This window comes from Corynebacterium singulare (genome assembly GCF_000833575.1).
Lineage (GTDB): Bacteria > Actinomycetota > Actinomycetes > Mycobacteriales > Mycobacteriaceae > Corynebacterium > Corynebacterium singulare.
In genome coordinates this window covers 2295114-2351870 of sequence record NZ_CP010827.1, presented here as the reverse complement: position 1 = coordinate 2351870, position 56757 = coordinate 2295114, and the positions used below count along the sequence as shown (strand labels likewise).

49 protein-coding genes, 7 tRNA genes and 3 rRNA genes (2 of these 59 running past the window's edge) are annotated in these 56757 nt (G+C 59.6%); 39 read left to right on the top strand and 20 right to left on the bottom strand.

What is annotated here, in order from left to right; genetic code table 11:
- Together CSING_RS10910 and CSING_RS10905 are read right to left on the bottom strand one after the other, a co-directional pair.
- On the bottom strand, positions 1–699 hold the beginning of the coding sequence (locus tag CSING_RS10910) for an acyl-CoA dehydrogenase family protein (RefSeq protein ID WP_042532221.1). It extends 1380 nt beyond the left edge of the window; only the first 699 of its 2079 coding nucleotides appear in the window; the start codon lies at positions 697–699; its stop codon lies beyond the left edge, outside the window.
- Positions 700–728: 29 nt separating this feature from the next.
- Positions 729–2027, bottom strand: a complete 1299-nt coding sequence (locus CSING_RS10905) for an acetyl-CoA C-acetyltransferase (RefSeq protein WP_042532218.1) — start codon at positions 2025–2027, stop codon at positions 729–731.
- A gap of 186 nt (positions 2028–2213) precedes the next feature.
- On the opposite strand from CSING_RS10905, the gene CSING_RS10900 reads away from it, so the two are divergent.
- Both CSING_RS10900 and CSING_RS10895 read left to right on the top strand, forming a co-directional pair.
- Positions 2214–3539 (top strand): 3-oxoacyl-ACP reductase, encoded by a 1326-nt coding sequence (locus tag CSING_RS10900; protein ID WP_042532216.1) that lies wholly within the window; start codon positions 2214–2216, stop codon positions 3537–3539.
- Positions 3540–4484 (top strand): MaoC/PaaZ C-terminal domain-containing protein, encoded by a 945-nt coding sequence (locus CSING_RS10895; RefSeq protein ID WP_042532214.1) that lies wholly within the window; start codon positions 3540–3542, stop codon positions 4482–4484. It begins immediately after the preceding gene.
- 29 nt (positions 4485–4513) lie between these two features.
- Here CSING_RS10895 and CSING_RS10890 read toward each other — a convergent pair whose 3' ends face one another.
- Positions 4514–5536, bottom strand: a complete 1023-nt coding sequence (locus CSING_RS10890) for an acyl-CoA thioesterase (RefSeq protein WP_042532211.1) — start codon at positions 5534–5536, stop codon at positions 4514–4516.
- Positions 5537–5569: 33 nt separating this feature from the next.
- Here CSING_RS10890 and CSING_RS10885 point away from each other — a divergent pair, with 33 nt between their 5' ends.
- Genes CSING_RS10885 through purM form a run of 3 tightly spaced genes read left to right on the top strand, consistent with a single transcriptional unit; the run spans position 5570 to position 8570 of the window.
- Positions 5570–5974 carry a sterol carrier family protein gene (locus tag CSING_RS10885; protein ID WP_042532208.1) on the top strand — a complete coding sequence of 135 codons (405 nt, stop codon included), beginning with the start codon at positions 5570–5572 and terminating at the stop codon, positions 5972–5974.
- 10 nt (positions 5975–5984) lie between these two features.
- Complete coding sequence (gene purF, locus CSING_RS10880; protein WP_042532206.1) at positions 5985–7502, top strand: amidophosphoribosyltransferase; 1518 nt, start codon at positions 5985–5987, stop codon at positions 7500–7502.
- Positions 7503–7517: 15 nt separating this feature from the next.
- Positions 7518–8570: a phosphoribosylformylglycinamidine cyclo-ligase gene (purM, locus tag CSING_RS10875; protein ID WP_042532205.1), complete on the top strand. Its 1053-nt coding sequence runs from the start codon at positions 7518–7520 to the stop codon at positions 8568–8570.
- A 102-nt stretch (positions 8571–8672) separates the two neighbouring features.
- Here the strand turns inward: purM and CSING_RS10870 are convergent, their stop codons facing one another.
- Together CSING_RS10870 and ygfZ are read right to left on the bottom strand one after the other, a co-directional pair.
- A complete protein-coding gene (locus tag CSING_RS10870) occupies positions 8673–8885 on the bottom strand; it encodes a DUF3073 domain-containing protein (protein ID WP_042533434.1) in 213 nt (70 codons plus the stop codon).
- A 187-nt stretch (positions 8886–9072) separates the two neighbouring features.
- Entirely contained in the window at positions 9073–10134 is a 1062-nt protein-coding gene (ygfZ, locus tag CSING_RS10865) for a CAF17-like 4Fe-4S cluster assembly/insertion protein YgfZ (RefSeq protein WP_042532203.1), read from the bottom strand.
- A gap of 30 nt (positions 10135–10164) precedes the next feature.
- Here ygfZ and CSING_RS10860 point away from each other — a divergent pair, with 30 nt between their 5' ends.
- A complete protein-coding gene (locus tag CSING_RS10860; RefSeq protein WP_042532201.1) occupies positions 10165–11043 on the top strand; it encodes an aminodeoxychorismate lyase in 879 nt (292 codons plus the stop codon).
- 46 nt (positions 11044–11089) lie between these two features.
- On the opposite strand, the gene CSING_RS10855 is transcribed toward CSING_RS10860, so the two are convergent.
- Positions 11090–11773, bottom strand: coding sequence for an FABP family protein (locus CSING_RS10855; protein WP_042532199.1), 684 nt, complete (start codon positions 11771–11773; stop codon positions 11090–11092).
- Between the two features lie 63 nt (positions 11774–11836).
- Here CSING_RS10855 and CSING_RS10850 point away from each other — a divergent pair, with 63 nt between their 5' ends.
- Entirely contained in the window at positions 11837–12877 is a 1041-nt protein-coding gene (locus CSING_RS10850) for a diacylglycerol/lipid kinase family protein (RefSeq protein WP_042532197.1), read from the top strand.
- 59 nt (positions 12878–12936) lie between these two features.
- Here CSING_RS10850 and CSING_RS10845 read toward each other — a convergent pair whose 3' ends face one another.
- The gene (locus CSING_RS10845) at positions 12937–13773 is read right to left on the bottom strand and encodes an LmeA family phospholipid-binding protein (protein WP_042532195.1); all 837 of its coding nucleotides are present in this window, start codon (positions 13771–13773) and stop codon (positions 12937–12939) included.
- Positions 13774–13806: 33 nt separating this feature from the next.
- Between CSING_RS10845 and mshD the strand changes: the two genes are divergently transcribed.
- The 5 genes from mshD (at position 13807) to pstB (ending at position 18959) form a co-directional block, all read left to right on the top strand.
- Positions 13807–14727 carry a mycothiol synthase gene (gene mshD / locus CSING_RS10840; protein WP_042532193.1) on the top strand — a complete coding sequence of 307 codons (921 nt, stop codon included), beginning with the start codon at positions 13807–13809 and terminating at the stop codon, positions 14725–14727.
- 171 nt (positions 14728–14898) lie between these two features.
- The gene (gene pstS / locus CSING_RS10835) at positions 14899–16023 is read left to right on the top strand and encodes a phosphate ABC transporter substrate-binding protein PstS (RefSeq protein WP_042532191.1); all 1125 of its coding nucleotides are present in this window, start codon (positions 14899–14901) and stop codon (positions 16021–16023) included.
- A gap of 142 nt (positions 16024–16165) precedes the next feature.
- Positions 16166–17215 (top strand): phosphate ABC transporter permease subunit PstC, encoded by a 1050-nt coding sequence (gene pstC, locus CSING_RS10830; RefSeq protein WP_042532189.1) that lies wholly within the window; start codon positions 16166–16168, stop codon positions 17213–17215.
- Between the two features lie 13 nt (positions 17216–17228).
- Positions 17229–18146, top strand: a complete 918-nt coding sequence (gene pstA / locus CSING_RS10825; RefSeq protein WP_042532186.1) for a phosphate ABC transporter permease PstA — start codon at positions 17229–17231, stop codon at positions 18144–18146.
- 39 nt (positions 18147–18185) lie between these two features.
- Positions 18186–18959, top strand: coding sequence for a phosphate ABC transporter ATP-binding protein PstB (gene pstB, locus CSING_RS10820; RefSeq protein WP_042532184.1), 774 nt, complete (start codon positions 18186–18188; stop codon positions 18957–18959).
- A gap of 150 nt (positions 18960–19109) precedes the next feature.
- Here pstB and phoU read toward each other — a convergent pair whose 3' ends face one another.
- Both phoU and dusB read right to left on the bottom strand, forming a co-directional pair.
- Positions 19110–19838 (bottom strand): phosphate signaling complex protein PhoU, encoded by a 729-nt coding sequence (phoU, locus tag CSING_RS10815; protein ID WP_042532182.1) that lies wholly within the window; start codon positions 19836–19838, stop codon positions 19110–19112.
- An 84-nt stretch (positions 19839–19922) separates the two neighbouring features.
- A complete protein-coding gene (gene dusB, locus CSING_RS10810; protein ID WP_042532179.1) occupies positions 19923–21068 on the bottom strand; it encodes a tRNA dihydrouridine synthase DusB in 1146 nt (381 codons plus the stop codon).
- Positions 21069–21278: 210 nt separating this feature from the next.
- On the opposite strand from dusB, the gene CSING_RS10805 reads away from it, so the two are divergent.
- Both CSING_RS10805 and CSING_RS10800 read left to right on the top strand, forming a co-directional pair.
- Positions 21279–22781, top strand: coding sequence for an acetyl-CoA hydrolase/transferase family protein (locus CSING_RS10805; protein ID WP_042532177.1), 1503 nt, complete (start codon positions 21279–21281; stop codon positions 22779–22781).
- Between the two features lie 85 nt (positions 22782–22866).
- Positions 22867–22939: transfer RNA gene (locus CSING_RS10800), tRNA-Lys, on the top strand.
- A gap of 41 nt (positions 22940–22980) precedes the next feature.
- Here the strand turns inward: CSING_RS10800 and CSING_RS10795 are convergent.
- A complete protein-coding gene (locus CSING_RS10795) occupies positions 22981–23313 on the bottom strand; it encodes a metal-sensitive transcriptional regulator (protein WP_042532175.1) in 333 nt (110 codons plus the stop codon).
- A gap of 84 nt (positions 23314–23397) precedes the next feature.
- Here CSING_RS10795 and CSING_RS10790 point away from each other — a divergent pair.
- The 5 genes from CSING_RS10790 to CSING_RS10770 all read left to right on the top strand — a co-directional run bounded on the left by CSING_RS10790 (position 23398) and on the right by CSING_RS10770 (position 24423).
- A tRNA-Glu gene (locus CSING_RS10790) sits at positions 23398–23473 on the top strand.
- Positions 23474–23505: 32 nt separating this feature from the next.
- Positions 23506–23582, top strand: a tRNA-Asp gene (locus tag CSING_RS10785).
- Positions 23583–23880: 298 nt separating this feature from the next.
- Positions 23881–23954 (top strand) — tRNA-Asp (locus CSING_RS10780).
- Positions 23955–23974: 20 nt separating this feature from the next.
- Positions 23975–24047 (top strand) — tRNA-Phe (locus CSING_RS10775).
- 73 nt (positions 24048–24120) lie between these two features.
- A complete protein-coding gene (locus CSING_RS10770; protein WP_042532173.1) occupies positions 24121–24423 on the top strand; it encodes a GNAT family N-acetyltransferase in 303 nt (100 codons plus the stop codon).
- Here CSING_RS10770 and epsC read toward each other — a convergent pair.
- Together epsC and cysK are read right to left on the bottom strand one after the other, a co-directional pair.
- Positions 24420–24983 carry a serine O-acetyltransferase EpsC gene (gene epsC / locus CSING_RS10765; RefSeq protein ID WP_042532171.1) on the bottom strand — a complete coding sequence of 188 codons (564 nt, stop codon included), beginning with the start codon at positions 24981–24983 and terminating at the stop codon, positions 24420–24422. The two genes, CSING_RS10770 and epsC, sit on opposite strands and share 4 nt — an antisense overlap.
- A 110-nt stretch (positions 24984–25093) precedes the next feature.
- Entirely contained in the window at positions 25094–26029 is a 936-nt protein-coding gene (gene cysK / locus CSING_RS10760) for a cysteine synthase A (RefSeq protein ID WP_042532169.1), read from the bottom strand.
- Between the two features lie 255 nt (positions 26030–26284).
- Between cysK and ramA the strand changes: the two genes are divergently transcribed.
- The 5 genes from ramA (at position 26285) to rrf (ending at position 34318) form a co-directional block, all read left to right on the top strand.
- A complete protein-coding gene (ramA, locus tag CSING_RS10755) occupies positions 26285–27124 on the top strand; it encodes an acetate metabolism transcriptional regulator RamA (RefSeq protein ID WP_039676486.1) in 840 nt (279 codons plus the stop codon).
- Positions 27125–27145: 21 nt separating this feature from the next.
- Positions 27146–28414 carry a UDP-N-acetylglucosamine 1-carboxyvinyltransferase gene (gene murA, locus CSING_RS10750; RefSeq protein WP_042533432.1) on the top strand — a complete coding sequence of 423 codons (1269 nt, stop codon included), beginning with the start codon at positions 27146–27148 and terminating at the stop codon, positions 28412–28414.
- Between the two features lie 603 nt (positions 28415–29017).
- Positions 29018–30535 (top strand): 16S ribosomal RNA (locus CSING_RS10745).
- 467 nt (positions 30536–31002) lie between these two features.
- Positions 31003–34077 (top strand): 23S ribosomal RNA (locus CSING_RS10740).
- A 123-nt stretch (positions 34078–34200) separates the two neighbouring features.
- Positions 34201–34318, top strand: a 5S ribosomal RNA gene (gene rrf, locus CSING_RS10735).
- The 16S, 23S and 5S rRNA genes sit together here, the layout of an rRNA operon.
- A 384-nt stretch (positions 34319–34702) precedes the next feature.
- Here rrf and CSING_RS10730 read toward each other — a convergent pair.
- Positions 34703–34951, bottom strand: a complete 249-nt coding sequence (locus tag CSING_RS10730) for a hypothetical protein (protein ID WP_042532167.1) — start codon at positions 34949–34951, stop codon at positions 34703–34705.
- A 1529-nt stretch (positions 34952–36480) separates the two neighbouring features.
- Positions 36481–37845 (bottom strand): magnesium transporter, encoded by a 1365-nt coding sequence (gene mgtE, locus CSING_RS10725; protein ID WP_042532166.1) that lies wholly within the window; start codon positions 37843–37845, stop codon positions 36481–36483.
- Positions 37846–37920: 75 nt separating this feature from the next.
- On the opposite strand from mgtE, the gene CSING_RS10720 reads away from it, so the two are divergent.
- Entirely contained in the window at positions 37921–38814 is an 894-nt protein-coding gene (locus CSING_RS10720; protein ID WP_042532163.1) for a DUF2262 domain-containing protein, read from the top strand.
- Here the strand turns inward: CSING_RS10720 and crtI are convergent.
- Positions 38811–40319: a phytoene desaturase family protein gene (crtI, locus tag CSING_RS10715; RefSeq protein ID WP_042532161.1), complete on the bottom strand. Its 1509-nt coding sequence runs from the start codon at positions 40317–40319 to the stop codon at positions 38811–38813. The genes CSING_RS10720 and crtI overlap by 4 nt on opposite strands.
- Complete coding sequence (locus CSING_RS10710; protein ID WP_042532159.1) at positions 40316–41164, bottom strand: phytoene/squalene synthase family protein; 849 nt, start codon at positions 41162–41164, stop codon at positions 40316–40318. The genes crtI and CSING_RS10710 overlap by 4 nt, the downstream gene beginning before the upstream one ends.
- Positions 41165–41257: 93 nt before the next feature.
- Between CSING_RS10710 and CSING_RS10705 the strand changes: the two genes are divergently transcribed.
- On the top strand, positions 41258–41998 hold the full coding sequence (locus CSING_RS10705) for an ABC transporter ATP-binding protein (protein WP_042532157.1): 741 nt from the start codon (positions 41258–41260) through the stop codon (positions 41996–41998).
- 3 nt (positions 41999–42001) lie between these two features.
- Positions 42002–44548, top strand: a complete 2547-nt coding sequence (locus CSING_RS10700) for an ABC transporter permease (RefSeq protein WP_042532155.1) — start codon at positions 42002–42004, stop codon at positions 44546–44548.
- Positions 44549–44564: 16 nt separating this feature from the next.
- On the opposite strand, the gene CSING_RS10695 is transcribed toward CSING_RS10700, so the two are convergent.
- Both CSING_RS10695 and CSING_RS10690 read right to left on the bottom strand, forming a co-directional pair.
- On the bottom strand, positions 44565–44927 hold the full coding sequence (locus CSING_RS10695; RefSeq protein WP_201773954.1) for a FluC/FEX family fluoride channel: 363 nt from the start codon (positions 44925–44927) through the stop codon (positions 44565–44567).
- Positions 44924–45235, bottom strand: a complete 312-nt coding sequence (locus tag CSING_RS10690) for a fluoride efflux transporter family protein (RefSeq protein ID WP_042532153.1) — start codon at positions 45233–45235, stop codon at positions 44924–44926. Before CSING_RS10690 ends, CSING_RS10695 begins: the two co-directional genes overlap by 4 nt.
- Positions 45236–45314: 79 nt before the next feature.
- On the opposite strand from CSING_RS10690, the gene pgm reads away from it, so the two are divergent.
- The 7 genes from pgm to CSING_RS10655 all read left to right on the top strand — a co-directional run bounded on the left by pgm (position 45315) and on the right by CSING_RS10655 (position 49769).
- Positions 45315–46931 (top strand): phosphoglucomutase (alpha-D-glucose-1,6-bisphosphate-dependent), encoded by a 1617-nt coding sequence (gene pgm / locus CSING_RS10685; RefSeq protein WP_042532151.1) that lies wholly within the window; start codon positions 45315–45317, stop codon positions 46929–46931.
- A gap of 23 nt (positions 46932–46954) precedes the next feature.
- Entirely contained in the window at positions 46955–47416 is a 462-nt protein-coding gene (locus tag CSING_RS10680; RefSeq protein ID WP_042532149.1) for a MauE/DoxX family redox-associated membrane protein, read from the top strand.
- Between the two features lie 44 nt (positions 47417–47460).
- A complete protein-coding gene (locus CSING_RS10675; RefSeq protein WP_042532147.1) occupies positions 47461–47928 on the top strand; it encodes a MauE/DoxX family redox-associated membrane protein in 468 nt (155 codons plus the stop codon).
- Positions 47929–47982: 54 nt separating this feature from the next.
- A complete protein-coding gene (locus CSING_RS10670; protein WP_042532145.1) occupies positions 47983–48735 on the top strand; it encodes a DsbA family protein in 753 nt (250 codons plus the stop codon).
- Positions 48736–48828: 93 nt separating this feature from the next.
- Positions 48829–48901 (top strand) — tRNA-Ala (locus tag CSING_RS10665).
- Positions 48902–48924: 23 nt separating this feature from the next.
- A tRNA-Ala gene (locus CSING_RS10660) sits at positions 48925–48997 on the top strand.
- Between the two features lie 49 nt (positions 48998–49046).
- Positions 49047–49769: a fructosamine kinase family protein gene (locus CSING_RS10655; protein ID WP_236683974.1), complete on the top strand. Its 723-nt coding sequence runs from the start codon at positions 49047–49049 to the stop codon at positions 49767–49769.
- 58 nt (positions 49770–49827) lie between these two features.
- On the opposite strand, the gene CSING_RS10650 is transcribed toward CSING_RS10655, so the two are convergent.
- Together CSING_RS10650 and nadE are read right to left on the bottom strand one after the other, a co-directional pair.
- A complete protein-coding gene (locus tag CSING_RS10650; RefSeq protein ID WP_042532141.1) occupies positions 49828–50946 on the bottom strand; it encodes an HNH endonuclease signature motif containing protein in 1119 nt (372 codons plus the stop codon).
- Positions 50947–50994: 48 nt separating this feature from the next.
- On the bottom strand, positions 50995–51813 hold the full coding sequence (gene nadE / locus CSING_RS10645; protein ID WP_042532139.1) for an ammonia-dependent NAD(+) synthetase: 819 nt from the start codon (positions 51811–51813) through the stop codon (positions 50995–50997).
- Positions 51814–51840: 27 nt separating this feature from the next.
- Here nadE and CSING_RS10640 point away from each other — a divergent pair, with 27 nt between their 5' ends.
- From CSING_RS10640 to nrdE, 5 genes are all read left to right on the top strand, one after another.
- Positions 51841–53166 (top strand): sugar porter family MFS transporter, encoded by a 1326-nt coding sequence (locus CSING_RS10640; protein WP_144403139.1) that lies wholly within the window; start codon positions 51841–51843, stop codon positions 53164–53166.
- Between the two features lie 124 nt (positions 53167–53290).
- Positions 53291–53413, top strand: coding sequence for a type B 50S ribosomal protein L36 (gene ykgO / locus CSING_RS10635; RefSeq protein WP_003847162.1), 123 nt, complete (start codon positions 53291–53293; stop codon positions 53411–53413).
- Between the two features lie 590 nt (positions 53414–54003).
- Positions 54004–54243, top strand: coding sequence for a glutaredoxin-like protein NrdH (gene nrdH / locus CSING_RS10630; RefSeq protein WP_042532136.1), 240 nt, complete (start codon positions 54004–54006; stop codon positions 54241–54243).
- 9 nt (positions 54244–54252) lie between these two features.
- Positions 54253–54678 (top strand): class Ib ribonucleoside-diphosphate reductase assembly flavoprotein NrdI, encoded by a 426-nt coding sequence (nrdI, locus tag CSING_RS10625; RefSeq protein ID WP_042532134.1) that lies wholly within the window; start codon positions 54253–54255, stop codon positions 54676–54678.
- Between the two features lie 76 nt (positions 54679–54754).
- Positions 54755–56757: the 5' portion of a class 1b ribonucleoside-diphosphate reductase subunit alpha gene (gene nrdE, locus CSING_RS10620; protein ID WP_042533426.1), read on the top strand. Its footprint extends 160 nt past the window's final position; only the first 2003 of its 2163 coding nucleotides appear in the window; its start codon is at positions 54755–54757; its stop codon lies off the right edge, out of view.

Below are 56757 nucleotides of genomic sequence, written 5' to 3'. Positions count from 1 at the left end.
GCGGCCGTCGCTCTCCGGGGTGATGAGCTGGGTGAAGACGACAGCAGCGCGGCCATCCTTGGCGGCATTACCGATGTAGTTCTTCACGGCGGTGTCGGACGGGGTATGCACGACGAATTCCTGGGTCTCAGGGTCGTAGGTAGCGGTGGTTTCCAACGACTGCACGTCGGAGCCGTGGCCGCGCTCGGTCATGGCGAAGCAACCAGGTAGCTCCAAGTTGGCGGCCTTCTGAACCCACTCGATATGGCGCTCGGTGCCGAGCTGGTCTAGGGCGCCGCCCCACAGACCCCACTGCACGCCAGACTTGATGGCGAGGGAGCCATCGACCCACGCCAGACCCTCGAGGGTAAAGGTGGAGAGGTTCGGCTTACCGGAACCACCGTTGTCGCGGCGCAGGCCGTGCTTGAAGCCGCCGAAGTCGCGCACCTTGGCCAGGTTGTTGAAGGTGTGCTCACGCTGCTCCGCCATGGGCAGGTGAGACTTCGGGAAAAGCTCCGGGTCGTTGAGGAAGGTACGCAGTTCATCGCGGAAGGCGGCGTGGGGGCCGTCGAGAAGCGCGCCCAGCTCCGTGGCCACAGCCGGCTTCGGCGTGGACGGCAGGCGGCGCGGGCTGCGGGCCTCTGCCTTCGGGGCGTCGTTGGAGGCGTTCTTGTTGAGATCGGCGTTGGACTTCTTGTCGGAGGACCTGGTCAATGGCATGGGGGTATTTCCTTTCTGAATAAATTTCTTTAACGCTCGACGATGGCTGCAACACCCTGGCCGCCGGCAGCACAGATGGAGATCAGGGCGCGGCCGCCGCCGTTCTCTTCGAGAATCTTCGCAGTCGTAGCAAGAATGCGGGTTCCGGTTGCCGCGAACGGGTGGCCGGCAGCGAGCGAGGACCCCTTGACGTTGAGCTTGGAACGGTCGATCGAGCCGAGTGCGGACTGCAGACCGAGGCGCTCGCGGCAGTAGGTCTCGTCTTCCCATGCGGAGAGGGTGGCCAGGACCTGGGAGGCGAAGGCTTCGTGGATTTCGTAGAAGTCGAAGTCCTGCAGGGAGAGGTTGTTGCGCTCCAAGAGGCGCGGAACAGCGTAGGTGGGGGCCATGAGCAGGCCATCCGGGCCGTGGACGAAGTCGACGGCGGCGGTTTCAGAGTCAACGAGGAAGGCGCGCGGCTCAATGTTGTGCTCAGCGGCCCATTCCTCAGAGCTGAGGAGGGCGACGGAGGCACCATCGGTCAACGGCGTGGAGTTACCTGCCGTCATGGTGGCCTGGGCTCCGTGCTGCTCGGCGTCGCGCTTGCCGAAGACTGGCTTGAGCTTGGCCAGAGACTCAAGGGAAGAATCCGGGCGCAGGTTGGTATCGCGGTTCACGCCGAGGAAGCCAGTGGTTAGGTCGGTAAAGAAGCCCTCTTCCCAGGCCTTGTGGAGGTTCTGGTGGGAGGCCAGTGCAAGTTCATCCTGAGCCTCACGGCTGACCTTCATTTCGCGGGCGGTGATGGCGGCATGGTCACCCATGGACAAGCCGGTGCGCGGCTCACCATTCTGAGGCTGCTCCGGGGCCAGCTGGGAGGGGCGGATGGAGCCGATGAGCTGGGCGCGCTGGGCGGCGGACTTGGCGCGGGTGAGGTTGAGCAGAGTGCGGCGCAGGTTGTCATTGACGGCGAGCGGGGCATCCGACGTGGTGTCCGTGCCGCCGGCGATACCAGCGGAAATGCGGCCCTGGGCAATAGCGTCGCCGACGTGGATGGCAGCGGCGAGGGAGGTGCAGCAGGCCTGCTGCACGTCGATAGCCGGGGTGGTGGAGTCCAGCGCGGAGCCGAGGACGACCTCACGGGTGAGGTTGAAGTCGCGGGAGTGCTTGAGCACAGCACCGGCGGCCACGAGTCCCAGGCGCTCGTCGTGGAGGCCGTAACGAGCCACGAGGCCATCGAGAGCGCTGGTGAGCATGTCCTGGTTGGAAGCGTGGGCGTACTGCTTATTCGAGCGGGCAAACGGGATGCGGTTGCCGCCCAGAATGGCTACGCGGTGCTGAGGGGTGGTCATCTAAAGCTCCTTCACGGGGTGGTTTGGTGCGAGTCATCCCGTGAGAGGGGGGTGAAGACCCCTTCAGGAATTTCGCATCACACTTAAAGTGATAGTGTTAGTTCTATCACTCAATTAACTAACCTTGCAACCAGGGCAACAAAGCTCGCAAGGTTGTGAAGATTTAAGAAAGGATCGCGCCCCTACATGTCGCACGTCACCATCGCTGAGAAACTCATTAACTCCCCGCTCGCCGCCAAGGCGGGTGTGCCGCAGGGCTACCCCCTCCGCCGCCACAAGGCTGGCGAACCTGCCCTCGAAGGCCCCATCGTTCTCGGCGGCCAAGGCCGCATCGCCGAGTTCCTCCGCTCCCAGCTTGCCGTGGACTACCAGGTCATTGACTCCTCCGCGGAAGCCAAGCGCGCTGCCCTTGTCTTTGATGCCACCGGCCTCGAGACCCCGGAGCAGCTGCGTGAGCTCTATGATTTCTTCAACCCGCAGATGCGCAACCTCCTGCCGTGCGCGCGCATCGTCGTCGTCGGCACCACTCCGGAGGCTGCCGATACTATCGACGCCCGCATCGCCGCCCGTGCCCTGGAAGGGTTTACCCGCTCCCTTGCGAAGGAAATGCGCAAGGGCGGAACCGTGAACCTTGTCTGGGCGGACCCAGCCGCCACCGCTGAGGTGGAGTCCACCCTTCGTTTCTTCCTCTCCGGTAAGTCCGCCTTCGTAGACGGTCAGGTTGTTCGCGTCACCGCGCAGGGCGAGGGTCAGGGTCCCCACAACTGGGAGAAGCCGCTGGAGGGCCGACTTGCCGTGGTCACCGGTGCTGCGCGCGGTATCGGTGCCACGATCGCTGAGGTGCTCTCCCGCGATGGGGCCGACGTCATCTGCATTGACATACCGCAAGCCAGCGAGCACCTGGCCAAGACTGCTAACCAGGTTAAGGGCACCGCTCTGCCGCTCGACGTCACGGACCCGCAGGCAGCAGAGAAGATTGCGCAGCACGCCCAGGAGCGCCATGGCCGCGCCATCGACGTCATCGTGCACAACGCCGGCATTACCCGCGACAAGTTGATGGCCAACATGAACGAGGGGCAGTGGGATTCCGTTCTTGCTGTCAACCTTCTCGCCCCGGTCCGCATTACCGAGAACCTCCTCGAGTCTGGTTCGCTCGCGCCGGGTGCATCCGTCATTGGTGTGTCCTCCATGGCCGGCATTTCCGGCAACCGTGGTCAGACGAACTATGCCACCACCAAGGCGGGCATCATCGGGCTTGTCGACGCCCTCCGTCCCGTCCTTGCCGAGAACGGTTCCACCATCAATGCCGTAGCCCCAGGCTTTATCGAGACCGCCATGACCGCTGCGATGCCGACCGGCCCGCGTGAAATCGGCCGCCGCCTCAACTCCCTGCAGCAGGGTGGTCAGCCGGTTGATGTGGCTGAGACCGTCGCCTTCTTTGCCGCTCCTGCCTCCACAGCGGTGACCGGCAATACCGTCCGCGTGTGCGGCCAGAACCTCATGGGAGCCTAAATGAACTACACCATCCTGAAAGAAATTCCAGATCTGTCCGCGCTGTACCGCTCCCTTATGGTGGGCGCGGTGCCGGTGCCGGGGGTGGGCGTCGGAAAGCGCACAGTGGCCGACCCTCAGACCGCCTACCGTGTCGAAGGCGTGCACGTTGATGCTGAGCATCTGGCGCGCTACTGCCAGGCCACCAGCCTGCGCCTGAGCAACGAGCTGCCGGCCACCTACCCATATGCCCTGGCATTCCCGCTGGCCATTAAGGTGATGGCGGCCAAGGACTTCCCGTTCCCCGCGCTCGGCGTGGTGCACCTGTCCAACCGTATCGAGCAGACTCGCCCGCTGCGCGTGGATGAGGCCCTTGATATCGCGGTCCATGCGGAGAATCTTCGCCCGCACCGCAAGGGCCTTGTTATCGACATGGTGACGACGTACAGCGTGAATGGAGAGGAGATCTGGCGTCAGACCTCAGCTTTCCTCGGGCAGGGTGCGAAATTCACCAAGGAGACCCCACAGGAAGTCACGACGCGTCCCGAGGCGGAGCGTTTCCTCGACTTCCCTGGCGATGAAGCCGGCACTTCGACGGCCACGCTGCGCTTCACCCCTGAAAGCACACGCGTCTATGCCGAGGCTTCGGGAGACAAGAACCCCATCCACGTCTCCAAGGTCGGTGCGAAGCTGTTCGGCTTCCCCGCCACCATTGCGCACGGCATGTACACCCATGCGCGCATGCTGTCGGTACTGGAGGGCGTACTGAGCGGCGCTACGCGAATCACCGCCGATTTCTACAAGCCGGTCATCTTGCCGGCCATCACCGGCGTGTACGTGGACCAATCCGGTGCCGACAGCGGCGATAACGCCGGGGTGCGCGGTGGTACGCGCACCGTGACGCTGCGTAAGGCCAAGGACCCCAGCACCCTCCATGTTGCGGCCCGCGTGGAGCCGCTAGCCTAATTGGCGTGGCTATCTGGATTAATCTCTGATTAATCCAGATGCTGGTGCTTCGGCGCCACCACTAGCGGCTTGGGGGAGTACTTGCCGCGCAGACCACGCAGAATGCCGGCGTGCTCCCACAAGCGCTTGTCCTCCTCTGTGCGCGGAGTGAACTGACGGGCGGCCAGCGGCTGCCAGTCAGCGTCCATGGCCATGTAGGACACCGTGGCATGAATGGCGGTCTGCAGCTTCTCACGGCCACCGCGAGGGTTGCCGGAGCGCACGTGGACAGACATCTGCATGGAGCGGGCATCGGTGCGCATCATGCGGGCATCAACCTCAATGAGGTCGCCGATGTGAATCGGGCGGTAAAAACGAATGCCGCCGGCATACACCGCAACGGTGTGTTCGCCAGACCACTCCATCGTGCAGGCAGAGCCTGCCTCATCGATCCACTCCATGGCGGTGCCGCCGTGGACATTGCCGCCCCAGTTGACGTCTGTGGGCTTGGCAAGGAAGCGGTTGATCATGCGCGGCGCATCTGAGGGGCCGTCATAGGTCTGCTTTTCCATCTCTTCCTCGATGGCCTTGCGTAGCTCAATGCGGGACTCCGCAGCCTCCCACACACGCTGGTGCTCGGTGGACTCCGGGGTCAGCGGAGGCACGGGAACCGCCTTTCCGGTTTCAGTGTCCTTGGCCACGAAGATGACGAGACAGTCGCAGGCACGCGTGAAGATACCGTCGCGTGGATCAGCTGACAGCACCTCATTGACAATGTGCATGGACGAGCGACCCGTCATGGCGATGCGAGAGCGCACCTCCACGAGGTGGCCCGAGGGGATGGGACGTGTGAAATGAATATGGCCCACGTAGGCTGTCACGCAGTAGGTCCCTGACCACTGCACCGCACAGGCATAGGCGGCCTTGTCGATCCATTCCAGGACGCGTCCGCCGCCGATGCCCTGGGCACCAGCGATGGTGAGATCGGTGGGCGCAGCCATAAAGCGCAGCGTGATGGAGGGGGACTTCCCGGTAGAAACCGGTTTCTTTTCTTCCGACAGAGTAGGTGACATGGATAACAAATTAGCAGGGAGAGTGGTTCACGTATGAAGAAGGCCGCTGATGCCGCCACCACCCGCGCCGCCGTCGAGGTCATCGCGGCCTGGATCCAGAATCCGGAGGAGGTGGAAAAACCAGGTCGCGCGGCACTTGCGCAGGCTACCCGCATGACCGCCCGCTTGCTGGAGGCCGACGCGCCGGGCCACTCGGTGGAAGTACGAGTCCCCCCATTCGTGGCAGTTCAGTGCATCGAAGGCCCGCGCCATACCCGGGGCACCCCTCCGAATGTGGTGGAAATGGATCCCCGTACCTGGTTGCAGCTGGCCACCGGGGTAGTGTCCTGGGAACAGGCGCTGGCCAGCCCTAACCTTGAGGCTTCCGGTTCCCGAGCCCACGAAATTGCGGAGTGGTTGCCCGTCATTCCGTTAGTTTTCACTGACCGAAACGGCTAGGATAAACGCCGTGGTAGCTGAACACGTCCAGAACAACATTAAACCTTTGTCCGAGGATCCAGCCCAGGATCCGGAGCCCCGCGAGGAATGTGGCGTTTTCGGCGTCTGGGCCCCAGGAGAAGAGGTTTCTAAGCTCACCTATTTCGGCCTCTTTGCCCTCCAGCACCGCGGTCAGGAAGCCGCGGGCATTGCGGTGGGTGATGATGACCGCATCGTTGTCTTCAAGGACATGGGCTTGGTGTCCAACGTCTTTGATGAATCCATTCTGAGCTCGCTGCACGGCAATGTGGCAGTGGGGCATACCCGTTATTCCACGGCGGGCGGCAAGGAATGGTCCAATGTGCAGCCGATGTTCGGGACGTCGCCCAGCGGCGTCGACATCGCACTCGGCCACAACGGCAATCTAGTGAACTACCTGGAACTGCGCGCGGAGGCCGTTAAACGCGGACTCATCAAGCCGCAGGAGGAATCCGTCTCCGATTCCATGTGCCTGTCCATGCTGCTGGCGGACGGCGTTTCGGAGGACACTTCCGTCTTTGATTCCGCCCTGAAACTCCTGCCCGACGTGAAAGGCGCATACTGCCTGACGTTCACCGACGGGCACACCTTGTATGCCGCGCGTGACCCGCACGGCGTGCGCCCGCTGGCCTTAGGGCGCCTCAGCACCGGCTGGGTCGTCGCCAGCGAAACCTGTGCGCTCGACATCGTGGGTGCGCAGTTCATCCGTGAGATCGAGCCAGGTGAGCTCGTCGCTATTGATGAGACCGGCATTCGCTCCGAGCGCTTTGCGGAGACTAAGCGCCACGGCTGCGTCTTCGAATATGTCTATTTGGCACGCCCTGACACGGACATCAAGGGCCGTTCGGTGAATGCGACGAGGGTGGAAATTGGGCGTCGTCTAGCGCGGCAGTACCCAGCGCCCGATGCCGACATGGTCATTCCCGTGCCCGAATCCGGAAACCCTGCCGCCGTGGGCTATGCACGTGAATCCGGCTTGACCTTCGCGCATGGCCTGGTCAAGAACTCCTACGTGGGGCGCACCTTCATCCAACCCACGCAGTCCCAGCGGCAGATGGGTATCCGCCTGAAGCTCAACCCGCTGCGCGAGGTCATTAATGGCAAGTCCATCGTCGTGGTGGATGATTCCATCGTGCGCGGTAACACGCAGCGTGCGCTCATCCGCATGCTGCGCGAGGCCGGTGCGGCTGAAGTGCACGTGCGCATCGCCTCCCCGCCGGTGAAGTGGCCGTGCTTCTACGGCATTGACTTTGCCTCCCCCGGAGAGCTCATCGCTAACGCTAACCCTTCCGATGACCCGGAGGAGGTAGCGCAGACCATCTGCACCGCCATTGGTGCGGATTCCCTAGGGTTTGTCTCCATCGATGAGATGGTGGCCGCCACGGAGCAACCGCGCAACGAGCTGTGCTGTGCCTGCTTCGACGGCAAGTACCCGCTTGGCCTTCCGGCCGGAAACCCCAATGCTGAGGCCGTGCGCACCCTGCAGGGCTCGACCCCGACTAACGAGTAAGGACCAAAGTCTCACATGAGTGAAAACACGTATGCAGCCGCTGGCGTCAACATCGAAGAGGGCGACCGCGCGGTTGAGCTGATTACCCCACACGCCAAGCGCGCTTCCCGCCCGGAGGTCATGGGCGGACTCGGTGGTTTCGCCGGTCTGTTTAAGCTGGGCGAGTACAAGGAACCGGTCCTGGCTGCTGGGTCCGACGGCGTGGGCACCAAGTTGGCCGTGGCCCAAGCGATGGATAAGCACGACACCATCGGTATTGACCTGGTAGCCATGTGCGTCGATGACCTCGTTGTGTGCGGCGCAGAACCACTCTTCCTGCAGGATTACATCGCCGTGGGCGAGGTTGTGCCGGAGAAAATCGCAGACATAGTCAAGGGCATTGCCGAAGGTTGTGTCCAGGCCGGTGCCGCACTGCTGGGCGGCGAGACCGCCGAGCACCCAGGTGTGATGGGCAAGGATGAGTACGATGTGTCCGCCACCGCCGTGGGCGTGGCTGAAGCCGATGAGCTGCTCGGTCCAGACAAGGTGAGCGACGGCGACGTGCTGATCGCCATGAAGTCCTCCGGCCTGCACTCCAACGGCTACTCCCTAGCGCGTTATGTCCTTCTGGAGCAGGCTGGGCTTCCTCTCGACGGCTACATGGAGGACCTTGGCCGCACCCTCGGCGAGGAGCTACTGGAGCCGACCCGCATCTACGCCAAGGACTGCCTGGCGCTGACCTCCGAGTGCGCAGTGTCGACCTTCTGCCACGTCACCGGTGGCGGCCTCGCTGGCAACTTGGAGCGCGTCATCCCAGAGGGGCTCACCGCTGAGGTCAGCCGCTCCACGTGGACTCCGGGTCAGATTTTTAAAACCATTTCCTCCGTGGGCAAGGTCGCTCTCGAAGAGATGGAGAAGACCTTCAACATGGGCGTGGGCATGATTGCCGTTGTGGCGCCCGAGGATCGTGAGCGCGCGCTGGCTATGATGGCCGCCCGCCACGTCGAGGCCTGGGAGCTGGGCACGGTACGTTCGGCGAATGAAGGCGAGCCACGCGTTCTGATGACCGGCGAACACCCGGGATACTAGAACTCGCTGACATAGCAGAGGCCGGTGGTCTCACCTCCCATGGACTGGGAGGGGGAGGCCACCGGCCTTGTGCATACGTGCTGAGGGCTGAGTCTGAGGAGCTTAACGCTCGTCGGAATCGTCCTCATCCCATTCGTCCGAATCCCAGTCATCCTCGTCATAATCGGCATATTCCGAGTACTGGTCAGCATCCTCGTCGCGGGAACGCTGTGACGCGAGCTCGCGCTGGAGAGAGTCCAGATCCATTTCGGGCGAATTGTACTTCAGCTGGCGTGCAACTTTGGTCTGCTTTGCCTTTGCGCGTCCGCGTCCCATGTGCATGACCCCCTTGAGGTGTGTAGGGCGGTCCAGGGATTCTTGGCCGCCCCATCGTCTTAGTCAGATATGTGTATGTTCCTGTAAGACACCATAGCGCGTGTGACGAAAAAATTCCGAACTACCCCCAGCAACGGGCTGAAAAAGTGCTATACCCCGCGCAGATGCAGCCATGTGCGGTTTGCCACTACCGCCCGCGCAGACGATCCACAGCAGCACGTCCCGCCTTAGGGCCCTCGTCCTGTGGGATGGACTCCGGTTCCACAGACGCGGCGACCGGGCCGATGGCCAGATCGCCCTGGCTCAGCGCCGAGCGCTTGACAAGCCCCAGCGCAATAGGACCGAAATCGCAATCTTCCACCACCGTGCCGAGGCGGCCCACACGACGGCCGCCCAGCGTGATGTCAGCACCGCTCTCCGGCGCCTCTGGAGCAGAGCCATCGAGGTAGAGGAGGACGAGCAACCGCGGTGAGCGCCCAAGGTTCTCCACGCGCGCCACGGTTTCCTGGCCGCGATAGCACCCCTTCTCCAAGTGGACGAAGGCTGGGCGCTCATCGCTGCGTCGAATCCAGTGCGGGACTTCGTGGGCGATGGCCTTGGCATCTAAGTCCGCGGCGAGTTCCGGCTCGCGGGCCTTGACGCGCTCGGCGGTAAAGGCCATGAGGCCTGCGAGCGTGCCGCCGTGGGACTCGAGTTCCGCCGCAGCGACCTCAAGCTCAGCGCGGGGAACAAGGAAATCCTGGCGTGGGCAGCCTGGCCAGGAGACGGTGCGTTCGGCCACGGCCGCGGAGGGCGCGGGCAGTGCAGTGCCGAGGACGGTGATGACCGCGAGGGCCGCTTCTTCCACAGTGACGTCGGACCAAAAGACCATCCTGGTGAGGAAGTCCTTGAGCGAATCGAACTGCTGTGAGGGGACATCAAGGTAGAACGTCTCACCGCTGAAGACGAGGTCCATGTGATGAAGCACATGGCCCTGCATGTCCAGATCGAGGGCGCCGGCGGCGAAGCCCGTTGTGACGTCATCAAGCTTCTGACTCAGCAGGTTATGCAGAAAACCGGGAGCATCCGGGCCGGACACGGAGATGACGCGGCGCTGGGAGCGGTCAATAATCGCGGATCCAGTCTCCACGGCGCGCTGCTCCACGAGTGGGTTGCCGTAGTGCCAGGGGACTCCGGCGGCGTCAACAAGCGTTGTGCCCTGAAGCTCAGCGGCTCCGGGCCGGGAAAGAAGCGGCGAAGAGTAACTCACGTCTTCCGATGGTAGGGCATAATCGGACTTATGAGCCTTCTGCCCCGAAAAGAGCCGGTCATCTACGTTGTCGAACCTTTTGGTGGGTCGGTGCGGCGCCATATGCCCAGTCTGCCGTTGGTTCACTGGGATGATGCTGCGGTAACCCGTGGTGATGGCATCTTTGAGTCGCTTCTCGTGCGTGATGGCAAGGCGGCGAACTTTCAGCGTCATGCCGAGCGTTTCGCGCAGTCGGCCCGTGCGCTGGACTTGCCAGAGCCGCCGATGCATAAGTGGGAGAAGGCCACACAGCTAGCCATCACGGACTTTTGTGGGCCGGTGACGGATGGACGGCCGGTTCCGGAGGCTAAGTGCACGTGGACGTACACGCGCGGCCGGGCGTCAACGGGCGTGCCTTCGGCCTGGGTAGTGGTGCAGGAAATCCCAGAGGACGTGCTGAAACAGCGCGAGACCGGTGTCAAGGTCATGAGCACGCCGCGGCTGTGGCAGGTGGCGGAGGAGCTGCCAGCCAAGACGTTGAACTATGCGGCCACCATGGCTACGCTGCGCTTGGCGCGCGAGCGTGGGTTTGATGACGTCATTTTCACGGACCCGGAGACTGGGCTGGTGTTGGAAGGGGCGACGTCGACAGTCGTGGCGGTCAAAGGTGCGAAACTGCGCACGCCGGCGGGCAAGGGAATCCTGCCTGGCACCACGCAGGCAGCGCTCTTTGAGTACGCCACGAAGCAGGGCTTTCGCTGCAAAGCGAAGGAATTGACCGTGGAGTACCTGCAGGGAGCGGACTCAGTGTGGCTGGTCTCCTCCGTGCGCACCGCGGTGCGGGTGACTCGCCTCGATGATGTGAAACTCAAGGCGCCAGGGAATGTGGAGGAGATCCGCGCGCTTATCGACGCCTCACTGGCCCGCTAACCACCCCGAAAGCAGATCCCTCCCGCCTTCACTCAGGTGCCTGAGCTTAGCCTGCGACGCGGGTGAGCTCGGCAGACATGAAGGGGCGCATCTCGCCATCGACGAGGCGCTCATCGACCCAGCCGAGGTTGTTGTTTGGCATGAGACCGTACATGCGCTTGCCCGGGCCCAGGTTAGTCGGGCCAGTTTCGGTGACCATGGTGGAAGCGGATTCGAGCTGCCAGGCGCGCTCATTGAAGAGGGAGCCGTAGAAGATCTCGTTGATTCCATTAGAAGAGGTATAGGTCATTTCGATCTCATCCTTGAGGGAGATGCGCCAGAAACCGGTCTCGCGGACGTCGGGTCCGGTGGGGTTGCCCTCGGTATCGATCTTCCAGGTGCGGGAGGTGTAGGTCAGGTAGTTCTCACCATCGTGGGCGATAATGAGCTGCTGGCCAAAGGTGTACTGTTCACCGTCGGTGCTGTGAGCCTGGCCCTCACCCTGCCACACGCCAACAAGGGGGAGGAGCCCCAAGAGACCATCGTGCAAGGATGGACCCTGCCGCAGGTTGGCGGTCTCATCCGGCAGCGGGTTCTCCGCCACGGTCACGGTGGGGATATTGCGCGAGGCGGCATCCTTCCATGCCTCCGCGGCCTGATTGACGGCCTCGTTGCCGTCAATCTTGGTGTTCTCCGGGTGGGCGCCGCGGCGGTCTTCGGGCTGGTTCTGGTTATTCGTCTGTTCGCTCATGCTGCCCCAGCGTAGTCGTGCCGCACCGACGCTCACCACTAGGCTCCAGTACTGTTGGGTGACATGCGCGTATTGCTCATTTCTAACCCGAATTCCACCAGCCAGAATGCAGCCCTCTTCCGAGAGGTGCTGCCCATCATTCGCGGTGTGGAAGGGCTTCGCCTGTTGACGCAGTTTACCCACTACCCAGGCCATGCAGAAGAGATGGTGGAGGGAATGACCAGGGAAGATTTCGATGTCATCCTGGCCTTCGGCGGGGATGGCACCGTCAACGAAATTGTTAACGGCCTCCTCGGGCCGGTGGATGGACGGGCCCACCCGTCGCCACAGGATATCCCAGCGTTGGCGGTGATTCCGACCGGTTCCGCCAACGTTTTTGTGCGCGCACTGGGGTTCCCCAATACTCCTGTGGAAGCCGCGCACGTCCTAGCGCGCATGCTCGACCGCGACATTCGCCGTGAGGTGTTCCTTGGAACGTGGAATGACCGCTGGTTTGCTGTGAACGCCGGGTTCGGTTTGGACGCGGACGTTCTTGCCCGCGTGGATCGCGCTCGTGAGAAGGGCTTTTCTGCAACCCCGCTGCGCTATCTTGCAGTGGCTTTCCAGGCTTATCAGCGCGCCCGCGTGCGTCCGCCGCGCATCAACGTGCGTGCAGTATCGCGTTCTGGACAAACCTTTGAGGCGGAGAACGTACCGCTCATGTTCACGTCGAACACTAACCCGTGGACCTTCTTGGGCCCACTTCCTGTGGTGACTAATCCGCGCAATTCCTTCGACCAAGGTCTTGGCCTGTTCGGAGTCTCTGACCTTCACGGTTTCGATGGGTTGGTGGGAGTTCTCCACCTCTTCGGTGTGGATCACCGTCACTGGCTGAACAAAATCACGGATGCCCGTACATTGCACTTTGAGGATGCCGCCGAAGTGGACTTGGACTGCCCAAAGCCGCACCGCTTCCAGGCCGATGGTGAATCCGAAGGTACCTTCACCAAGGTGCACATCGAATCAGTGCCGAATGCGCTGGAAGTTTTCGCTCCTATTGATCCGCGCCCAGCCTCACAGCGCACCATCCGGGAAGTGCTGCGGGACTTCATCCGCATCAAATAAAGCGCGTACCACGTACAGCGGTGGTGTGGACACCGGGGGATGGCACAATCCACGGCCCGTTAGTTTTGGCGCCAGCTGGGAGGCGTTGTTGGGGCGCTGCCCACTTCGTTGGCGGTGTCGTGGGCTTTTTGCGCCGCGTCCTCCACGGCTTTCTCCTCCGAGCCATCGATCTCGAGAGGGGAGAGCTGGGTTGCCTTCAACGTGATGTTGCGGCGCTGCACCTCAAAGGAAATTGATCCGCCGTGCAGCTTCACCGACGTTGCTTGTGACGGGAGCGGCAGTTGGCGAGTATCAAGCACTAGGCTGAAGGCTTTCTTGAGGCGTTCATCGTCAGTGCCATACACGCTCATTCGAAATTCCGGGCCGACGAGGCGCAGCGTGACAGCAGCCGTGGACTTGGTGGTATCACCGGGCAGTGTTCCGGTGAGTTCGGCCTCGGCGGATAAACCACCGGTGGGGGAGATGTTGTCGGGATTGGCAATGGATAAATCCGTGATGCCCAGCAAGCGGCCAAGTGCAACGCCATCGAGGCTGATGCTGCGCGTGTAGGTCGATACGGGTGAACCTTCTAAGTCACCGTTGAAGAGTTGTTCGGGGCGGATGGTGATATCACGCAGAGTGGTGGAGGCATTGACCATGCCGAGCTTGGGCACCTCGACGTCAGAGGAGTTGACCTCGATATAGGGAATCTCTGAAGTGACTGCCGCTGCGGTGAAGGGAACGCCGCCGATGTAGACATCGGGTGAGTTTTCGAGCTGTGAGCTGGCCTTTGCTTGTTGCGCCACGGTGTGTTCTGCATGCATGGCCACCGCAGAATCCGCCAGCCATGCGGCCAACACCACGCCTGCCACTGCGGCGAGGCGCACGGTGGTGCGGCTGAGATGGATGACGGTCACCCTTCTATTTCTACCGCACGTAGGCTGGGAAGCATGAATATTGAGAACAGCAGTCTGCCGCAGCACACAGACTTGGCTGAGCAGGTTGAACAACTTGCCCGTGCCGCTGCCGCCCAGGATGGCATTGATCCTCTGTCCGAGCAGTTTCTTCTCGGTCTGCGGGATACTCGTCTGGGTCACGAGCACCTACTCGCCACGGAAGGGGACGAGATTGTGGGTGTCGCCGCGCGCGATGGGGAGTCGGTGGAGCTCGTCGTTGCGCCGCAGCACCGTGGCCGTGGCGTGGGGCAAGCACTTGTCGCCGCCCTCCCGGACCATCCCCAGGTCTGGGCCCATGGCAACCTCCCGGCTGCGCAGGCACTTGCGAAGAAGTGTGGGATGGACGTTGTCAGACGCCTGCTCGTGATGAGTATTGATGGCGAGGCACTGCGCGCGGCCGCGGCGTGGCCCTCCCTGTCAACGGGGCTCACGATTCTGTCCTATACGGAATCCGTCGAGCGCTACGGCCGCGAGCACGTGGAGACAGAGTGGGTCCGCGCCAACAATGAGGCCTTTTCCTGGCATCCGGAGCAAGGCGGTTGGGATCTGGAACGACTGCACCGCGGCATGGAGGCCGAGTGGTTCGATCCGGACGACGTGCTTTTCCTGTGGGAGGAGGACGGCGCTGCCGCACCCAGCGAGCCAGCCACAATGGCCGGCTTCCACTGGCTGAAATGGCACACAGAGGACACTCCAGCTTTCGGTGAAGTCTATGTTGTCGGGCTTAGCCAGGACTACCGCGGGCGCCGATTGGGCGGCCCGTTGCTCACTGCCGGACTGCAGCGCATGCAGGATAAAGGCGCTGACAAGGTAATCCTGTATGTGGAGGCGGATAACCAGCCGGCGGTTAAGGCCTATGAACGTTTGGGCTTCTCTGTCGCGGAGGAACACTGCGTCTGGTCAGTAAGTGACTAGTCTCACGACCTTTTGGTACAAGTTAACCGATTGTTCACCTCTTGATCCCTGTGTGGTTAACCCGCTCGGGATAGCTTTACCTCTCGTGAGTTAATCGTGCTCGCCCCGGTGGGGCAGTGGACGGTTTCCTCGGACAATCATTCTCTTGTATCCGCACCGGAAAGGTTTCCCGTGATTCGCAACTTCAAGCGCACCGCCGCTATCTTCGGCCTTGTCGCCGCTACCTCCACCGCTCTCGTAGCCTGCAACGACTCCAACGACTCTGGTTCTGACAAAGCTGAGGGTGGCTCTGACGCCGCCGAGACCAAGGAAGTCTCCGGCGACCTCTCCGGCGAAGGCGCTTCTTCCCAGAAGTCCGCTATGTCCGTCTTTGAGAAGGCTTTCCTGGGTGAGTACCCGGATGCTAACTTCTCCTACACCTCCTCCGGTTCCGGCGCTGGTGTTAAGGCCTTCAACGGCGGCACCGTTGACTTCGCTGGCTCTGACTCCCCGCTGAAGGAGGACAAGGGCGAGATCGAGGCTGCCAAGGAGCGTTGTGGCGGCAACGATGCATGGCACCTGCCGACCACCATCGGCCCGGTCGCCATCGCCTACAACCTGGGTGACACCGAGGTCAACCTCTCCACCGACACCCTGGCCAAGATCTTCAAGGGTGAGATCACCAAGTGGAACGACGACGCCATCAAGGCTGAGAACGAGGGCACCGACCTGCCGGAGAAGGACATCACCGTCATCTTCCGTTCCGACGAGTCCGGTACCTCCGACAACTTCCAGAAGTTCCTGAAGTCCGCTACCGGCAACTGGGACTCCGAGGGCAAGCAGTTCCCTGACGCTGTCGGCGAGGGCGCTAACGGTTCCTCCGGTGTTGCTGACCAGGTTGCTTCCATTGACGGTGCCATCACCTACGTTGAGGCTGGCTACGCACACCAGAAGGAAGGCGACGGCGTCAAGATCGCCAAGATCGACTTCGGTAACGGCCCGGTTGAGCTCTCCTCCGAGTCCGTCGGCGTTGCCCTGGACCACCTGGCCTTCAAGGAGACCGGCTCCGAGCACAACATGGTCGTTGACTCCGAGAAGCTCTTCGCTTCCGACGACGAGGGTGCTTACCCGCTCATCCTGACCACCTACAACATCGTCTGCTCCGCTGGCTACGATGAGGAGACCTCCGCTCTGGTCAAGGCCTTCTTCAACACCGTTCTGGACAACCAGAACGAGGACCTGGAGAACGCCGGCTTCATCCCGGTCTCCGGCGACCACCTGGAGCGCCTGAAGGCTGCTGTTGACGCTATCCAGTAAGAGCGCTTAGCGCGTGATAGCTGCCGCTAGGCGCACTGCCTAGCACCGCTTTCGCCCCCAATCCGCCCGTTACGAGCGCTTTGGGGGCGCTGGCATGTCACATATTTTTAATTGCTTCCGTTGAAAAGGATTTCGTAGTCTCATGGCAGACAACAATCTCACTACGGCGTCGTCAGCCGAGGAGGACGTTATCGCAACGTCCCAGCCGGCAGTGTCGAAGAACGATGCCAACGTAGCAACCGAACCCGCTGTGAAGTCCGGCGTTAAGCGCCCGGGCGACCGCGTATTCGAGTTCCTCTCCACCGCTTCCGCGACGCTGATTACGGTGATGATCGCTGCCATCGCAGCCTTCCTGATCCTGCAGGCAGTGCCGTCCCTCGCCGTCAACGAGGGCGGCCTGTGGGGCTTCTTCACTTACGGTGAGCGCTGGGAGACCACCAACACCGACGCCATGAAGTTCGGTATCCCGACAATGTTCGGCTCCACCGTTCTCATCTCCGTGGTGGCGCTCATCATCGCGATGCCAGTCGCACTTGGTATCGCCATCTTCCTGTCCAACTACGCCCCGGCCAAGCTGGTCAAGCCGCTCGGCTTCCTGGTGGACATGCTCGCCGCTGTGCCGTCCATCGTGTACGGCCTCTGGGGCTGGCAGGTGCTCGGCCCGGCACTGTCCGGCCTGTACACCTGGCTTCACTCTTGGGCTGGTGGTTTCTTCCTGTTCAAGGTCTACGACAACTCCCCGAACTTTGCGACTGGCCGCAACATCCTGACCGGTGGCATCGTGCTGGCCGTGATGATCCTCCCGATCATTGCCGCCACCGCCCGCGAGGTCTTTGTTCAGACCCCTCCTGGTCAGATCGAATCTGCCCTGGCATTGGGTGCTACCCGTTGGGAAGTCATCCGAATGACTGTTCTGCCGTTCGGTATGTCCGGCTACATTGCCGGCTCCATGCTGGGTCTGGGCCGTGCGCTGGGTGAGACCATGGCTCTGTACATGGTCGTCTCCCCGCTGGTGGACTTCCGCTTCTCCCTGTTCGACGGTGGTACGACCTTCGCTACTGCCATCGCCCTGGCAGCCGCCGAGTTTGGTAATGAGATGCGCGCCGGTGCCTACATCGCCGCAGGCCTCATGCTGTTCCTGCTGACCTTCCTGGTCAACGCCATTGCCCGCTCCATCGTGAAGAGCAAGTAAGGAGGGACGAAGAATGACTACGACTACGACTACCAATTCCGTCCCGGCCTCCTCCGGCCCGACCTTCCTGGATATCTCCGCCGGCCGCAAGGCCACCAACAACGTCGCCACAGTGCTGGTGTGGGCGACGATGATCATCGCCATGATCCCGCTGCTGTGGGTTCTCTACGAGCTCATCGTCCGCGGCGCCGGTGCAGTCATCTCGCCGGAGTGGTGGACCAGCTCCCAGCGCGGCATTCTCGATACCGAGGCCGGCGGCGGTGCCGCCCACGCCATCATCGGTACCTTCGTGCAGACCATCATCGCCACCCTCATCTCCGTGCCGATTGGTATCTTCACCGCCATCTACCTGGTGGAGTACTCCAAGGGCGGCCTCCTGAGCCGTCTGACCACCTTCATGGTGGACATCCTCTCCGGTGTCCCGTCCATCGTTGCGGCGCTGTTTATCTTCGCCATGTGGATTACCATTTTTGGTTTCAAGCGCTCCGGCATGGCCGTGGCCCTGTCGCTGGTGCTGCTCATGATTCCGATTGTTGTCCGCAACACCGAGGAGATGCTCCGCGTGGTCCCGATGGACCTGCGTGAGGCTTCCTACGCTCTGGGCGTCCCCAAGTGGAAGACCATCGCCCGCATCGTTCTGCCGACTGCCCTGTCCGGCATCGTCACTGGCATCATGCTGGCCGTGGCCCGCATCATGGGTGAGTCCGCACCGGTCCTGGTGTTGGTCGGTTCCACGTCTTCCATCCACTGGGACCCGTTCAAGGGCGCACAGTCCTCCCTGCCGCTGATGATGCTGGATATGTACAAGTCCGGCGCACAGCCGGCCGTGCTGGACAAGCTGTGGGGTGCAGCGCTGACGCTGGTTATCCTCATCGCGATTCTCAACATTGGCGCGCGCATCATTTCGGCGAAGTTCTCCGTCAAGAAGTAACCGTAACCACTCTCTACTTACACACTAGGAGCATTACTCATGTCCAAGCTTGAGCTCAATGACGTGAACATCTACTACGGTGACTTCCACGCCGTACAGAACGTCAACATGCAGATCCCGGCGAAGGCCGTCACCGCGTTCATCGGTCCGTCCGGCTGCGGTAAGTCCACCGTGCTGCGCACCCTCAACCGCATGCACGAGGTCATTCCGGGTGCTTACGTGAAGGGCGAGATCCTTCTGGACGGCCAGGATATCTACGGTTCCAAGGTGGACCCGGTGTCTGTTCGCAACACCATCGGCATGGTCTTCCAGAAGGCTAACCCGTTCCCGACCATGTCCATTGAGGACAACGTCGTTGCCGGCTTGAAGCTCTCCGGCGAAAAGAACAAGAAGAAGCTGAAGGAAGTTGCTGAAAAGTCGCTGCGCGGCGCTAACCTCTGGGATGAGGTTAAGGACCGTCTGGACAAGCCAGGCGGCGGCCTTTCCGGTGGTCAGCAGCAGCGTCTGTGCATCGCTCGTGCGATTGCTGTGGAGCCGGAGGTTCTCCTCATGGACGAGCCGTGCTCCGCGCTCGACCCGATTTCTACCTTGGCCGTGGAGGACCTCATCCACGAGCTGAAGGAGAACTTCACCATCGTTATCGTGACCCACAACATGCAGCAGGCAGCTCGTGTGTCCGATAAGACTGGCTTCTTCTCCCTGGAGGCCACCGGCAAGCCGGGCCACCTCGTGGAGTTCGATGACACCACCAAGATCTTCGAGAACCCGTCCAAGAAGGACACCGAAGACTACATCTCCGGCCGCTTCGGCTAAGCCGCAGAGATTCTTTCCACCGCAACGGCCCCCTCCCGGACCTCAAAGGTCTAGGAGGGGGCCGTTGGGTCGTTGTGGCTTCGTTGTGGGCGGAACGCGCGATGCTGTGCGGCGTTTCCCAGGCTGAGCCGTGCGAACAACCTAGCGCTGTTAGCGGTGGAACTGGCGCTCGAGCTCAGCCATACGGGCCTCCATCTCTGCCTCGCGCTTTTCTTCATCACGCTTGTGCATGTAGCGCTCAGGATCCAAACCCGTGGCGAGGTAAATGATGCGGCCAGCAGCGGATGCGCAGTGGTCGGCGAAGCGCTCGTAGTAACGAGAAAGCTGCGACGTCTCGACTGCCTGGCGGACGGAGCCATTCCACTCACGCTGGGTCAACATGCGCAGCAGGTGGTGGTTGATGTCATCAACGGCGTCGTCGTCCTCGGTGAGATGCAGCGCGAGTTCCGGGTCGCGGGTGATAAGGAGCTCCTTGAGGCCCAAGGACATGTCCAGAACGAGGCGCGCGTACTCCTCGAAGAAACCCAAAATTTCCGTGGGAACGACGATCTCAGGGTGTCGGCGGCGTGCGCTCGTGGCAATGTGCTGGGCTAAGCGGCCCATGCGGTAGTAATCCTCCACGATGTAGATAGAGGAGATGACCTGGCGGAGATCTTTGGCCATGGGGTTCTCCAAGGCCAAGAGGGAGACCGCGCGGTCCTCGCAGCGTTCGCGCACTTCATCGAGGTCTTCGCGCAGTGAGAGGGCCTCCTCGGCTGGCTGGAGGGCGCCCTCAAGCAGGGCCTGGGAGGCTAGAGTCATCAATTTGTGGACAGTATCGCTCATGATGATCAGGTCATGGGCAAAGTTATCCAGCTGTTCACGGTAAGCGGCGCGCATGGCCTGTAGCCTAACTGATTTTTTGGTCTAGCGCTCGGTGAAGAACAATGCGGGGAGGGATGTGCAACTTTTGGTGACCCTCTATTAGCCGCCAGAGTGCATCAACTCTGCACCCTCGGGCACAGTCGCATCCTCCGGATCGTCGAGCCAGCCCTCAGGAAGGACTACCTTGGCGGGGGAGCCTTGGCGTCCACGGGCACCATCGGCGTCGTCGGCAAGCGCAGGGGAGTCGGACCACGGTGCGAGGAGTTCGCGCAGATCCTCAAGGGAATTAACGCGCGAAAGACCCGCCCGAACCTCGCCGCCGACAGGGAATCCACGCAGGTACCAGCCAATGTGCTTACGGATATCGCGGCTGGCCTGGCGCTCGCCCTCGTGCTGCGCCAAGAGCTCCGCGTGGCGGGTCATGATCCGGGTGACCTCGCCGAGCGTGGGCTCAGACGGGACTGGTTCGCCGCGCAGGTGTGCGGACAGCTCCGCGAACAGCCACGGCCTACCCAAACAGCCGCGCCCGACGACGACGCCGTCGCAGCCGGTCTGCGCCATCATGGCGTGGGCGTCGCTGGCCTTGAAGATATCGCCGTTGCCCAGCACCGGAATACCGGTATCGGCCAGGTGCTCCTTGAGGCGTGCAATCTCGTTCCAGTCAGCATGGCCGGAGTAGCGCTGTGCTGCGGTACGACCGTGGAGAGCGACTGCCGACGCCCCTTCCTCCACCGCAATGCGTCCCGCGTCAAGGTGTGTGTGGTGCTCATCGTCGATGCCTACGCGCATCTTCACCGTCACAGGGATATCGGTGCCCTCGGTAGCCTTAACCGCTGCTGCCACAATATTGCCGAAAAGGCGACGTTTATAAGGCAGGGCCGAGCCGCCACCGCGGCGTGTCACCTTAGGCACCGGGCAACCAAAGTTCATGTCAATGTGGTCCGCCAGATTTTCATCCACAATCATCTTCGCAGCCTTATAGGTGTACTCCGGATCCACGGTGTACAGCTGCAGGGAGCGCGGATTCTCCTGCGGATCGAAGGTGGTCATATGCATGGTTTTCGGGTTGCGCTCCACGAGCGCGCGGGCAGTAACCATTTCGCACACATAGAGTCCGGATACGGTTCCGGTTTTTTCGATCTCTTGCTCGCGGCACAGCACGCGAAAAGCCACGTTGGTCACGCCAGCCATGGGGGCGAGAACAACGGGGGAAGTGAGCTGAATTTTTCCGATCGCAAGAGTCACGCAGCTCATTGTGCGCGGTAGGAGGGTGGGGTGGCAAATTGGCGCGCGGCCACGATTGGTTCGGACACAGTGTGGGAATCGGGGATAGAGAGGGGATGCACAGTTTTGCGAAGAGTGCGGTAAACTCTCCACGCATTCGCTAATGTGGTGCATGTAACTAAGTGGATGGAGCCGTAACCTAGGCCCTTTCCGTACACAAAGGAGGATTTAATGTCTGAGAGAATCGCGTACGCACCGTTTGAGAAGCTTGTTATGAGCGCTGACGAGGCTGCACAGTTTGTCAACCACGGTGACCGTGTGGGTATCTCCGGCTTTACCGGTGCCGGCTACCCCAAGGCCCTGCCCACCGCTATTGCTGAGAAGGCTAAGGCTGCTCACGAGGCTGGCGAGGAATTTAAGATTGATGTATTCTCCGGCGCCTCCACCGCTCCGGATTGCGATGGTGTGCTGGCAGAGGCCAACGCCATCCGCTTCCGTTCCCCGTACAACTCCGATCCGGCTCTGCGTAACCGCTTTAACGACGGCTCGGCCCTCTACCAGGACATCCACCTGTCCCACTCGGGCCAGCAGGTCGAAGAGGGCTTCTACGGTGATTTCCAGGTAGCGATCATTGAGGCCGTGCGCATCGATGAAAACGGCAACATCGTTCCGTCCTCCGCCGTGGGTAACAACCTTGAGTACATCGATGCAGCTGACAAGATCATCATCGAGGTCAACGAGTGGCAGTCCGAGAACCTCGAGGGCATGCACGACATTTACAAGATTGAAAAGCTGCCGAACCGTCAGCCGATTCCGATCACCAAGCCGGCCGATCGCGTAGGCACCACCTACATTGAGATTCCGGAAGAGAAGGTCGTGGCCGTTGTCAAGACCGACGCCCCAGACCGCAACGCACCGTTTAAGGCTCCGGACGAGATCTCCGAGAAGATCGCTGCAAACTTCATCGAGTTCCTTGAGGGCGAGGTTGCCGCTGGTCGCCTCGAATATGACAAGTTCATCATGCAGTCCGGCGTGGGTAACGTGCCGAACGCCGTGATGGCCGGCCTGCTGGACTCCAAGTTTGAGAACATTCAGGCGTACACCGAGGTTATCCAGGACGGCATGCTCGACCTTATTGATGCTGGCAAGATGACCGTCGCTTCCGCTACCTCCTTCGCGCTGTCCCCGGAGTACGCAGACAAGATGAACGCTGAGGCTGAGCGCTACGCCAAGCACATCATCCTGCGCCCGCAGCAGGTGTCCAACCACCCGGAGGTTATCCGCCGCGTCGGCCTGATTTCCTCCAACGGCATGATTGAGGGCGACATCTACGGCAACATCAACTCCACCAACGTCTCCGGCTCCCGCATCATGAACGGTACCGGTGGCTCCGGTGACTTCACCCGTAACGCGTACATCTCCACCTTCGTCTCCCCGTCGGTAGCTAAGGATGGTGCAATTTCCGCCATCGTTCCGTTCGTGTCCCACACCGACCACACTGAGCATGACACCATGGTCATCATCACCGAGTACGGTGTTGCCGACTTGCGTGGCCTGGCCCCGAAGGAGCGTGTGGAGAAGGTCATCGCCGTGGCTCACCCGGACTACCGTCCGCTGCTGGAGGAGTACTTCGAGCGTGCGAAGGAAAACAAGTTCCAGCACACCCCGCACGACCTGAAGACCGCCTTTGAATTCCAGGTGAACTTCATGGAGAAGGGTGACATGCGCGGTTAATAAGCGCGCTCTACCGTGGCCTTCACTGCTGAAGTGGGGGCCATTTCCTTTTCTTCAAGCCCACCGACTACTATGGAAGGGCGTTGGGCCTTTAGCTCAGTTGGTAGAGCTACGGACTTTTAATCCGCAGGTCGCGGGTTCGAGCCCCGCAGGGCCCACGGTGGAGCCGCCTTCGGGCGGCTCTTTCCAGTTTTACCGGTTAGCTCTTGACCAGCTTCCGAATGGCGCGCATAGCCTCCTCAAGCTTCTCTGCGGCCACATGCTCATCTTCGGCGGCAGCTCCGGTCACACAGTGCTCAATATGGTCCTCAAGGAGCGCGAGGGAGACGTTCTCGAGGGCAGAGGTTACCGCTGAGATTTGGGTGATGATGTCAATGCAGTACTGGTCTTCATCAATCATGCGATGAATACCGCGAGTCTGGCCTTCGATGCGCTTGAGGCGGGCCAAATATCTAGCCTTCTGCTCACTATCGGAGTTATAGCCATGCACACCGGGCTCGTGGCACGAGCAGGTTTCGCGCTGTTCAGCCATGGTTTTCTGCCTCTCTGTCGGGGCGATTTGGTCAACTGAGGATATCTCCAGTATATTTTTACGAAGTTGCCTGAACGGCAACGGGCCCCCATCGTCTAGCGGCCTAGGACACCGCCCTTTCACGGCGGCGGCACGGGTTCGAATCCCGTTGGGGGTACCAACACCTCTGTGTTGGTAGATATGTGAATATTTGGCCCTGTGGCGCAGTTGGTTAGCGCGCCGCCCTGTCACGGCGGAGGTCGCGGGTTCAAGTCCCGTCAGGGTCGCCATCGGCACGCCCCGAAGCATCGTTGTGTATGACGAGCTTCGGGGCGTGAGTCGTTTTCTGTTGTTCGACGATCTGGGGTTGGGGAAGAGGATGGCGGAGGATCGACTAACTCCTTGCGGGCGGCTTAAGGGGTGGTTCCTCTATCGGGGAAGAGTTTTAGGTCTAGGGCGAATGACAGCGGTGTAACGACAATGGTTGGAAACCTTCGAAAGGTTCTATTGACGTGCTGATTTGGTGAGTTTCTTAACCCTTGTGTAGAGTACTTATTCGTGCCCAGCGCACAAGAGATAATTAAAAATGGCCCTGTGGCGCAGTTGGTTAGCGCGCCGCCCTGTCACGGCGGAGGTCGCGGGTTCAAGTCCCGTCAGGGTCGCCGAAGTCCTTGTGGCTTCTGGCCAGATAGCTCAGTCGGTAGAGCACACGCCTGAAAAGTGTGGGGTCGCCAGTTCGATCCTGGCTCTGGCCACAAGAGAAAACCCCTTCCAGAAATGGAGGGGGTTCTTTTGTTGTTTGATTGTCCCGTACTGCTTTTTGGTTTAATGGGGACTATGACTACTTCAGTTGCGCACCAAACCGATCAGTCCCGTTTCGTTATTACCGTCGATGGCGAAGAGGCAGGCTTCGCCGAGTACGCCGATACTGCGACAACACGCGAATTCCACCACACCGAAATCTATGAGGCCTTCCAAGGGCAGGGACTGTCCAAGCCTCTTATCAAGGCTGCTTTGGATGATGACTCCACCGCTGCTCGCCAGGTTGTCCCCACGTGCAGCGCAGTGGCCGGTTTCATTGCGAAGAACCCCGAATACCAGCCGCTCACCACTCGTGAGGGCAACCTCTAGATGTAGTAGTCCGGGTCCACCAGCTTGATGCACTCTTCCTTCTTGCGAGGGCGGTTGGTGGCAGGGATTCCCGTGGCGATGTGATTCGGCGGCACATCCTTCGTCACGACGGCGTTAGCGCCCACAGCCGAGCCTTCGCCCACCGTGATAGGGCCGAGTACCTTGGCGCCCGCACCAATCGTGACGTTGTCTTCAATGGTGGGGTGGCGCTTGGTTTGCGTGAGCACCTGGCCGCCCAGCGTCACACCGTGATAAAGCATGACGCCATCACCAATCTCAGCAGTCTCACCAATGACAATTCCCATGCCATGGTCGATGAAGAAGCGGCGACCAATGGTGGCGCCGGGGTGAATTTCAACGCCGGTAAAGAAGCGGTTTATTTGCGCTAAAATTCGGGCCGGGCTTCGCCATCCACGCTTCCACATTCGGTGCGAAATACGGTGTGACCAGATGGCATGAAGGCCGGAATAAACTACAGCATTTTCGACGTCGCCACGCGCCGCCGGGTCATGCTCGCGGGCATTGGCGAGGTCTTCGCGGATCATCCTCAAAATGTGCATGCGAACCATCCTATCTAGAAAGAAAAAGCGCCCCCCTAGCACAGAGGGCGCTTGTCATTGTTAACTATGAGAGGTCGCAGCGTGGTGGCACGTGTTGCGACCACTACCGATTAGGCCTCGCGGATGTCCTCGAAGAGGATGGTGGAGACGTAGCGCTCACCAAAGTCCGGAGCAACCACCACGATGGTCTTGCCCTTGAACTCGTCACGGGCAGCCAGCTTCAGGGCAGCGGAGACGTTGGCGCCGGAAGAAATGCCCACGAGAAGGCCTTCCTCGGTAGCGAGCTTGCGTGCGGTGGAGACGGATTCCTCGGTGGTTGCGGTGAGAACCTCGTTGAGAATCTCGCGGTCGAGAACCTCCGGCACGAAGTTGGCGCCGATACCCTGGATCTTGTGCGGACCAGCCTTGCCCTCGGACAGAACTGGGGAATCGGAGGGCTCGACAGCAACGAGGTACGTATCCGGGTTCTGGGAACGCAGGTAGCGGCCGACACCGGTGACGGTGCCGCCGGTGCCGACGCCGGCAACGAAGGCGTCGACCTTGCCTTCAGCGTCATCCCAGATCTCCGGGCCGGTGGTCGCCTCGTGGATCTTGGGGTTAGCCTCATTAGCGAACTGGGAGGCCAGGATGGCGTTCGGGGTTTCGGCAATAATTTCGTTTGCCTTTTCTACTGCACCCTTCATGCCAGCAGCGCCCGGAGTCAGGACAATTTCAGCGCCGTAGGCGCGGAGCAGCACCTTACGCTCGTTGGACATGGTTTCCGGCATGGTAAGGATGACCTTGTAGCCCTGTGCCGCACCGACGAGAGCCAGGCCGATACCGGTATTGCCGGAGGTAGCCTCTACGATGGTGCCGCCCGGCTTGAGCTCGCCGGATTCCACGGCAGCGTCGACAATCGCCTTGGCAATGCGGTCCTTCACAGAGTTTGCTGGGTTAAAAGACTCAACCTTGACCAGCACCTCAGCGCCAAGGCCCTCGGTCAGGCGGTTAAGGCGCACGAGCGGGGTACCGCCGATGGTCTCCAGAATGTTGTTGTAAACAGTCACGATGTGGACTCCCTCATAAATTTGTTCTGACGTACAGCAGACACCTTACACCCCGCTAGTAGACAAAGTGGTATATAAATTCTGAACAGAGCATTCGGGCATCGGGTGTGGGATTTGGATGCGGCGAGCTGCGTGGCGCGATTTAGAATTACCCCCGTCGGCCGGTTATACTTCACAAACAGTGTTCGCCTACCCCCGTTTACGGCGGGGGATTTGGGTGCACCTGCTGGTTACCCCCGAGTAAGAGAGAGTCTCATGGAGCCGCATCGACTCAAGGATGATGACGAGGCTGTACGCGCAGCGCTGTCGTCACTGAAGACTGCTACGGGTATTCCCGTCACTATGTACGGAACCCTGCTGCCGGATAATCGCTTGCAGATTACCCAGTGGGTAGGCCTGCGTACTCCGGCATTGCAAAACTTGGTTATCGACGCCAACGTGGGCGTCGGCGGGCGCGTAGTTAGCACCCGCCGGGCAGTCGGTGTTTCTGATTACACCCGTGCCACGACGATTAGCCATGAGAATGACCGCTACATTCAGGACGAAGGCCTGCACTCCATTGTGGCAGTGCCTGTGACTGTCCAGCGTGAGATCCGCGGCGTCCTCTATGTCGGCGTCCATTCCCCGGTGCGCTTGGGTGACAAAGTCATTGAAGAGGTCACCATGACCGCTCGCTGCCTCGAGCAGGATCTCGCTGTGAACTCTGCACTTCGCCGTGCTGATGGCGGCAAGGGTGGCGCTGCCCGCGGCCACGTCATGAACGGTGCCGAGTGGGAGCAGGTGCGTTCTACGCACTCTAAGCTGCGCATGCTGGCTAACCGCGTGTCTGATGAGGATTTGCGCAAAGAACTAGAGGCTCTGTGTGACCAGATGGTCTCCCCAGTACGCGTCAAGCAGTCCACTAAGCTGTCCGCCCGCGAGCTCGATGTTCTCTCGTGCGTGGCTCTTGGCCACACCAACGTGGAAGCGGCCGAAGAAATGGGCATTGGCGCCGAGACCGTGAAGTCCTATCTTCGCTCTGTCATGCGTAAACTCGGAGCTCATACCCGTTATGAAGCGGTGAATGCAGCCCGCCGTATCGGCGCGCTGCCCTGATCATAGGTAAGTTGGGTGGGCGTGAAAGACCAATTTATTGTCAATGGTGGGGCGCGCCTGCACGGCACCGTCAAGGTGGACGGTGCCAAGAACAGTGTGCTGAAGCTTATGGCTGCAGCGTTGTTGGCGGAAGGCACCACCACGCTGACCAACTGTCCTGAGATTCTCGATGTCCCCCTCATGCGCAAGGTCCTCGAGGGCCTTGGCTGCTCGGTGGAGATTGAGGGACACACGGTGCGCATTACGACTCCCGCCGAGCTCCATTCCAACGCGGACTTCGACGCCGTGCGTCAGTTCCGCGCATCTGTGTGTGTGCTCGGCCCCCTCACGTCGCGGTGTGGCCACGCCAAGGTGGCGCTTCCCGGCGGTGATGCCATCGGCTCTCGCCCCCTTGATATGCACCAATCCGGCTTGGAAAAGCTCGGCGCCCAAACCCGTATTGAACACGGCGCTGTTGTTGCTGAGGCCGAACACCTTCGTGGAGCCAGCATCAAGCTTGACTTCCCTTCGGTCGGTGCAACAGAGAACATCTTGACCGCGGCGGTCCTCGCTGAGGGTGAAACGCAACTGCACAACGCTGCCCGCGAGCCCGAAATTGTGGATCTCTGTCTCATGCTCAAGCAGATGGGTGCGGATATCGAAGGTGAAGGTACATCCACTATCACCATTAGGGGAGTGGAGAAGCTGCACCCCACCGAACATGAGGTTATCGGTGACCGCATCGTTGCCGGTACGTGGGCCTATGCAGCGGTGATGACGCAGGGTGACATTACTGTCGGCGGTATTGCACCGAAGCACCTCCACCTCCCCCTGGAGAAACTCAAGTCTGCCGGCGCTGATGTTGACGCCTACGTCAATGGTTTCCGCGTGCGCATGAACCGTCGGCCTTCTGCCGTGGACTATCAGACGTTGCCGTATCCAGGATTCCCCACGGATCTTCAGCCCATAGCCATTGGTCTGTCCGCGGTCGCGGAGGGTACTTCCATCATCACGGAGAATGTCTTTGAGTCTCGCTTTCGGTTCGTCGATGAGATGCTGCGTCTCGGTGCGGATGCACAGGTCGACGGCCACCATGTGGTGATCCGTGGTCAGGAGCGATTGTCTTCTACCCATGTGTGGAGTTCCGATATTCGCGCTGGAGCGGGTCTTGTACTGTCCGCTTTGTGCGCTGATGAGACAACTACGGTGCACGATGTCTTCCACATCGACCGCGGTTATCCCAACTTCGTCGAGAACCTCCAGGCTCTGGGCGCAACTATCGAGCGCACCCAAGAAGAAACGCTCTACTAAAAAGCAGTGCACTAAAGGGCATTGCTTGGCGACGTCTCCCCGGTCCAACCCCACGGTTGTACTGGGGATTTGTTGTTTGTTGGGGGTGTGCGTATATTAATTCGAGTCGCCGCGAGGTAGCCGGGAGGTTAACTGGTGGTAGATGCTGGACGGTTTGTTTGGCTGCCTGCTGGGTTGGTTTTGACTTGTGTGGGTTGGTTGGGTAGGCTTGTTCGGGCCGCTTGCGGGAGGTTAACGTTTGGTTAATTTTCTTGTGGTGTGCGGATGATGTGTGAGAACTCAATAGTGTGCCAATGTACTTTTTTGTGTTGGTTGGTTTTTATTGTTCTGGCTGTGTTGTGCTGTGTGTGCGGCATGGTTGGTGTATGCCGGATGGCGCTTTTTCAAGCGGCGTCATTGTAAATAACAGTAAGTTGTTTGGGCGTATTGTTTAAAAATCTTCTGACTAGGCCAGCCTCCTTTGTGCCCCGTCGGGTTGGGGGTTGGTTGTTGATTTTTTCTTTATGTAATTTTTGGATGTGCCAGTTCAGATGATGCTGCTTTTGGTGGTGTTGTTTGTGTTGGTTTGTCTTTTTGTTTAGGTTTGGGCTTTTCACGGCCTTTTTTGTGGAGAGTTTGATCCTGGCTCAGGACGAACGCTGGCGGCGTGCTTAACACATGCAAGTCGAACGGAAAGGCCTCTGCTTGCAGGGGTGCTCGAGTGGCGAACGGGTGAGTAACACGTGGGTGATCTGCCTTGTACTCTGGGATAAGCTTGGGAAACTGGGTCTAATACCGGATAGGAACTGCCTTTAGTGTGGTGGTTGGAAAGTTTTTTCGGTGCAAGATGAGCTCGCGGCCTATCAGCTTGTTGGTGGGGTAATGGCCTACCAAGGCGTCGACGGGTAGCCGGCCTGAGAGGGTGTACGGCCACATTGGGACTGAGATACGGCCCAGACTCCTACGGGAGGCAGCAGTGGGGAATATTGCACAATGGGCGGAAGCCTGATGCAGCGACGCCGCGTGGGGGATGACGGCCTTCGGGTTGTAAACTCCTTTCGACAGGGACGAAGCTTTTTGTGACGGTACCTGTATAAGAAGCACCGGCTAACTACGTGCCAGCAGCCGCGGTAATACGTAGGGTGCGAGCGTTGTCCGGAATTACTGGGCGTAAAGAGCTCGTAGGTGGTTTGTCGCGTCGTCTGTGAAATTCCGGGGCTTAACTCCGGGCGTGCAGGCGATACGGGCATAACTTGAGTGCTGTAGGGGAGACTGGAATTCCTGGTGTAGCGGTGAAATGCGCAGATATCAGGAGGAACACCGATGGCGAAGGCAGGTCTCTGGGCAGTTACTGACGCTGAGGAGCGAAAGCATGGGTAGCGAACAGGATTAGATACCCTGGTAGTCCATGCCGTAAACGGTGGGCGCTAGGTGTAGGGGGCTTCCACGTCTTCTGTGCCGTAGCTAACGCATTAAGCGCCCCGCCTGGGGAGTACGGCCGCAAGGCTAAAACTCAAAGGAATTGACGGGGGCCCGCACAAGCGGCGGAGCATGTGGATTAATTCGATGCAACGCGAAGAACCTTACCTGGGCTTGACATACACCAGATCGCTGCAGAGATGTAGTTTCCCTTGTGGTTGGTGTACAGGTGGTGCATGGTTGTCGTCAGCTCGTGTCGTGAGATGTTGGGTTAAGTCCCGCAACGAGCGCAACCCTTGTCTTATGTTGCCAGCATTTGGTTGGGGACTCATGAGAGACTGCCGGGGTTAACTCGGAGGAAGGTGGGGATGACGTCAAATCATCATGCCCCTTATGTCCAGGGCTTCACACATGCTACAATGGTCGGTACAACGCGCAGCGACACTGTGAGGTGGAGCGAATCGCTGAAAGCCGGTCTTAGTTCGGATTGGGGTCTGCAACTCGACCCCATGAAGTCGGAGTCGCTAGTAATCGTAGATCAGCAATGCTGCGGTGAATACGTTCCCGGGCCTTGTACACACCGCCCGTCACGTCATGAAAGTTGGTAACACCCGAAGCCAGTGGCTCAAACTTGTTAGGGAGCTGTCTAAGGTGGGATCGGCGATTGGGACGAAGTCGTAACAAGGTACCCGTACCGGAAGGTGCGGGTGGATCACCTCCTTTCTAAGGAGCATTATTTTTTAACACCAGTTGGTGTTGACACACTATGTTGTGTGTGGTGGTTGAGTAGACGATTGTTCTGCTGCCGCCTTTTTTAATCGGGTGGAGATACACCTTAACCAGAATGATTGTTAACCGGATGGTTGATTAACCAACACGTGATTCTTTTTGAAGTACTTGGTGCATTGTTGGGTGTCTGGGGCATTATCCCCTGGTTGTAACCCATGCTGGTAACACACTGTCGAAGCCTTGTTGCTTGGTGGTGGTTGTGGTGTGGGGTGTTGTGTGAGAACTGTATAGTGGACGCGAGCATTAAACTGCATGCTTGCCACTGCTTTTACTGACGTTTGTTGGTTGGTGGTGGGTGTGTGGTTTGTGTGATTTCTGTTCTTTTGTGTTTTGTGTAGTTCACGCCGGCCGCATAGTGATGATGGCGCTTTTTAGTGTTGTTGTTGTGTGTGGTTGGTTGTGTGTTCGTTATTTAGGGCGCATGGTGGATGCCTTGGCATGCTGAGCCGATGAAGGACGTGTAAGGCTGCGTTAAGCCTCGGGGAGTTGTCAATAAAGCGTTGATCCGAGGATGTCCGAATGGGGAAACCTGGCACCTGTTATGGGGTGTTACCCTTCAGTGAATTCATAGCTGTTGTGGGGGTTTACGCGGGGAAGTGAAACATCTCAGTACCCGTAGGAGGAGAAAATAATATTATGATTCTGCTAGTAGTGGCGAACGAACGTGGATGAGGCTAAACCGTATGCATGTGATACTTGGTAGGGGTTGTGTGTGCGGTGTTGTGGGGCCCGATTTTAAGCTAGCTACCACTGGTTTGCGTGGGTGTTGTTGTTAGGCGAAGTGGTGTGGAAACACCTGCCAAAGAGGGTGATAGTCCCGTAGTTGAAGACTTCAGCATCTGTGTGGTTGGGTGCCCGAGTAGCAGCGGGCTCGTGGAATCTGCTGTGAATCTGCCGGGACCACCCGGTAAGCCTAAATACTTAGTGTGACCGATAGTGTATGAGTACCGTGAGGGAATGGTGAAAAGTACCCCGGGAGGGGAGTGAAATAGTTCCTGAAACCATGTGCTTACAATCCGTCAGAGCACCTTTTTTTGTGTGTGATGGCGTGCCTTTTGAAGAATGAGCCTGCGAGTCAGCGGCATGTCGCGAGGTTAACCCGTGTGGGGTAGCCGTAGGGAAACCGAATCCTAATGGGGTGTTTTAGTGGCATGTCCTGGACCCGAAGCGGGGTGATCTACCCATGGCCAGTGTGAAGCAGCAGTAAGATGCTGTGGAGGCGCGAACCCACGTAGGTTGAAAACTGCGGGGATGAGCTGTGGGTAGGGGTGAAAGGCCAATCAAACTCCGTGATAGCTGGTTCTCCCCGAAATGCATTTAGGTGCAGCGTCGCATTAGCTTGGTGGAGGTAGAGCTACTGGTTGGTTGAGCGGGACTACAATCTTAGCAATGTCAGCCAAACTCCGAATGCCATCAATYGTGTTGTGCGGCAGTGAGACTGTGGGGGATAAGCTTCATAGTCGAGAGGGAAACAGCCCAGATCGCCGGTTAAGGCCCCTAAGGGTGTGCTAAGTGGAAAAGGATGTGGGATCGCGAAGACAGCCAGGAGGTTGGCTTAGAAGCAGCCATCCTTGAAAGAGTGCGTAATAGCTCACTGGTCGAGTGGTCCTGCGCCGACAATGTAGTGGGGCTCAAGCACACCGCCGAAACCGCGGCAATAACTTGTTATTGGGTAGGGGAGCGTCGTGCATGTKTKGAAGCGTTACCGTAAGGAGGCGTGGAGTGTGTGCGAGTGAGAATGCAGGCATGAGTAACGAATTGGAAGGTGAGAATCCTTCCCGCCGGATGACTAAGGGTTCCTGGGTCAAGTTCGTCTTCCCAGGGTGAGTCGGGACCTAAGGCGAGGCCGACAGGCGTAGTCGATGGATAACCAGTTGATATTCTGGTACCCGTATGTCCGCGCCCATGATAAAGCACTGATACTAACCACCGCGGATATGATTGATGTGTTCTTTGAACACGTTGGTTGTTGATGTCGTGGGGCCTGATGTGTGGTTCAAGTGATGGGGTGACACAGAGTAGTAGCCATGCCGCTTAGTGGATTGTTGGTGTAAGCGTGTGAGGTGGTGTGTAGGTAAATCCGCACACCGTATAGCCTGAGGCGTGATGCGTAGCCCGATTGGGGTGAAGTTGGTGATCTAGTACTGTCGAGAAAAGCCTCTAGCGATGTGGATGTATGGCCCGTACCCTAAACCGACACAGGTGGTCAGGTTGAAAATACTAAGGCGTTCGGGTGAACTGTGGTTAAGGAACTCGGCAAAATGCCCCCGTAACTTCGGAAGAAGGGGGACCACACGACTTAAACCAGTCTKTGCGCTGGTGGTGGGTTGTGGGGTCGCAGAGAATAGAGGGAAGCGACTGTTTATCAAAAACACAGGTCCATGCGAAGACGTTAAGTTGATGTATATGGACTGACGCCTGCCCGGTGCTGGAAGGTTAAGAGGACCGGTTAGTCAACTTTGTTGGCGAAGCTGAGAATTTAAGCCCCAGTAAACGGCGGTGGTAACTATAACCATCCTAAGGTAGCGAAATTCCTTGTCGGGTAAGTTCCGACCTGCACGAATGGCGTAACGACTTCTCTGCTGTCTCAACCACAGGCCCGGTGAAATTGCACTACGAGTAAAGATGCTCGTTACGCGCGGCAGGACGAAAAGACCCCGGGACCTTCACTATAGCTTGGTATTGGTGTTTGGTTCGGTTTGTGTAGGATAGGTGGGAGACTATGATACGCGTGCGCCAGCACGTGTGGAGTCGTTGTTGAAATACCACTCTGATCGGATTGAGCATCTAACCTTGGCCCATGATCTGGGTTGGGGACAGTGCCTGGTGGGTAGTTTAACTGGGGCGGTTGCCTCCCAAAATGTAACGGAGGCGCCCAAAGGTTCCCTCAGCCTGGTTGGCAATCAGGTAGCGAGTGTAAGTGCACAAGGGAGCTTGACTGTGAGACAGACATGTCGAACAGGGACGAAAGTCGGGACTAGTGATCCGGCACCTACTTGTGGATGTGGTGTCGCTCAACGGATAAAAGGTACCCCGGGGATAACAGGCTGATCTTCCCCAAGAGTCCATATCGACGGGATGGTTTGGCACCTCGATGTCGGCTCGTCGCATCCTGGGGCTGGAGTAGGTCCCAAGGGTTGGGCTGTTCGCCCATTAAAGCGGCACGCGAGCTGGGTTCAGAACGTCGTGAGACAGTTCGGTCTCTATCCGCCGCGCGCGTTGAAACTTGAAGAAGGCTGTCCCTAGTACGAGAGGACCGGGACGGACGTACCTCTAGTGTGCCAGTTGTTCCGCCAGGAGCATCGCTGGTTGGCTACGTACGGAAGGGATAACCGCTGAAAGCATCTAAGCGGGAAGCCTGTTTTAAGATGAGGTTTCATTTGAGGTCCCCTAAAGACGATGGGGTTGATAGGCCAGACCTGGACACACCGCAAGGTGCGAAGGCTACTGGTACTAATAGACCAAAACAAACACACCAAACCCTTAGGGTTTGGGGAATAAACACAAACAACATAAAGACAATCGTCACTGTTGCTCGCGTCCACTACACAGTATCTGACACAACACCAGCAACCAGGCATGAATTGCCTCGAGTGTTTGTCGGTGGCCTATAGCAGCAGGGAAACGCCCGGACCCATTCCGAACCCGGAAGCTAAGCCTGCCCGCGCTGATGGTACTGCAACCGGGAGGTTGTGGGAGAGTAAGAAACCGCCGACACCAAACAACAAACAAACAACTAAATACAACGAAAAGGGACCGTTGAAGCAACACCGCTTCAACGGTCTCTTCCGGTTTTCCACAAACCCACCGCACCCACGCCGGGACACTTCATCAACCCCGCCGATGTAAAAGTACAGACCCAAAAGGCGACACACCCAGCTGGCGAAACACCCACCCAACAGCCCCGGCACACCACCACCTGCAGGTCTGCACTTCCACGTCTGGACACATAGAATCCACACCAAAAGAGGAGGTGCTGATACGTCCAGAGCTTTGCTGGGAGAAGTGGCAAAGGGCGTCACATGGATACCCGCCAACCCAAAAGCTGGGCTAGCGGGCTATTTGTATAAAGGTAAAAGCTGGAGGTCGGGCTTTGGCTCCTTAACCCCTCTTGCATCCGCGGGTGTCATGCAAACCGCACTGAGGAATACCGAGGAACGACAGCGCGATAGATGAGAGCGTGACTGGGATGGCAATGATGCCGTAAATAGGCGAGTCGACGACGAGCTCATTGAGATCGGTGGTCGAGCCCTGGTTGGTGTTGTGCGCTGTGCTGTTTTCAGCGTTGGCGGTGGGGGCTGCTGTCACAAGCAGTGCGGTGGCGCCGATGAGAGCTAGGGGCTTTTTCATCGTGTCAGGTCCTTTCGGATGGGGAAGTATAGGGGATTCCTAGGCTATCGGACCGAAAAGTCAAAAGCAATGGGTCGCCAGCTAGCGCAACACTCACCGAAAACACCGGGATATCGCGACCTGTAGGTCGGTACTTCCACGTCTGGACACATAGATGATTCCGCAGCTGCGAGCAGAGGGGCCGCGACGATGATCGCCTGGGCGTGCTCGCCACTACTTAAGGTTGCATCGTCAGGATCATAAACAGGCACACCGTGAGTAGCGAGTAGATCATTGATTGGTTTCATGGGTACCAGTCTTTCCTTAGTGGTGGACGCGCATGCGCAATCACTAGAAAATATTTTCTATAAGTGCTTTATTAAACAGGATGCTGCATCGGTCGTCGCGTGCACGCTGACCCCAATCTGAGTGTCCCCGATACTGCCCAGGAGCAGCGAGCCCATATGACTACTTGTTCAAGCCGGTTAGAGTCCAAGCACTACCCGGATTATCCAGAGAAAAACTGAGAGCAACTGTCGTTGACTCCATGATTACAGAAGGCGGACTTGATGGAGAACACAGATCGAGAGCCTGTCGAGAGAACCTCACCCATTGTTCGCTGTCGCCCTTTCCTCTAAGAAAGAGGAAGTTTTCGTGATCGTCGAAGCCGTGTTCTGGCACAGGGGGATCATCAACCATAAGTGTTTCTTTGACTGTTTGATACGGAGTGTATGGGCACACGAGCGAAAACTCAGTCCACTCTGGTCCGTAGAGTTCCTCCAGTGTGATGGACTCAGTAACGGGGATTGCATGTCCCGATCGTCCTAGGGACGCGAGATGAGAAGCCAATGGGTCATTAAAACTACAAGAGGAGAGTGATAGGGAGACAATACTAGTGAACCCTATCCGTGCCATCATGCGTCTCATTAACATAACCTCCTTCTCGTGCCTATCCTAGGATAGGATATCGGGACCCACACCCACATCACGCGCGACCAGGCTAACTGCCTCGCCTGCAGCCACTCGCTCAATAGCAGCATCTTTAACATCCTTCGGAGTCCAACGCGTCACAACTACCTCCAAGTCGAAGTGGCGCATTCACCCCTTGACAGCACGCTTAATGAGTCGCCTTCCAGGTCTGGACATGTGCAACCCCACCACACACCGCACGACCACAACACCCGCCCACCCAGCAGGGCGCGCGCTTACCCCATAAGGCCACACGCCATTAGCAGTACCCACACATCCCCAACACTGCGCCCACACCCAATACCTAGCTCGCTACAACGTCAACGACCACTACGCCGCCAAAAACATCGCCGAACCCTGACGCGACTAGGAAAAACCGGTGCTGCCGGGGTACTTCCGGAGCGGTCATTCTGGAGTAGGCGGTTAATACAAATGCGAGTGGAACGTGAGGCGTACGGCGTGTTCGAATCGTTCGGTCGGGGTTCCGAAGGCGGGTTCGTAGTGCGGTTGTGACATGTGAGCTAAGTTTGTGAGGCTTAGCGGGGCCCGCCGGTTAGCCGGGGTATTCTCCCCAAAGTGGACTAGATCCCCAGAACTGATTTTGCGATGAGGAAGTAGATAATCAGGCCCGTCGCATCGCAGAACGTGGAAATAAACGGGTTAGAAAAGACTGCCGGATCCGCACCCACGGTCTTGGCAACGATGGGCATAAGACCGCCGACTGTTGCTGAAATAGAGCAGATGAGAAAGAGGGTCGAACCGATCACGATTCCGATGTCGAGTCCGTAGACCAGGGTGGCGAGCACCAGTCCTGCTGATCCGAGGACGGCGCCGAGTAACATGCCGACGCGTAACTCGCGCCACATGACGGCGATGAGGTCGCGCGTGCGGACGTCGCCAAGCGCCAGCGCACGGGTTACCGTCGTTGCTGCCTGGTTTCCCGTATTACCGCCGGTTCCTGTCAATAGCGGGATAAACAGGGACAACACGACGGCCTTCGCCAGAGTTCCCTCGAAAGAGTCGAGTACCTGCACCGTGAGCAACGCGGAAACCGCCAACACCAGTAGCCATACGATGCGCGAGCGCACCAGCTTGAGCAAAGGCGTGGAGAGATAGGGCTGCTGCAGAGCCTCAGTACCACCGGCGCGCGCGGAGTCCTCACTATCAGCCTCTTCAACGATGTCCGTGGCATCGTCCCACGTGAGCAGACCCACCAAGCGGTGCGAGTCATCGACGATGGGAAGCGCGAGGATATCCAGGGGCAGGAACCAACGCACGGTTTCCTCGGCGTCATCGCTGGCATGGGCGTAGATCGGATCCTGCATGATGGATTCGATCAGAACACCTGATTGCGCAACGAAGATCTCGCGCAAGCTGACGACACCGACCAATCGGCGGTCAGATCGCGTAACCGGAATGGTGTAGATGGTTTCCAACTCATCGGCGGTATCACGCAGGGTGCTCAACGCATCATCAACGGTCATAGACGGCAGAATCTCGGGGACTTCCGGCGACATTCGGCGGCCCACCGAACCTTTCGTGTACCCCAGAACCACACCCGTGACGTCCCGCTTGGACTTCGTCAGTGAGCGCAGGAGACGGTCAGCAATTTCTGCTGGGAGTTCGTCGAGGAGCGCTACTCGGTCCTCCGGGTCGAGTTCGTCGAAGAATTCGTAGACGTCTGTGTTGCCCAGCTCGTCGATGATGTCGGCCTGGTGCTTGGCGTCGAGTGCGTCGAAAACCGCAATGGATTGCGCTCGCGGCAGCAGGCGCAGCGCCAACGCGGCACGCACAGCATTTTGGCGCTCCACGATGGCAATAAGCTCCTGCCGAGGTACCTCAGCGAGAAGCTTCTGCAACTTTGGTGCTTTCTTCGGGTCGATGGCATCGTCCTGCTTCAGCCAGGCCTCGACGACTTCGCTGGCCTGCTCAGTTGTATCTGCCATTGCCCAGCGCCTTTCTTCTCGACGTCCAACCCCCTCAGACTACGCTAGAACTGTGACGGCGTTAGTATTGCTCACATGCTGTCGCTCTACCGTGATTTTCCCGACGATGAGATCCTTCAGGCAACTCTCACCAATGAGGCAGCGGAGTTCCTATTCATCGCCCCTACAGCCCCGCAGAGGTCAGAAAGCGAATCACCTTACTCCGAAGATAGGACGCACATTCAGCTATTGAGCATGGGCGGTCTCGCCCTCCGGTTCTTGCCGAATGGAGAACTGATTACTGGTGACATCGACGTGCGCTACCCACAGCTTTTTCAGACCTCCGGAGGAAAAACGATATGGGATCCGCGGGAGCTCGCTGATTTAGAACCTTTCACCGTGTACCGCGCGCGGGGAGCACGCCATTTCCATGAGAGAAGTCAGCAGCATTATGTCGATATTTGGGAGATTCTTCCTACTATCGCGGATCCTGCTATGGACGCCTTGGTGGCCAAGCTCGCGGCTCCGGTCATCCTTAACTCCGACCACGGGCCATTGGTGCTCGATCGTGCGTCGAACACGTTCGACGGGCGGGCCGAGGACCTCGGAGTGGATATCAGCATCGTGTATGAGGGGGAGGAGCTTCTCCTTGCGGACACAAAGAAGAACTTTAAAGCACAGCTGAAAATAATCAACAAGGTTGTGAACGCTGGTTTCCTTGATAAGGCGCGTCGCTTCGCCGCGAAGAAAGCCCTCGCTGCAGCCAACCGCTGGCGCACCGATGTGGCGCAGGCAGAGGGCATAGATGCTCCCATCCCAGAGCTGAGCGTGGAGGACGTCTACCGCGCAGTGACACCGGTTGCCGTCGAGGTCCCCCAACGCGGGCACATTATCGTCGAGTTCGATGACGGCTACCTCTTCGGCGGCCATCCCGTCACGGTGACGACGAGGAGAAACGGCACGCCCGTAGGATGTGAGCTGGACGCCTAGCGCTGCTCGCGCATCCGTGTCAGCACGTTCTGGGCGGAAATGAGACACATCGGCACGCCCACGCCGGGCACCGTAGTGCCTCCGGCATAGTACAGGTTAGAGAGCTTGCGCGACACGTTGCGTCCGCGGAAGAACGCCGACTGCCGCAGCGTGTGCGCAGGGCCCACGGCACCGCCAGACCAGGAATTGTACTGCTCGGCAAAGTCGCTGGGGCCGAGCGTGCGCTTGACGACGACCCTCCCCTCCAGATCCTCAATCCCCAACCAGGACCCCAGTTGCGCCACGGCAGCGTTAGCAATGGCACTTACTCGGGCAGATTCTTCAGGACCATAGGCATCGCCATGGCCATAGGATTCGTCCGCCGGGACGGGAACGAGGATAAAGAGGTTCTCATAGCCATCCGGAGCCACCGAGGAATCGGTGGCGGAGGTCTTCGACACATAGATCGACTGCGAGGCTCCCAGCGGCCGGGAGGCCTCCGGTCCGTGATAGACCGCACGGAAATCCGGAGTCCAGTCCTTGCTAAAGAGCAAGGTGTGGTGTGCAAGCTCCGGCAGCGCGCCCTTCACCCCGAGGAAAGCTAGCACCGTGCCCAACCCAGGATTTCGCCGCGCGAAGTAGCACTCGGGGTAGGTCCGCGCGGAAGTCGGGAGCAGAGCGTTCTCTGTGTGGTGCAGGTCAGCGGCCGAGATAACGGCATCGGCGGGGATGATGTGGCCGTCATCAAGCGTGACGCCCGTTGCGCGGCCATGGGCGCAGTTGATCGCCGTCACCGCTGTGCCCAGCCGGAACGTAGCGTCTGAAGCTTGCCGAGCAATGGCCGCCACCACGGCGGCGAAACCTCCCTGCGGGTAGCGCACGCCCTCCACCAAGTCGGTATGGCTCATGAGGGAATATAGCGCTGGTGCCGCCTTCGGCTCGGTGGAGAGAAACACTGCCGGATAGGTCAGAATCTGCCGCAGGCGGTAGTCCTGAAACCGCGCCGCCACTAGGCCATCGAGAGAACGCGTGAGCAGCAGCGCGAGCGTGCCCAGCCGGCTGAGAACATCCCGCGTGAGAAGCTCCGTCGGGCGGGAAAACGTGGTGTAGAGAAAATTGCGTAGCGCTATGGCGTACACCTCGGAGGCCTGCGCCAGATAGGTCCGCACCCGCTCGCCCGCACCCGGTTCAAGGGACTCAAACAACCGCGCGACCTCGTCCACGCCGCTTTCCACATCGAGGTGCTCCCCGTCCTCGTTGTACACGCGATAGGCAGGGGAGAGATCCACCAGGTCCAGCTCGCGTTCAGTACTCGTTCCGCAGGCCCGGAAGAACTCATCGAAAGCTTCCGGCATGAGGTACCACGATGGTCCCGTGTCGAAGCGGAAGCCGTCCACCTCCAGCTTCCCCGCGCGCCCACCGACGCTGCTCTGCTTATCGACGACCACCACGTCCCACCCCTCACGCAGCAACAACGCCGCACTGGCGAGGCCCGCAATGCCCGCGCCAATAACAACGGCCCTCACCTCAACGCTCCTGCTGCAGCTCGGCTCACCAAGATGGCCTTACGCGCAGCCGGAACCGACACGCGAGTCTCCATGATGTCAGCGGCGGGCGTGGCCTCGAGCAGGTCGGTGAGCTCGGTGAACAACGCCGTGGCTGCAGCCACGCCGATGCGTGAGCCGCGCGGCAACAACGCCGTGGCGGTGCGCGCCTCGGAGAGATCTGTGCGAATATCCGCGATAATTGCGGCCTTTGCCTCCTCATCCAAGCGTGTGGGATCCGGCAGGGAGGGGAAATACGACCGACCCAACTCTGCCGAGTCCTCGTGAAGATCTCGCAGGAAGTTAATCTTCTGAAAGGCAGCGCCTAAGCGCCGAGCGCCGTTGTCCACACCCTCCGGCCGCGGCCCACCCGAGAAGAAGGCATCCACGCACAGCAACCCAATGACCTCTGCGGAACCACAGATGTAATCCTCGAAGGACTCCTGCGTGTGCGTGCTCCGGGTCAGATCGCTGCGCATCGAGGAGAAAAACTGCGCCACATGGTCGTCCTTAAATCCACAGCGCCGAGCTGATAGTGCATACGCATGCACTATGGGATCGGTGTGGAAGCGCTGGGAAGGGGAGTGGCGGACGGTGGCCTCGTAGGCGTCGAGAAGCGCGGCGGCGTCGTGGGGATCAAGCCCCGCATCGACGATTTCATCGGCCGTGCGCACCATGGCGTACAGGTTACGGATATCCACTCTCACCTGGGGTGAAAGTAGCCGGGTGGCCAGGGAAAAGCTGGTGGAGTAGTGGCGCATCACCTGCGCCGCGGCGGCCACGGCGCTGCGGTCATAGCGTTCCAAAGCGGAAAGAGAAGCGCGCATGGCCCATATTTTAGACCACATGCGTCACACAACTCACCTTGAGCAAGATAGGGTAGTGACGTTACTTTCCCCATCTATAAGGAGAACACGTCCATGACCACCCCAACGATGACTGCTGCGGCCCGCGCCGTTGACCTGTTTAAGCAATACGGGCAGGGAGACACCGCAGTTACCGCGTTGGACCACGTCAACGTTGAGTTTGCGCGCAACGCCTTCACCGCCATCATGGGCCCGTCTGGTTCCGGTAAGTCCACTCTCATGCACACCATGGCGGGTCTGGACTCCGCGACGTCCGGCTCGGCTTTCATCGGTGACACCGACATGTCCCAGCTCAGCGATAAGGACATCACCGCACTGCGTCGCGACCGCCTCGGCTTCATTTTCCAGTCCTTCAACCTCGTGCCTACGTTGACCGCGGCAGAAAACATCACCCTGCCGACCGACATTGCGGGCAAGAAAGTTGACAAGGAGTGGTTCGATGAGGTCACCACGCGCCTTGGTTTGGCCAAGCGCCTGGAGCACCGCCCGGCGGAGCTCTCCGGTGGTCAGCAGCAACGTGTGGCCTGCGCCCGCGCGTTGGTGTCGCGCCCGGAAATCATCTTCGGTGATGAGCCCACCGGCAACCTCGACTCCAACTCTTCCGCCGAGGTGCTGGACATTCTGCGCACCGCCGTCGATAAGGACGGCCAGACCGTCGTCATCGTCACCCACGATGCCAAGGCCGCGTCGTATGCCGATCGCGTGGTGTTCTTGGCCGATGGCCGCCTCGTCAACGAACTACACAACCCGACTATGGAGTCCATCCACGCTGTGATGGCAGAAATCGAGGGCTAAAGCATGGCCACGAAGAACTCCATGCGCACGGTATCCGTGCGCAACATTCTGGCGCACAAGCTGCGCCTTGCCCTGACGCTGTTGGCAGTGGTGCTGGGTACCGCGTTCATTTCCGGTTCCTTCATGTTCACCAACGCGTTGTCCAATACCTTCGACTCCGCCGTGGACACCGCCTTTACCGGCGTGGATGCCGCGGTCAGCCAAAAGGAGGGCGGACCGGTTCTGGATAGCAAGATGCGAGAGGACATCGCACACGATCCGGAGGTCCGCGCAGTTAACGTGCAGAGCAGCCAGACCGTCGTTGTTGCCAACAAGGACGCCGAGGCTTTTCAGACCGGAGGCGGCACCTCGAGCGTGCAGCCGTATTATTCCGCGGATCAGTCTGTAGGCGAGCCCGCCGAGCTTGTCGACGGCTCCGAGCCCCACGGCACCGGTGAAGTCGTCATCAATGATTCCGCCGCCGAGAAGTTCGGTATCACTATCGGTGACACTATTCTCGTCGTCCACCCAGACCAGCGCGATGAGGTGAAGGTCGTCGGTGTGGTCAAGCCCGCTGTGGATCAAGGGGCCAGCCTGACACTGCACATGGACCACGAAGGATTCACCGAACGCTACGGTGATTCCTCCCAGCTTAAGGTCGCCGCCGCTGAGGGAGTGAGCGCCGAGGAACTCGTGGATCACCTCAATGAGACTTTCGACGTGGATGCGGAGGCCGGCGAAGAATTGGCCAAGGAAATCTCTGACCAGATTTCCTCTGCGCTGAAGTTCGTCAACTACTTCCTCATCGCCTTCGGCCTTATTGCGCTGCTCGTGGGCACGTTCATCATTGCGAATACGTTCTCTATGATCGTCGCCCAGCGCACGAAGGAATTTGCGCTGCTGCGCGCACTGGGCGCCTCCCGCGGCCAGATCACGCGTTCGGTCGTCACTGAGGCCATCATCGTGGGCATCGTGGGCTCTGCGGTCGGCGTTGTCGCTGGTGTGGGGCTTGTCGCGGCGATTAAGGCGGTGTTCACCGCGCAAGGTATGCCGATGGGTGGCGGCTTGGGCTTGAGCCTGAGTGCTGTCATCGTGCCGCTGATTCTGGGCACGGTAGTCACCGTAATTTCGGCATGGGCGCCGGCGCGTCGTGCAGGTGCCGTTGAACCTGTTGAAGCCATGCGCACCACTGAGTCCGCTGCGGGTTCCTCCTTGCTCGTGCGTACGGTTCTGGGTGCGCTGTTGCTCGTTGCCGGCATTGCCTTCGCGGTGTTGGGCGTGCTTATCGACGCCAAGACGGGCCTTCGCGCCGCCCTCGTCGGCCTCGGTTCCTTGAACCTTATTGTTGGTTTCTTCCTTGCTGGTCCGGCAATCTCCCTGCCGATCGTGCCCTCGATTGGGCGCGTCGTGGGCGCACCCTTCGGCGCCGTGGGCAAGTTGGCGGCGACGAACTCTGCGCGTAACCCGCGGCGCACCGCGGCAACCGCTTTTGCTCTCATGCTCGGCGTGGCGCTGGTGACGGCCATCGGCATGCTGGGCGCGACGATGAAGGCTTCCGTATCTGATGTCATCGACGAGGATGTGCGCGCCGACTTCCTGTTGACCGGCCCGACGACGGGCAATTTCCCCACGCCTAATGAAACCGTCGATCGCGCCCGCGATACTGAGGGCGCGGGCCAGGTCGTGGCACTGAGTTCCGCACCTATCATGGTGGATGGCCAAGCCTCAATGAACTATGGCCCGCAGGTGGCTTTCAGCCAGGTTATCGGTAGCAACGCCGACGACATCCTCAACCTCACCGTGGCGGAGGGCTCGCTGAAGCTGGGGGATGAATCCGGATTCATCGCCGATACTGATCTTGCAGCCGAGCAGGGATGGCAGGTGGGCCAGAGCTATGAGCTCACCGGCATGGACCCGAACCGTACCGCACAGGTGACACTCATCGGTACCTATGAGCCGTTCCAAATGCTTCCGCGCCTGGCTGTATCCGAATCCGCGGCAACCGAGGTGATCAACCCCGAGGGCCTCGACACGATGATGGTGGCGGTCAATGCCGCCGAGGGCTTCGACAAGGAGAAGCTGCGCTCCAACCTGGAGGAGTCCGTCAAGGACCTCGTCGTGGTGCAGGTGCGCACTGGTGAGGAGTATGCGGGCGAGGCAGCCGGCATGATCGATCAGATGCTCACCATTCTCTATGCGCTGCTGGCGCTGGCGGTGATCATCGCCATCTTGGGCATCGTCAACACCTTGACCTTGGGGGTTATTGAGCGCCGCCAGGAGATCGGCATGTTGCGTGCGGTGGGTACGCAACGCCGCCAGATTCGCACGATGATCACGGTGGAATCGGTGCAGATCGCCCTCTTCGGTGCCATCATGGGCATGCTCCTCGGCCTTGGCCTGGGCTGGGCATTTATCTCCGTCCTGGCAGATGACGGCCTAGACTCCGCCACGGTCCCATGGCCGATGCTCATCATCATGCTTGTCGGTTCGGCCTTCGTGGGCGTGCTCGCCGCCATCTGGCCGGCGCAGCGCGCGGCGAAAACCCCGCCTCTCGACGCCATCGCGGATTAAAGGCCGGGTACCCCGGCTAGGCCAGGAGGGAGCCTACCCAGGCTCCGCGCCAGGCCACCACGATGCCGAGGCCAACCGTCCAGAAGAGGTAACGAGCCAGGCGCCACCAGCGCTTGGCTTTTATCATTTCTCCGAGTTCCTTGGCCAGCGTGGACCAAGTTGATAAGCCGCCTGCTAATCCTGCCGCCAGCAGTGGGAGTAGATACTCAGGGGCTTGTGTATGCGCGGCATAGCCATAGGCCACGCCAGCGACCGCCGCGCCCGTAATATTTGCCGCAAACGTGCACGTGGGGGAAGGCAAAATGCGGGTCAGGGCGAAACGCCCGCAACCGCCCAGAAAACCACCAACAAGCACGGCGAGGGCAGAGATGATGATCATGCGGGCCTCCGGGAGACGTCGCCAAGCAGGTAGGCCCCCGTACAACCCACCACGGTGGCCAGCACGTACGCGCCCGCCTGTGCCGGGTCGAACCCAGAGGTGAGGAAGGCAAACGTGGCAAAACTGGTGAAACCACCGAGAACACCCGTGCCCCAAAAAGCCGACGGCTTGGTGTAGCCCATAACGGCGCTGCCCACGAGGTTGATGACAAGCAGCGGCAGTGCACCACCGCCGAGGATAGTGGAGAGGGCGAAACGAGCCAGCGCCCCGAGCGCCGCCCCGCAGCCCACAAGAATGGTTTGTGGCATGCGCACCATCCTAATTGGGATGCGAAACCTCTGCGAAGAAGGCAAGCTAAAGGTATATCCACGTCTCAAGGAGGAAACAATGGCACACGAGCGCGCCGGCCAACTAGCCCAGCCTTCCGATCTCATCGACATCGCGGAGCTGGTCACCGCCTACTACACCCGCACCCCCGACGCTGACAATCCCGACCAGCAGGTAGCCTTCGGCACCTCCGGCCACCGTGGCTCCGCTCTGGACACCGCGTTCAACGAGGCCCACATCCTGGCCATTACCCAGGCCATCGTGGACTACCGCACTGACCAGGGCACGACCGGCGCCATCTTCATCGGCCGTGATACTCATGCCCTGTCGGAGCCCGCTATGGTCTCCGCCCTCGAGGTCCTTCTGGCCAATGAGGTGGAGGTTCGCGTCGATGACCGCGGCCGCTACACCCCGACCCCGGCTGTCTCCCACGCCATCCTCACCAACCCGGGCACCGACGGCATCGTTATCACCCCGTCCCACAACCCACCGCGCGATGGTGGCTTCAAGTACAACCCACCCACGGGTGGTCCGGCTGACACCGATGCCACCGACTGGATTGCTGCCAAGGCCAACGAGTATCTGCGCGCCGGGCTGGAAGGCGTGAAGCGCGTGCCGGTATCGGGTGTGCTTGATGAACGCTGCGTGAAGCACAACTACCTGGACACTTACGTGGCGGACCTCGAGAACGTCGTGGACATGAAGGCCATAAAGGAGGCCGGCGTGCGCATCGGCGCGGACCCGATGGGTGGCGCGTCCGTGGACTACTGGGCGGCGATTGCGGAGCACTACGGGCTCGCCATGACCGTGGTGAACCCGGAGGTGGACGGCACTTTCCGCTTTATGACGCTGGATACTGATGGCAAGATCCGCATGGACTGCTCCTCGCCGAACGCGATGGCGTCGTTGGTGGACAACCGCGCGAAGTACGACCTGGCCACCGGTAATGACGCTGACGCGGACCGCCACGGCATCGTCACCCCGGATGCGGGCCTGATGAACCCGAACCACTACCTGGCGGTTGCCATCGAGTACCTGTTTAGCCACCGCCCGCAGTGGGGTAACGCCGGCGTGGGCAAGACGCTGGTGTCCTCTTCCATGATTGACCGCGTGGTGGCAAACTTGGGCCGCGAGCTCGTCGAGGTTCCGGTGGGCTTCAAGTGGTTTGTGCCGGGGCTTGTCGACGGCTCCCTCGGCTTCGGCGGCGAAGAGTCCGCCGGCGCCTCCTTCCTCCGCTTCGACGGTTCCGTGTGGTCGACGGACAAGGACGGCATCATCCTGGATCTGCTGGCCGCGGAAATCCTGGCCGTGACCGGCACGACCCCGTCCCAGCGCTACGCCGAGCTGGCGGAAGAATATGGCGCGCCGGCCTACGCGCGCACCGATGCCCCCGCCAACCGCGAGCAAAAGGCGATCTTGAAGAAGCTCTCCCCGGACCAGGTCACCGCGACGGAGCTGGCAGGCGAAGAAATCCTGGCCAAGCTCACCGAAGCCCCAGGCAACGGTGCCGCCATTGGTGGCCTCAAGGTGACCACCGAGAACGCTTGGTTTGCCGCCCGTCCATCCGGCACGGAGGACAAGTACAAGATCTACGCCGAGAGCTTCCGTGGCGAAGAACACCTCAAGCAGGTGCAGGAGGAGGCACAAGCGCTGGTGTCACAGGTCCTCGGCTCCTAGGTACGCGTCTATGCTGATGGGCTATGGCTTCTCTTCAGCTCGCGCGCGTGGCGGACATCATCAGCGCACTTGCTCGTTTCGGTATGGCGGCGGTGTGGATCATCGCCGGCGTGCAGAAGCTCAACGCCCAGATGGACATGGCCCAGGCCATTCAGGCTTATGAAATCTTCACGCCAGAATGGTCTGGATACCTGGCTGTGGCGATTGGCCCGCTCGAAGTCATGGGTGGGGTGCTGCTCCTGCTGGGGCTGTTCTTGAGGGAGGCGTCGGCAGTCGGCGCCGTCGTCCTCGTGCTTTTTATGGTCGGTATGGCCCAGGCGTGGGCGCGCGGGCTCGTCATTGATTGCGGATGCTTTGGCTACACTGCCAATAGCGGTTCCCAAGGGATGAACTACATGCTGACACTGCTTCGTGACATCGTGTTCCTTGCCCTCACCATGTGGACCATCCGCCGCCCCTATAGGCGGTTCGCTATTTATTCATAGTTAGGAATTAAAAGTACTGGTAGTTGGTTTGCTAGAGTGAATTCGTGGCACAAAAGAAGATAAGCGTGGCGCTGGTGCTCGACATCATCAGCGCGTTCGCGCGGTTTTACATGGCCTACGTCTGGATTAAGGCTGGCCTGTCAAAGTTTTCCGACCAGCTCGCGGTGACGCAGAGCATCGAGGCTTACGAGATCTTTACGCCGGAATGGTCGCACTACCTGTCGTATCTCATCGGGCCCCTCGAGGTATGCGGCGGATTGCTGCTGCTTCTCGGATTGTTCCTTCGCCCCGCGGCGTGGGTAGGCCAGGTCGTACTGACACTGTTCATGATTGGTATCGCCCAAGCTTGGTTACGTGGGCTGGGTATTGATTGTGGTTGCTTTGCTCCAAATCCCAATGACGATGCGCAAGTGATGAACTACATGATGACACTGTTGCGCGATCTCTTCTATTCTGTCTTAATGGTGTGGACAATTAAGCGTCCGTTTACCAAATTTGCACTGCATCCCTAGCCACGGTGTGTAGGCTTCCATCTGTTCCAAAAGTCATGAAGGCAAGGTTGTTCAATGAGCACAGTTAAAGACCCCAACTCCAAGGGCAATAGTGGATTCCTTTGGGGCCTCGCTGTTTTGCTGGTGATTGTCGCCGTGGTTATCGGCTACATCGTCTACCAGGGTCGCGGCGCACAGACCGACGCGCTGGGAGACTACGCTGCTGAAGATGTCAGCATGGACATGTCTCTCGCGGATAACGCTGTGACTCTCAAGTCCCCGGACGCGGCAAAGGATGCCGTCGAAGTTGAGCTCTACGAGGATTACTCCTGCCCTCACTGTGGCGACCTGGCGAAGGAAACCGATGGCCAGATGAAGGATGCTATTGATGAAGGCAAGCTCATCGTCCATGTTCGTACCCTGAACTTCATCGACGGAAGCCAGAACGGTCTTGAGAGCATCAAGTCCAACAAGGGACACTCGTCCAAGGCTGCCGCTGCGATGGAGCAGGTGGCAAAGTCTGGTGATGCGACGCTGTACTGGAATATGCGTAAGTACCTCTTGGAGAACCAGTCCAAGGTCTACAACAAGTGGGAGCTGAACGACTTTGCTGATGCGGCGAAAGCACTGGGTGCTGACCAGGACATCGTGAAGTCCATTCAGGAGGCCAAGGTGGGCGAGGGTAATGAGCTGGCCACCGCTAACTACAAGAAGCTTGATGCTGACACAGGCCAGATTTCTTCGCCGCGCATCATCAAGGATGGCAAGGACATTCCTGAGGATAAGAACACCTCCATCATGGAGTGGGTTGACCTCGTCGTCGAGTAATAAATAACGTCTCCCGAACACGCGATTTGGTTCGTTAATTGGGAGGCGATATATTGTTACGAGTTGCAACCGCGGAGGTTGCACCTCGTATGAGGGGCTATGGCGCAGCTGGTAGCGCACCACACTGGCAGTGTGGGGGTCACGGGTTCGAATCCCGTTAGCTCCACTTTTAAAACTAAATATCACTTTGGGGCTATGGCGCAGCTGGTAGCGCACCACACTGGCAGTGTGGGGGTCACGGGTTCGAATCCCGTTAGCTCCACCGTTGGCCGTCTCCTCCGCGGGGGCGGCCTTTTTCTATGCTGGGGTGCATGGATGTGTACACGAAGAAGGTTTCTCGTCCCGACCAAGCCGGTGCGGAGGCCGCGGGCCTGCGGTGGTTGGCGGCCGCGCGTGCAGATGTAGTGGTTGAGGTCGCGGGGGTTACGGAGACAAGCATTAGCACTCGACGAGTGATGGAGTCGCGGCCGAGTCTTAAGGCTGCGCGGTCGTTTGGTGCGGCACTACGCGAGGTCCACGAGGCGGGTGCTCCAGCATTTGGCGCGGCGCCCGAGGGTTGGGAGGGCGCGAATTTCATCGGGCGCGTGGAGCAGCCCTGTCAGCCATGTGAGAGTTGGGGAGAATTCTATGTTGAACAGCGGGTGCTGCCTTTCGTGGAAACGCTGCCGAAGGATCTTCAGGATGTCGTGCGTGTGGCAAGCGACGCGATTCGATCAATGGACTGGGAGGTAGCGCCGGCACGAATCCACGGTGACTTGTGGGCCGGCAATGTGCTCTTTACTGCGGAATCCGCGGTAATGATCGATCCAGCAGCGCATGGTGGGCACCCCTGGACGGATTTGGCCATGCTGGAGTTGTTCGGGGCGCCCCTCTATGAGGAGATCTTGCGTGGCTACGGCGTGCCGAAGGAGTACGAGCGGTGGGTGCCCATGCATCAGCTGCATCCGTTGGCTGTGCACGCGACCACGCACGGTCCTGCGTATTATCGGCCCCTCGGGAAGGCCGCGGAAGCCACAATCGACGCTTTGCGCTGAGTGCACGATCGCCGACGTGCCCGCTGGCGGTGTGGTTGGCGGGTTGTGTTGTGGGTGTTTAGCCCGTACTTGGTGGTGGGTCGGGTGGTGGTTCTTCTGCTGTTTGTTCGGCTCTTGCTTTTTCGGCGGTGAGTCTGGCAACGGCTTGTTGGTATTCGGGTGTGGCGGTGATCGGTAGTCCCCAGGGTGGGATGTAGCCGATGCCTCCGGGGATTCGGAAGACGTAGCCTCGTCCGGTGGGTCTTTCTGGGTCATCGTCGTTGATGCTGTTGTGGTAGGCGCACAGGAAGGTCAGGTTGTTGATGTTGGTGTAGCCGCCGGCTTGCCAGGGGATGATGTGGTGGACGTGGCAGTAGTCGGCGGGTTTGTTGCAGCCGGGTCTGGAGCAGGTTTGGGTTTCAGCTGCTAGGGTGAGGCGTTGTTTCCAGCTGGCACTGCGTTCTGCGCGGTAGGAGTTAATGGGCCCTTCCACGGGGTGGACGATGGTGGCATAGCCGATGGAGGCGAATTGATAGGACAGGAATTCTGCCCCGGTCATGCGCGCACCATTCGTCAGCTGTAACTCAATCTCGTCGCCGTCGCCGTTGATGATGCGATCGAATTCGTCCAATGTCACTACGACTTGGGCGTGGATGGCGGGTTTAGTGCCCACACTGCCGGTGACGATGACGGTGCGTGCAGCCTCGAGGAGGTTGTGTTTGTTGACGGATTCGAGGGTTCCGCGGATATCGGCAATGACGGAGGCGTCATCGGTGATCGTCATGGAGTTCGGTCCGGTGGCCCGGTAGGTAAACCGCACCCCGGGTTTGGGTGTGCGTTTGTTTCTTAGTTCTTTGAGTCTTTTGACTGCGATGTCGCGGATTTTGTGTGCTGGTGTGCCGGCGAGTTTGATGCGGAGGTTCCAGGCGTCGAGGTCTTTTTTGACTTTGGCGGTGTAGGACTCGATGAGTGTGAGGGTGGCTAGGCTGTGTTTCTGGGTTTGGGCGGCGGTGCGGGCTTTGCGTTGTTTGCCGCTAAAGCGGGTGGGGCCGAAGTAGGTGCGGTGCAGGTGGGCTAGTTCTGCGGCGTCACTGGCGTCGGCGCCGAGCGCGCGGAGCTCATCGGGTGAGCTGGATGCATTCTCCACGAGCGCAATCCCCGAATTGCGGTAGTGGAAGTAGGTTTCTAATACCCCCATGACCCGGAAGCCTAAAACAGGTCTAACGACCCCGCAACCGGAACGTGGTTATTGTGGGCCAGGGGGCATGATGCGCTTATGGGCGCCGCGGCGCCAGAGGGTCTCGATGCGCTCGCGGGCGTCGGCAGGAACGGCTTTGCCCTCGAGGTAGTCATCGATGTGGGTATAGGTGACGCCGAGGGCTTCTTCGTCCGAAAGCAGCGGGCGGTCATCCTCAAGGTCCGCAGTGGGGATCTTGGTCCACGTGGATTCAGGCGCACCGAGGTATTCAAGGAGCTGGGCGCCTTGGCGCTTGTTGAGCCCCTCCAAGGGGATGAGATCAGCGGCGCCGTCGCCCCACTTAGTAAAGAAGGCGGTGATGTTCTCTGCAGCGTGGTCGCTGCCAATGACCAAGGCGCCGACCTCGCCGGCTACCGCGTACTGAGCAGCCATGCGCAAGCGAGCTTTGAGGTTGCCGCGATTGAAATCACTAAGCGTAGAGGATTCGAGGGCAGAGGCCACGGCGCCATCGAGGGCTGACGTGGCGTCAGCGATATTGATGGTGAGGCGGTGGTCGGGCTGGATGAAATCGAGGGCCACCTGGGCATCATCCTCATCGGCCTGCACACCGTGAGGAAGACGAATGGCCCAGAAGTGTGTGCCCTCGACGCGGTCGACGGCCAGCTGAGCCAAACGGCCAGCCAGCGTGGAATCCTGGCCGCCGGAAATACCCAAGACATACCCCTTCGCGCCGGTGTCACGAAGGTAATCGGCGAGGAATGTGACGCGGCGCTCAACCTCCTCGGCTGGATCGATCAAGGGCTTAGTGCCCAGGGCTTTTATGATGCTGCGCTGGAGATCAGTGGATTCGTGTGACATGACGACCATGGTAGCCGCCTGCGACAATTGGCACCCGTGAAAAACGATACCTACGTGATGATCGTCGCCGGCGTCGCTGCGCTCGGCGGCCTTCTTTTTGGCTATGACACCGGCGTGATGTCGGGCGCGTTGCTCTTTGTGGGGCCAGAGTTTGGCATGTCTGCCCACGAAGAAGGATTAGTGACCTCAACCTTGCTGGTTGGCGCGGCTGCGGGCGCCCTGGCGGCCGGGCGCGTGGCAGACCGTCTGGGCAGGCGGCGTACGCTCATCGCTGGTGGCCTCATCTTCCTCGGCGGTTCGGTGTGGTGCGCACTGGCGGGGTCGACGGCGGTACTGGCTGTTGCGCGTGCCGTTCTGGGGCTGGCGGTAGGTGCAGTGTCCATCGTCTCACCCATGTACATCTCCGAAATTACCCCGGCGGCAGTACGCGGCCGGATGGTGTCGCTTAATACGCTCATGATCGTGGTGGGCCAACTGTTGGCCTATGGGGTGAACTCGGCCCTGGCAGCAAGCGGCAGCTGGCAATGGATGCTAGGGCTGGCGGCAGTGCCGGGAGCGGCACTGGCCATAGGTATGTTCTTCCTGCCCGACACTCCAGTTTGGCTCGCCGCGCAGGGCCGCCACGACGCTGCCGCTGAGGTGCGCGCACGGGTGGGGGCGACTGCGGAGGGGACGAGGGAGGCGTCGGAAAGCACAGGCGAATGGGCCGCACTCACAGCACACCGATGGATGCGCTGGGCGGTGGGCCTGGCCATGCTCATGGGGCTGACACAGCAGATTACGGGCGTAAATGCGATTGTGTACTTCGCGCCGACGATGATGAACCAGGTGGGCATCTCGACGACAAACGCTGTGTACACGTCCATGGTGATTGGCGCTGTGTCCGTCGTGGCATGCGTGGTGGGCATGCGCGTGGTGGACCGCGTAGGGCGACGCCGGCTGCTGCTGGTGGGGCTGGGCGGCAATGTGGCCGCACTTGTAGTGCTGGCGGTGGTCTATCACTACGCCAAGGAGTCAACTGCGATGGCGATGGTGTCGCTGGCCTGCATGGCGGCCTTCATTGCATGTCAGCAGGCGGCGGTGTCGCCCGCGACCTGGCTGCTGATTTCCGAGATCGTGCCGCCCCAGGTGCGCGGGCTGGGGATGGGAATCGCGGGCCTGGCTCTGTGGATGAGCAACTGGGCTGTGGCGCAGTTTTTCCTGCCAGTCGTGGAGTGGCTAGGAGGTTCACTGGCCTTTGGTGCCTTCGCGGTATTAGGGCTGGTGGCTCTGGGATATACACGAGCGCTGGTGCCGGAAACGATGGGCAAGACGCTAGGGGAGGTCTCCCGGGAACTACAGTCGCGGTACTCTCCTACGTGAGTGTTTTGGTAATGACGCGCTTGTGCGGTAACATTTTTCCTCGTGTCATTGCTGGGCGCTTCGCCCGGCTGTGCTTTGAATCAATCATTCGCATGAAGTTTGCGCATAACGAAAGGAGCGCCCGATGAAGGTTCGCAAGTCGCTTCGGTCGCTGAAGAAGAAGCCGGGCGCCCAGGTTATTCGCCGCCACGGTAAGGTCTTCGTGATCAACAAGAAGGATCCGCGCTTCAAGGCTCGCCAGGGCTAAGAATCGAAGGATTCCCATTCCGCCTCTTCCGCTACGTTCGGGGGAGGCGGATTTTTTATGCTCATTCACCTCGCCACACTAGGGTAAAGGGTCAGAAAGTGTGTCTGGGATCGGGGATTTTTAGGCCCTGACCTCTAAGTTAGCGTCAAATATACGCTTTAAGCGCGTATATCTGAGGTCCAGATGCGAAATGCGCGGTGTGGCAGCCAACCTGTGGTAGCACGCGGTGGTGCGGATGTGGTCAACAGTGACCGTGGGAAACTGTGCGGGGCCGAGCTGCGGCTCGTTTGTGGTGTTTGTCACAAAACGGGTGAACGTCTGGTAAACGCGCAGGAAATACCACCCGTGTAGTTACGGCGGTGGTGATGGTGGTGAGTGTGAGAGGTCAACATGTGGGGGCTAGGGGACTTACATCCTGGGAATATCATCGTTGTAACTACTATATGTAGTGTCAGTTGCGGGGTTTCGGCACAAAGTATAGTGTCGTTGATGTTGCTCAGGCAGCGGCCCTACACCGCGTAGCCAGAGCTAAAAGTCACTCAGCAGAATTCATTAGTCACTCCTCGTGCAGCGTTAAAGGAAACCGTCATATGAGCATCACTCTTTACACCAAGCCCGCGTGCGTTCAGTGCAACGCCACCAAGAAGGCCCTGGACCGTGCAGGTCTCGAATACTCCACCGTGGATATTTCCCTGGATGATGAGGCCCGCGACTACGTCATGGCCCTGGGCTATGTTCAGGCGCCGGTTGTCGAGGCCAATGGTGAGCACTGGTCCGGTTTCCGTCCTGACCGCATTAAGGCTCTGGGCTCCTTGGCGGCGACTGCCTAAAGATTCTCCATGTTGGTCGTGTATTTCTCTTCCGCTACGGAAAATACGCACCGCTTCGTTGAGAAGCTCGGTCTTCCCAGCGTTCGCATTCCCCTCCGCCTGACCGATGAGCCACTCATCGTCAACGAGCCCTACGTTCTGGTCTGCCCGACGTACGGGGGAGGGGCGTCGATAAGCAAGCAGAACACGAGGCCCGTGCCCAAGCAGGTCATCCGTTTCCTCAATAATGAACACAACCGCAGTTTTATTCGTGCGGTCGTGGCTGGAGGAAACAGCAACTTCGGCACTGACTTTGGCAAGGCCGGCGACGTCATCGCCGCCAAGTGTAAGGTGCCTTATGTGTACCGCTTCGAACTTCTTGGTACCGAGGAAGATGTCACAATTTGCCGCGAAGGCCTATTAGCCAACGCAGCAGCCCTGGGTCTCGCAGCCTAGGGCTTCTCCTTATATATTTCGTGTAGATTTTTCGTCTCTCCAATTTCGCCATAGTAAAGAAAGGCACGTGAACGTCGTGACCACGCAACTGGGTAAGACCGTCGCAGAACCTGTGAAGCCTGAAGAGCAGCTGGATTACCACGCGCTGAATGCACTGCTCAACCTGTATGACGAGAACGGTAAAATTCAGTTCGACAAGGACCGTGAGGCCGCGAACCAGTTCTTCCTCCAGCATGTCAACCAGAACACCGTCTACTTCCACGATCTGGAAGAAAAGATGCACTACTTGGTGGAGAACAAGTACTACGAGCCAGAACTGCTCGAGCAGTATGACTTCGAATTCATCAAATCCCTGTTCAAGCGCGCCTACTCGTACAAGTTCCGCTTTAAGTCTTTCCTGGGTGCCTACAAGTACTACACCTCCTACACGCTGAAGACCTTCGATGGCCGCCGCTACCTCGAGCGCTTCGAAGACCGCGTATCGATGACAGCTCTCTTCCTCGCAGATGGCGATACCGAGGTGGCTGAGCACCTCGTGGATGAGATCATGACCGGCCGTTTCCAGCCGGCCACCCCAACCTTCCTCAACGCAGGAAAGGCCCAGCGCGGCGAGCTCGTATCCTGCTTCCTGCTGCGCATCGAAGACAACATGGAGTCCATCGGCCGCTCCATCAACTCCGCCCTGCAGCTGTCTAAGCGCGGCGGTGGCGTGGCGCTCCTGCTGTCCAATATTAGGGAGTCGGGCGCCCCGATTAAGCACATTGAGAACCAGTCTTCCGGCGTTATCCCCGTCATGAAGCTGCTCGAGGATTCCTTCTCCTACGCCAACCAGCTTGGCGCACGCCAGGGAGCAGGCGCGGTCTACCTCAACGCTCACCATCCGGACATCATGAGCTTCCTCGACACCAAGCGTGAAAACGCCGATGAGAAGATCCGTATTAAAACCCTGTCCCTCGGTATCGTCATCCCGGACATCACCTTCGAGCTGGCCCGTAAGAATGACGACATGTACCTGTTCAGCCCGTACGATGTCGAGCGCGTCTATGGCAAGGCTTTCGGTGACATCTCCGTAACTGAGCACTACGAGGAGATGGTGGAAGACCCGCGCATTCGCAAGAAGAAGATCAACGCGCGTCACTTTTTCCAGACCATCGCGGAGCTGCAATTTGAGTCCGGCTACCCGTACATCATGTTCGAGGACACCGTAAACCGCGCGAACCCGGTCAAGACCGGCCGCATCAACATGTCCAACCTGTGCTCCGAGATCCTTCAGGTCAATGCTCCTTCTGAGCTCAACGACGATCTGACCTACAAGACCCTCGGCAGCGACATCTCCTGCAACCTGGGCTCCCTCAACATTGCGACCACCATGGATTCTCCGGACTTTGGTCTGACGGTTGAAACCGCCATCCGTGGTCTGACCGCCGTGGCGGACAAAACCTCCATCAACTCCGTGCCGTCGGTACGCAAGGGCAACGATGATTCCCACGCCATCGGTCTGGGCCAGATGAATCTGCACGGCTACCTTGGCCGCGAGCACATCGAGTACGGTTCCGAGGAAGGCCTAGACTTCACCAACGCCTATTTTGCTGCCGTCCTTTACGCCGCTCTGCGTGCTTCCAACAAGCTGGCCCGCGAACGTGGCGAGTACTTCACCGAGTTCCCGCAGTCCGAATACGCCAGCGGCGAGTTCTTTGACCGCTATGATCCGGCAGACTTCGCTCCGCGCACGGAGAAGGTGAAGGAGCTCTTCGCCACGTCGTCCATCCATACCCCATCAGCGGAGGAGTGGGCGCAGTTGAAGGAGGACGTCGCCAAGCACGGCATCTACAACCGCAACCTGCAGGCCGTGCCGCCGACCGGCTCCATTTCCTACATCAACAACTCCACCTCGTCCATCCACCCAATCGCCTCCAAGATTGAGATTCGCAAGGAAGGCAAGATCGGCCGCGTCTACTACCCGGCGCCGCATATGGACAACGAGAACTTGGAGTACTTCAAGGACTCTTATGAGATCGGCCACGAGAAAATCATCGACACCTACGCCATTGCCACCAAATATGTGGATCAAGGCCTGTC

Excerpts from the sequence above, each read along its gene's own strand:
- CSING_RS10905 (WP_042532218.1), bottom strand. The coding sequence starts at position 2,027 with ATGACCACCCCTCAGCACCGCGTAGCCATTCTGGGCGGCAACCGCATC.
- CSING_RS10900 (WP_042532216.1), top strand. The coding sequence starts at position 2,214 with ATGTCGCACGTCACCATCGCTGAGAAACTCATTAACTCCCCGCTCGCC.
- CSING_RS10895 (WP_042532214.1), top strand. The coding sequence starts at position 3,540 with ATGAACTACACCATCCTGAAAGAAATTCCAGATCTGTCCGCGCTGTAC.
- CSING_RS10890 (WP_042532211.1), bottom strand. The coding sequence starts at position 5,536 with ATGTCACCTACTCTGTCGGAAGAAAAGAAACCGGTTTCTACCGGGAAG.
- CSING_RS10885 (WP_042532208.1), top strand. The coding sequence starts at position 5,570 with ATGAAGAAGGCCGCTGATGCCGCCACCACCCGCGCCGCCGTCGAGGTC.
- purM (WP_042532205.1), top strand. The coding sequence starts at position 7,518 with ATGAGTGAAAACACGTATGCAGCCGCTGGCGTCAACATCGAAGAGGGC.
- CSING_RS10870 (WP_042533434.1), bottom strand. The coding sequence starts at position 8,885 with ATGGGACGCGGACGCGCAAAGGCAAAGCAGACCAAAGTTGCACGCCAG.
- CSING_RS10860 (WP_042532201.1), top strand. The coding sequence starts at position 10,165 with ATGAGCCTTCTGCCCCGAAAAGAGCCGGTCATCTACGTTGTCGAACCT.
- CSING_RS10855 (WP_042532199.1), bottom strand. The coding sequence starts at position 11,773 with ATGAGCGAACAGACGAATAACCAGAACCAGCCCGAAGACCGCCGCGGC.
- CSING_RS10850 (WP_042532197.1), top strand. The coding sequence starts at position 11,837 with ATGCGCGTATTGCTCATTTCTAACCCGAATTCCACCAGCCAGAATGCA.
- mshD (WP_042532193.1), top strand. The coding sequence starts at position 13,807 with ATGAATATTGAGAACAGCAGTCTGCCGCAGCACACAGACTTGGCTGAG.
- pstC (WP_042532189.1), top strand. The coding sequence starts at position 16,166 with ATGGCAGACAACAATCTCACTACGGCGTCGTCAGCCGAGGAGGACGTT.
- pstA (WP_042532186.1), top strand. The coding sequence starts at position 17,229 with ATGACTACGACTACGACTACCAATTCCGTCCCGGCCTCCTCCGGCCCG.
- pstB (WP_042532184.1), top strand. The coding sequence starts at position 18,186 with ATGTCCAAGCTTGAGCTCAATGACGTGAACATCTACTACGGTGACTTC.
- phoU (WP_042532182.1), bottom strand. The coding sequence starts at position 19,838 with ATGCGCGCCGCTTACCGTGAACAGCTGGATAACTTTGCCCATGACCTG.
- CSING_RS10805 (WP_042532177.1), top strand. The coding sequence starts at position 21,279 with ATGTCTGAGAGAATCGCGTACGCACCGTTTGAGAAGCTTGTTATGAGC.
- CSING_RS10795 (WP_042532175.1), bottom strand. The coding sequence starts at position 23,313 with ATGGCTGAACAGCGCGAAACCTGCTCGTGCCACGAGCCCGGTGTGCAT.
- CSING_RS10770 (WP_042532173.1), top strand. The coding sequence starts at position 24,121 with ATGGGGACTATGACTACTTCAGTTGCGCACCAAACCGATCAGTCCCGT.
- epsC (WP_042532171.1), bottom strand. The coding sequence starts at position 24,983 with ATGCACATTTTGAGGATGATCCGCGAAGACCTCGCCAATGCCCGCGAG.
- ramA (WP_039676486.1), top strand. The coding sequence starts at position 26,285 with ATGGAGCCGCATCGACTCAAGGATGATGACGAGGCTGTACGCGCAGCG.
- CSING_RS10730 (WP_042532167.1), bottom strand. The coding sequence starts at position 34,951 with ATGAAAAAGCCCCTAGCTCTCATCGGCGCCACCGCACTGCTTGTGACA.
- mgtE (WP_042532166.1), bottom strand. The coding sequence starts at position 37,845 with ATGGCAGATACAACTGAGCAGGCCAGCGAAGTCGTCGAGGCCTGGCTG.
- CSING_RS10720 (WP_042532163.1), top strand. The coding sequence starts at position 37,921 with ATGCTGTCGCTCTACCGTGATTTTCCCGACGATGAGATCCTTCAGGCA.
- CSING_RS10710 (WP_042532159.1), bottom strand. The coding sequence starts at position 41,164 with ATGCGCGCTTCTCTTTCCGCTTTGGAACGCTATGACCGCAGCGCCGTG.
- CSING_RS10705 (WP_042532157.1), top strand. The coding sequence starts at position 41,258 with ATGACCACCCCAACGATGACTGCTGCGGCCCGCGCCGTTGACCTGTTT.
- CSING_RS10700 (WP_042532155.1), top strand. The coding sequence starts at position 42,002 with ATGGCCACGAAGAACTCCATGCGCACGGTATCCGTGCGCAACATTCTG.
- CSING_RS10695 (WP_201773954.1), bottom strand. The coding sequence starts at position 44,927 with ATGATCATCATCTCTGCCCTCGCCGTGCTTGTTGGTGGTTTTCTGGGC.
- CSING_RS10690 (WP_042532153.1), bottom strand. The coding sequence starts at position 45,235 with ATGCCACAAACCATTCTTGTGGGCTGCGGGGCGGCGCTCGGGGCGCTG.
- pgm (WP_042532151.1), top strand. The coding sequence starts at position 45,315 with ATGGCACACGAGCGCGCCGGCCAACTAGCCCAGCCTTCCGATCTCATC.
- CSING_RS10680 (WP_042532149.1), top strand. The coding sequence starts at position 46,955 with ATGGCTTCTCTTCAGCTCGCGCGCGTGGCGGACATCATCAGCGCACTT.
- CSING_RS10670 (WP_042532145.1), top strand. The coding sequence starts at position 47,983 with ATGAGCACAGTTAAAGACCCCAACTCCAAGGGCAATAGTGGATTCCTT.
- CSING_RS10655 (WP_236683974.1), top strand. The coding sequence starts at position 49,047 with ATGGATGTGTACACGAAGAAGGTTTCTCGTCCCGACCAAGCCGGTGCG.
- CSING_RS10650 (WP_042532141.1), bottom strand. The coding sequence starts at position 50,946 with ATGGGGGTATTAGAAACCTACTTCCACTACCGCAATTCGGGGATTGCG.
- nadE (WP_042532139.1), bottom strand. The coding sequence starts at position 51,813 with ATGGTCGTCATGTCACACGAATCCACTGATCTCCAGCGCAGCATCATA.
- ykgO (WP_003847162.1), top strand. The coding sequence starts at position 53,291 with ATGAAGGTTCGCAAGTCGCTTCGGTCGCTGAAGAAGAAGCCGGGCGCC.
- nrdH (WP_042532136.1), top strand. The coding sequence starts at position 54,004 with ATGAGCATCACTCTTTACACCAAGCCCGCGTGCGTTCAGTGCAACGCC.
- nrdI (WP_042532134.1), top strand. The coding sequence starts at position 54,253 with ATGTTGGTCGTGTATTTCTCTTCCGCTACGGAAAATACGCACCGCTTC.